Source organism: Bradyrhizobium sp. I1.14.4, assembly GCF_050435825.1.
GTDB lineage: Bacteria > Pseudomonadota > Alphaproteobacteria > Rhizobiales > Xanthobacteraceae > Bradyrhizobium.
The window spans coordinates 1-55,683 of record NZ_JBNDLA010000019.1 but is presented as its reverse complement, the minus strand read 5'-3'; the positions used below and the strand labels follow the sequence as shown (position 1 = coordinate 55,683).

Below are 55,683 nucleotides of genomic sequence, written 5' to 3'. Positions count from 1 at the left end.
GTGCATCGCGGCCGAATGCGCGATCACCTCCTCGGCGCTCATCTTCTTGCCTGCGGCATGGTCGAAGAAGTCCGGCGCCAGCTGGGCGCGGATCGCATCGGGATCGAGGCGGTTGGTCACGGCGTCGTAATGCGCAAGCACGAGCGCCTTGTTGGCGTCGAGGGTGGCGTTGGACATCGGCGATCGGCCTTCAAAACAAAAAGTTGTAAAAACGAACGATGCGCCTCATACGCGAATCGGACGCGACGGCGCAAGTGACGATGGTCAGAAAAGTCTCCGCTTTCGGGCCTCGCGCGTTTCGGCTTCGAAGCGAAAGGCGGTTGCCGGGAGATCGCGGACGGCTGTCGGTCGCCATTGCGCGGTCCCCGCGCTTGCTTGCGCGAATGACAGGCTGGCAGGCCACATCAGCGGTAACATCATCCGATGGGGCGATCACGCCGGTGGCATGCACGCGGCACGGCACGGGCGTCCAGCGACGCACGGCACCGCAGCATTTCAGGGCGCGATGCATGAACGGCGAAGGCGCCGGATGCGACCAAGGAGCACAGGCTCGGCGAGCCTGGTCTGCCTCCGCCGGGCCGTTCGCCGTGTCTTGTTCATGCAAAGACGCGCCGCTAAAGCCAAGCAAGCCGGCTGCCACGAGGCCGTCATCCGGGGGACGTCATCCGGTGACGAGTTTTAGGATGAGGATGTGCTGCTGATGACGATCGCCGGGGGTTTCGCACGCGCGCGCAGGGCCGCCGCATCGCTCGGCATCATCCTCGCGCTCGGCGCTGTTCTGACCGGACCGATCGACACCGCCGTCGCGCAGGACTCCCGCGCCAAGCGCGCGCCCGCGCAAGGCGCCGGCAGCGCACAGGCGATCACCGCACAGATGAAGAGCGCCATCGCACTGACGCGCAGCGGCAAGATCGACGCCGGCTATGCGCAGCTCAACGCCGCGCTCGACGCCGCCGACAGGCTCGACGACGCGCAGTTCGTCATGGGGCAATATTTCGACGCGACCGCCACGCTGCGCGCGGTGAAGCGCGACGATCTGGCCGAGAAGCTGTTCGTCCGCGCGTTCCAGGGCAAGGCGGCCGCGCAATCGCCGCCCGGCAATGCCGACGTGCTCCTGATGTACGCGATCCTCATATCCGACCACGCCAGGATCGCGGAGGCGGTCCCGCTCTACATGAAGGCGATCGCGGCCTTCAACGCCTATTGGGGCGAAGGCTCCGAGGAATCGCTGATCGCCAATGACAAGCTCGCGGTCGCGCTGTCGGCCAACGGCTCGGCGGCATCGGCGACCAATCTCGGCCGGCATAATTTCGAGCGCTCGGAGAAGGCGCTGGGGCCCGACCATCGCACCACCTGGAAGCTCGCCAACAATTATGCCGACATGCTGCGGGAGATCGGCGCGCCGGCGAAGGCGCTCGAGCTCGATCTGTTCGCGATCGAGAAGCGCGCCAGGCACTATGGCGAGAACCATCTCAACACGCTGGTGACCGTCAACAACGCCGGGCAGGATTTCCTCAATCTCGGACGCTTCGACGAGGCCCGCCGCTACTTCCGCCGGCACCGCGCGATCGCGACCGTGCTCGCACCAAGGGATCCGAGCTTCGCCGGACAGGCCGATGCCTGGCTGTTCTACACCGACATGCGCGACGCGGGCGATGCCGCGATGCCGCAAGCCGATCTGGAGCGGCTGGAGGCAATTGTCGCCAATGAGGAGAATTTTGCGGACTTCCTGCGCATCAAGGCCGCGGTGCTGGCCGCCGGCCAGCGCGAGCGGCGCGGCGAGCTAGATGAGGGTATGCGGCTGCGCGAGACGGCGCTCGCGATTTCGACCCGCGCCTTCACCGCGCAGCATCCGGTCAGCTTCGAGATCAAGCTCGGCATCGCGGTTGCCCTGATCGCGACCGACCCGAACCGCGCCGTGCAAGAGTTCACCGCGCTCGACCGCGGGATGTTCGACTGGATGAAGCGCGAGGTCGGGACATCAGGCGATCGCGCCGTCGCGGAAGCGATCCGCGCCCATGCCGACCATCTGCTGTTCGCGTTCGGCCGCTTCGCCGCCGGGGCCGGGGCCGCGATGGCACAGCCAGCCTTTGCCGCCGCCGTGCTGCGCTGGAAGTCGCTCGGCGGCGGCGGCGACGCGGCGGCGCTGCGCCAGCTCGAGACCCAGGTGGCCGGCAGGGACGAGGAGACCGCAACGCTGCTGCGCGCGGCGCTCCGCCTCAATGGCGAGAAGCGGGAGCTGTTCTCGTCGGGCAATATCGACGACTGGGCCCGATCCGCGTGGCAGCGGCAGGACGCGGCCGAGAAGGCGCTGGGCAAGCGGCTCGATGCGATCGGCGTCAAGCTGCCGCAAGACCCGATCCGTCCCTCGCAGCTGCTCGCGCCTGACGAAGCTGTCATCAACTACTTCATCACGCGGCAATGGAAGGCGGATCGCCAGTCGAAGGAGCCGCTGGCGGCAACCGTGCTCTACGCCATCGTCGAGACCGTGCAGAACGAGCCGCAAGTCGTCGATCTCGGCGATCCCGGCCGGATGGTCGACACCGGCGTACGGACCGAGATCGCGCGGCTGCGCGCGACGCGGACCAGCGTGCCAGTGCTTGACGCCAAGGAGCCCGACAACAAGGGGCTCGACAACAAGGGCCGTTTCAAGAATCTCCGCGACCGGCTGCTCGCACCGCTGGAGCCCGTCCTGAAGGACAAGACCACGCTCTATGTGGTGCCGGACGGATTCCTGTTTGCCGTGCCGTTCTCGCTGCTGCCGGACGCCGACGGCGGGCTGCTGGAGGACCGCACCACGATCCGGATGCTGACCAGTCCCGACGCGCTGATCGCGATCCATGCGCGCGAGAAGCTCGACAGGACGGGCGCGATGCTGCTCGCCGGCGACATCGAATACGGCCGGCCGGGCCCGACGCCCCTGCCCGGCACCAGGACCGAGATCGAAGCGATCGCAAAGCTCGCCCGCGCGCGCGGCGCGCCGGTCGAGATGCTGACCGGGCGCGGCGTCAGCGAAGCCGTGCTGCGCGAGGCGATCGGCAAGGCGCGGATCGCGCATCTGGCGACGCATGGCTTCTATCACGATAGCACGGCGTCAGGCCTCGACACGCTCTGGCAAAGCGGCATCGTGCTGTCGGGCGCCGGCGACAGCCGGTGGCCGCTGCGCGATGACGGCGACGGCTATCTCTATGCTTTCGAATTGATGGACTGGGACCTGTCCGGGCTTGATCTGCTGGTACTCTCGGCCTGCGAGACCGGCCGCGGCGACGAAAGCTTTGTCAGCGGCCTGCGCGGCCTGCCGACTGCGCTCGGCATCGCCGGGGCGCGGCGCGCGCTCTTGACGTTGTGGCCGGTCGCCGACGAGGGCACCGCGAACTTCACCGTGCGCTTCTACGAGCATTTGGCTGATGGATTGACCTATTCCGATGCGCTGCGCCAGACTAGGCGCGATGCGCGCGACGGCAAGGTCGCCGCCGCCAAGGATCCGGCCGTGTGGGCGGCGTTCGTGCTGTTCGAGGGCTAAGCGCGCCCCACCTTACGCAAGGGTCCTGCGCCGCCCAATCGCGCAAGGCAGATCGGCACGAGGGGCAGGCGATTTGCTTTGACAGCGGCGGCCTGATCGGGGACAAGCCGCCCATGCCGAAAAAACCCGGAACCAATCCCAAAGGCGAATTCGCCTTCTTCAACGTCTTCTATGAAGACGGCTCGCAACGCTCCAACCGCCGCGTACCGTCGGAGCTGCTGGGCGGGCTCGACGGCGACGAGCCGGTGCGCGCGTTCCTGCGCGACCAGGACCGCGAGATCGCCGAAAAGGGCGGCCGCCCGCCGCTCGAGATCAAGACCATCGAGCGCGTCGGGGTGAAGAAGAAGTAGCGGCGTCGCCTAGGCATTGAGGATCTCGATCAACAGCGAGCGCTCAGCACACGCCCGCAACTAACAGCGGAGCAAGCGGCCCCCCGGGCACTGGCGCTTGAATTTTGCGAGATCTCTGCAAATGAAAACGGCGGGCCCTTGCCCGCCGTTCTTGTCTCGATGGATGCCCGGGTCAAGCCCGGGCATGACGACCCGAATTAGTTGTCGAGGAACGACCGCAGCTTCCGCGACCGTGACGGGTGCTTCAGCTTGCGCAGCGCCTTGGCTTCGATCTGGCGGATGCGTTCGCGGGTGACCGAGAATTGCTGGCCGACTTCCTCCAGCGTATGGTCGGTGTTCATGCCGATGCCGAAGCGCATGCGCAGCACGCGCTCCTCGCGCGGGGTGAGCGAGGCCAGCACGCGCGTCGTGGTTTCGCGCAGATTGGACTGGATCGCGGCGTCGATCGGCAGGATCGCGTTCTTGTCCTCGATGAAATCGCCGAGATGCGAATCCTCCTCGTCACCGACCGGGGTTTCGAGCGACAGCGGCTCCTTGGCGATCTTGAGGACCTTGCGGACCTTCTCCAGGGGCATGCCGAGCTTCTCGGCAAGCTCTTCCGGGGTCGGCTCGCGGCCGATCTCGTTGAGCATCTGGCGCGAGGTGCGGACGATCTTGTTGATCGTCTCGATCATGTGCACGGGGATGCGGATGGTGCGGGCCTGGTCGGCGATCGAACGGGTGATCGCCTGCCGGATCCACCAGGTGGCGTAGGTCGAGAACTTGTAGCCGCGGCGATACTCGAACTTGTCGACCGCCTTCATCAGGCCGATATTGCCTTCCTGGATCAAGTCGAGGAACTGCAGGCCACGGTTGGTGTACTTCTTGGCGATCGAGATCACGAGACGGAGGTTGGCTTCCACCATCTCCTTCTTGGCCTGACGGGCCTCGCGCTCGCCCTTCTGCACGCCGTGCACGATCTTGCGGAATTCGCCGATCTCGAGCCCGGTGAGCGCGGCCAGCGACTGGATCTCGTGGCGCAAATCCTTGATGCGGTCCTTCTCGTGATGGACGAAGTTCTTCCAGCCCTTGGCCGACAGCTTCGAGACGCGGTTGAGCCAACGCGGATCGAGCTCCGAGCCCTGGTAGTTGCGCAGGAAGTCCTCGCGCGCGACGCCGTGGCTGTCGCCGAGGCGCAGCAGGCGGCCCTCGAACGAGACCAGCTTCTTGTTGATGTCGTAGAGCTGCTCGACCAGCGAATCGATGCGGGCCTGGTTGAGGCGCAGCGACTTCACCTCGACGATGATCTCGTCCTTCAGCTTCTTGTACTTGCGCTCCTGCGAGGGCGACAGCGACTCGCTCTGCAGCTGGTTGGCGATGTCCTGCTCCTGCAGGCGGCGCAGCTTCTTGTACTCGGACGCGATCTTGTCGAAGGTTTCGACCACCTTCGGCTTCAGCTCGGCCTCGATGGCGGCGAGCGACATCTGGTTCTCGAACTCGTCGTCGTCCATGTCGGATTCGGCGGCGGCCTCGCCGGGATCCTTCTCCTCGACGGCGGCTTCGCCACCGGCGGGCGCGGCGCGGAACGGGGTCGGCGACGGCGGCGCGGCGGGCGGCGCGACATGGGCCGGCGCGCCGGCGTCAGCGCCGTTGCCATTGGCTTCAGCCGCAGCGCCTTCGGGATTGTTGGCGATCAGGTTCGGATTGATGCCGCCCTTCGACTCGGGGCCGGCATAGGTCGCTTCGAGATCAATGATGTCGCGGAGGAATATCTTTCCTTCGTTAAGCTCGTCGCGCCAGATGATGATGGCCTGGAAGGTCAGCGGGCTTTCGCAGAGCCCCGCGATCATCGCCTCGCGGCCGGCCTCGATGCGCTTGGCGATCGCGATTTCGCCCTCACGCGACAGCAGCTCGACGGTGCCCATCTCGCGCAGATACATGCGCACGGGATCGTCGGTGCGCTCGCCGGGTTCGGACTTCTTGACCTCGGTGACGGCCTTCTGCGTGACCTCGACGAGCTCGTTGTCGGTCTCGTCGTCGCCGTCGTCCTTCTCGTCCTCGCCTTCGGAGTCGTCGGCCTCGGTGACGTTGATGCCCATGTCGGACAGCATCGACATGATGTCTTCGATCTGTTCGGGCGAGGTCGTGTCGGAGGGCAGCACTTCGTTGAGCTGATCGAAGGTCACGAAGCCGCGCTTCTTGGCCTGCTTGATCATCTTCTTCACCGCGGCATCCGACAGGTCGAGCAACGGCGACGGCGCGTCAGCGGCATCCTTCTCAGGAGCATCCGCTGCCTTGTCGTCTTTTTCCTTGTCCTTAACCTGCAGCGTCTTTGCCTTGGTGGCCATTCACTAAGCTCCCGAAACGCGGTCATGCAAGATGGCGCCACGCACGCGCATCCGCACGAAATCTAGATTTACTCTCTCGACGCGCAAAGGGCGGCGCACACTATCGCCACCCCTGTCATCCGTCTCGACGGTTTCCAATCTTGAATAGCCGCGAGGCTATTAAGTTTCGCTTAACCCTGTTTTTGCAGCCAAACCATGGATTTGGCGAGTCTTTTTGCAGGTGCGGCAAGCGCCGTCCGCAGCATTTTTGTTATCAGACATTACGCTGGAACCGGCCCGATAATTCGCCAAACCCTTCGATCAGGGCTTCGGTCCCGTCGGCTTCTGCCATCCGGGCCTGGATATCCTGCAGCCATGCCAGATTGGCCTCCCTGGAGTCTTCAGCCAAAGCCACTTCCGCATCTTTTCTTTCCCTAAGTAAGGCGTGGGTTTTCTGATGCAAGGCAACGAGTTGACGCCAGGTCGATAAAACATCCTCGCGCGCGGCGCCGATCTGCGCGCCCCACACCGCCTGGGTTGTGATCACCCGCTCAACCCTTTGAAGAATCTGCGATAATCCGCCAGCCTCGAGGTCGGCTCGCATCTTCTCGGCCTGCTCCTCGGCGTCCGGGGAATGGTGATGGTCGTGGGCGAAGGCCGCAATGATGGCGGCTCGCAGCTTGTGGGCCTCGGGGTGGGCGAGCTCGAGGGCGGCCACCTCCTCGAGATGGTCGTGCAGCAGCCAGGGGTGATTGATCAGGGATTGCAGGATCAGGGCCTCGCGGCGGGAGATCGCGCTGCGCTGACCGCGCATGATCGGGCTGTTGGCGAGCTGGGGGCTGGCGGCCTGATAGGGCCCCCGTGAAATCCCGGGGGTGGCGCCGCCCTTGGCGCCAAACCGGCCACCCTGGGCCGGTCCGCGGGGGGCAAACTGGCGGGGTGATTCGCCGCCGCGTCCGCCGCCGAAATTGCCCCTGCCGTAGCCGCCGCGGCCATAACCGCCGCGTCCGCCCTCGGGGGCAAAGTTGCGCTGCAGCCGTTCCTGCAGGTCCTGCCGGTAGTAGCGGCGCACGACCTCGTCGCGGATGCCGTTGGTGAGCTCGCCGATCCGCGCCTCCAGCGCCGCGCGGCGCTCGGGGGTATCGAAATTGCCGCCCTCGATCTCGCGCGACCAAATCATGGCGGCGAGCGGGCGCGCCGCCGAGATCACGTCCTCGATCGCGCCGCGGCCGCCGGAGCGGGCGAGATCATCAGGATCCTGCCCTTCCGGCAGCAATGCGAAGCGCAAGCTCTTTCCCGGCTTGAGCTGCGGCAGGGCGATGTCGGCCGCACGATACGCCGCCTTCTGGCCGGCACGGTCGCCGTCGAAGCAGAGGATCGGCTCGTCGACCATCTTCCAGAGCAGGCCGAGCTGGTTCTCGGTCAGCGCGGTGCCGAGCGGGGCGACGGCGCCGGGAAAGCCCGAGGTCACCATGGCGATGACGTCGACATAGCCCTCGACGACGATCAGCTGCGCGCCGTCATGCGCGGCCTGGCGCGCGGTGAACAGATTGTAGAGATTGTCGCCCTTGTGAAACAGCGTGGTTTCCGGCGAGTTCAGGTACTTTGCCGGGACGTCCTTCTCCAGCGCGCGGCCGCCGAACGCGATGACGCGGCCACGGGCATCCGTAATCGGGAACATGACGCGGTCGCGGAAGCGATCGAACGGCACCGGCTTATCCTCGCCGGACACCAAAAGCCCGGCCTCCACCATGTCCTCGGTCGAGATGCCTTGGGCGCCGAGATGCTCCTTCAGCGCAAAACGATCCGGCGGCGCATAGCCCATCCGGAACTGGAGTTGGGTCGCCGGCGAGATGCTGCGGTCGGCGAGATAGCCGCGCGCCTTGGCGCCGTTGCGCGAGGCGAGCGTGTCGGCGAAGAACTTCGTCGCCAGTTCCATCACGTCGTGCAAGGTGCGGCGATGCTGCTCGTGGCGCGCCGCATCGGGCGTTACGGCCGGGAGCGCGACACCCGCCATCGCGGCGAGACGTTCCACCGCCTCGGGGAAAGTCACGCCCTCGGTCTTCATCAGGAAGTCGAAGATGTTGCCATTCAGCCCGGACGAGAAGTCGAACCAGGCCTGCTTCTGGTCGTTGACGAAAAACGACGGCGTCTTCTCCTGCTGGAACGGCGACAGCCCCTTCCACTCCCGCCCGGCCTTCTTGAGCTTGACACGCCTGCCTACGACTTCCGAAACCGGAAGCCTGGCGCGCAGCTCATCGAGGAATTCGGGCGTGAAACGCATCAATGTGATTCTGGGCTCGGGCGACGAATCGCGGACAACCGGTTAGCCATATAGCGGCACGACCGGACATGCCGAACAATGTGGGGCTTTTCCGGGCTATTCACAGGCCAGTCCAGCCTTGACAAGGCAAATACAACTGTATATACATTCTCAAAATCAGAAAACATCGGAGGAAGCGCACCCGTTGGTTGGGCAGTGATGGCCCGCTCTACTGGATTCTGACCGATGAAAGACCGACTTGATGAAGGCGCTATCGCGGGCTTCGAATGGGATGCAAACAAGAACCGATCGAATCTAGAGAAGCATGGAATCGACTTTGATGATGCAACCGAGATCTTCTACGGCCCGGTCATGGTTCATCGATCCGATCGCAAAAATGAGGAGCGCTGGGTCGCAATAGGTGTTCTGGTCAGCAGGCCTATCGCCGTAATCTTTACGCGAAGAGGCAGCACGATCCGGATCATCTCCGCACGCCGCGCGAGGAAGAATGAAGAAAGAGACTATCGTAACGCGAAAGTGGGGCGATCGCCGAAAAGGCAAGACTGATTGGGCGCGCGTCGATAGGTTGACCGATGCGGATATCGAGAAAGCAATCGCAAAAGATCCCGATTGGGATGAGTTCAAGGATATCGACTGGTCAGACGCCGTGCTCGTGGTCCCGCCGCGCAAAAAGGCGATCTCGATCCGGATGGATGAGGACGTGCTCGACTTTTTCAAGAAGGAGGGCGACGGTTATCAGCGCCGCATAAATGCTGTGCTGCGGTCCTATATGGAACAGAAGGCCAAGCCGAAGAAGCGGGCGTAGCTCTCAGGCACAGCCCGGCGCCTGTTGTCGGGTGCCCGTTCGTGCGCCCCGGTGGAGCTACCCCCAAATCCACAGTGGAGAGACGTTTCTGCCAACTTGAACCTTTCCCGCTTCCGGGATTGGATAGCGCCATGTTCACGACATTCAGGGGCGGACCGAGCGGTGGCTGGAAGGTCACGTCCATCACGCGGGTGAAGGGCGAGACGCTGCCGAAGGTCGCGGCGCTGTCGGTGGTTGCGAGTGAGTCGATCGCGCTGCCGCTGTTGCCGGCGCAGACCTCCTGGCGGCTCGCCGGCGTTGCCAGCCATCTGCGCTACACCGAGAAGGACGAGCGCGAAAAGCTTGCCGCCGTGCAGGCCAGGCTCGGCCGCAGCGAGGCAACGCATGCGGCGCTGATCCCGATCAGGAAGTCCGCGGCGTGGTGGGAGCTCGCGCAGGAGGAGCGCCGCGAGATATTCGAGGACAAGTCGCACCACATCGAAGCTACCCTGAAATTCCTCCCGGCGATCGCCCGCCAGCTGTTTCACGCCCGCGACCTCGGCATGCCCTTCGATTTCCTGACCTGGTTCGAGTTCGCACCCGACCATACGAGCCTGTTCGACGAACTGGTCGGCATGCTGCGCGCGACCGAGGAATGGACCTTCGTCGAGCGCGAGGTCGACATTCGCGTCGAGCGGGAAGCGTGACGTCCCCCTCGGTCATTGCCGGGCATAGCCGTCCGAAGGACGGCGTCGCTTCCACTCGCCTATGACCCGGCAATCCATCAAACCAAAGGACTCTTGCGAACTAAGATGGATGCCCGGGTCAAGCCCGGGCATGACGAAATATGCGGTTACGATCAGGGATTAATGCTCGAGGAATTTTCCTGACACGACCCGCGGCAGCTCGGTGACGGGCCAATTGTAGAGATAGGTCCACGCTTCGCTCACGCCGCCGTCGGCGAGCGTGACCAGCAGCAGCTCACGGACATATTCGGTCGGCGGCGGAAAGCCTTCACCGCAGGCTTCGTACATGTCGAATTCGCGCAGCATGGCCTCGCGCTCGCGCAGGCGGAACAGTTCGCCATGCACGATGTCGGCGGGATCGTCCGATGCCACCAGGCCCGGATAGTGCTTCACCAGATAGAGCCGCCCGCGGCACTGCGCTGGCCCAAGGAATTCGGCATTGCCCGCGAGCAGCTTCGCCATCGGATGATCGAAGCCGCGCATCAGCGTGCCATAGACGAAGAGAAGATCTGATGTCATGGCCCTCTATGTCATTGCGAGCCAAGCGAAGCAATCCATGCCGCCGCAAAGATGGATTGCTCCGTCGTTTCAGCGCAACATTGCCTTGCGATTTTGTCGCGGGCTCCTCGCAATGACGAGAGACCACCTCAAGCCGCCGCCACCTCGTCGGTCACGACGACGAACTTCGTCAGCGTCATGCGGCCGAAGCTTGTGGTGAACGCGACGTCGGCAGCGTCGCGGCCGGTCGCCATCAGGATGCGGCCGATCCGCGGCGCGTTGTGGCGAGCGTCGAATGTGTACCACTGACCCGACAGGTAGACCTCGAACCAGCCGGAAAAATCCATCGGCGCAGGATCCGGCGGCACGCCGATGTCGCCGAGATAGCCGGTGCAGTAGCGCGCCGGAATGCCCATGCAGCGGCAGAATGTGAGCGCCAGATGCGCGAAGTCGCGGCAGACGCCGGCGCGGCTTTCATAGACGTCGTGCGCCGACTTCATGTGATGGGCGTGCTGGTAGCCGAACGTCACATGGTGGTGCACGAAATCGGTGATTGCCAGCACCCGCGCCCAGCCCGGCTGTGTGCTGCCGAACAGCGACCAGGCGATATCGGTCAGCTTGTCGGTCTCGCAATAGCGGCTCGGCATCAGATAGAGCAGCATGTCGTCGGGCAGCTGCTCGATCGGAATCTGTTGAGCCGCCGGATTGACGACATCGGGCAATCCGGAATCCCGCACCAGCGCACTGCCACGGAAGGTGACGCCACCGCCAGGGGCGACCAGACGCCCGCAGACATTGCCAAAGCCGTCGCGATAGAGGCCGATCGGAACGCCCGGCTCGGCTGAAATGCTCTCGGTGCCGACAATGTCGGCGTAACGCGATGGATGGATCGACAGCATGATCACCATCGGGGTCGGCTGCGCCGCCGTGTAGGTGATCTCGAAGCCGACCTTGATCTGCATCGTCAGGCCGTCTCCCGCTCCGCCAAGCTCTCGCCGACCGAGACGACCTTGATCTCGACGTCCATGGCGAGATAAGCATCCGCTGCGCCGAGATAGACGCCATGCAGCGGGATCGCCTGACGCGGATCGCGCGCCACCGCGACGCGGATCAGATCGCGCGTGCCGACGATGCCGTTGGTCGGATCGAACTCGATCCAGCCGGCGCTCGGCAGATAGACCTGTACCCAGGCATGGGTCGAGCCGCCGCCGACATAGCCATGCGCGCTGCCGGCGGGCATGGCGAGATAGCCGGAGACGAAGCGCGCCGCGATGCCAAGCCGACGCAGCGCCTCGATCATGAACAGCGCATAGTCGCGGCAGGTGCCGGACTTCGTCCGCAGCGTATCGAGCGGATGCTGGGTGCCTTGCTCGTAACGCTTGCGATAGCTGAACGCCTCGCGAATGCCATGCGTCATGTCGCTCAGAATCTTGAAAGTCAGTGTCGGCGACTCGACATCAAGGAAGTGCCGCGCCCAGGCCGAGAGCTCGCCGTTCGGGTCGCCATATTGCGGCGTGATGAACTGCTGCAGATCGGGGAATTCCTCATCGTCGTAGAGGAACGGATAGAAGTAGGCGGGATCGTCCGGCGTCAGCGCGAACGTGTCGGCCGGATTGTGCTCCACCGTCGAGGTCGAGACAAAGGACAGGCTGTCGGCGCGCTCGTCGAAGGCGGCGATCGCCACGCTGTTGCCGAACACGTCGTGGATCCAGCGCAACGACATCGGCTGCGGGTCGATCACAAGTGCGCTGTCGAGCACGCGCAGATCATGGCCGTCACGGGGGCGCAGCATGATGCGGTGTTCGCCGAACGCCACCGGGCGCGCGTAGCGATAAACGGTCTTGTGATGAATAGTCAGTAGCGGCATCTTCAAACAATCATCGTGATTTCGGGTCGCTTAATCTATAGAGAAAGCTGCTCGATTCCAGACCAGCATGCCGCCTGAATAGGCAAAGTTGAGGAAAAGGCCCTTGAATTACGGCGGCAGTCCATCCCTCCTCGCAAGCACCGACGCTTCACCGGTTCTTGAACATAATCCGGCCGGCCGCTCACCGTTCCTGTTCACCTGCGACCACTTCGGCAGGCTGATTCCCTCCCCACTCGGCGATCTCGGCCTGCCCGAAACTGAGCTCGTGCGGCACATCGCCTGGGATATCGGCATCGCCGGCGTCACAACCCAGCTCTCCGACCTGCTCGACGCGCGCCTGATCGCACAGCGTTATTCGCGACTCGTGATCGACTGCAATCGCCCGCCGCTTGTCGCAAGCTCGGTCCCGCTGATCAGCGAAGCCACTACCGTTCCCGGCAATGAGGGCCTGTCGCGCGAAGCCGTCGAGATGCGCCGCGCGCAGATCTTCGATCCCTATCACAGGCGCATCGGCGAGATCATCGACGCGCGTGCACGTCAGGGCATGGCGACGGTGCTGGTGTCGCTGCACAGCTTCACGCCGGTCTACGCCGGCATCGCACGTCCCTGGCACATCGGCACGCTCTATCACCGCGACAAGGCGCTGCCGCCGCTGCTGCTGAAGCATCTGCGCAGCGAGGGCGATCTCGTGGTCGGCGACAACGAGCCCTATGCGGTCAGCGACGAGACCGACTACACGATCCCCGTGCATGGCGAGAAGCGCGGCCTGATGAACTCCGGCATCGAGATCCGCCAGGACCTGATCTCCGACCAGGCCGGCGAGACGGCGTGGGCCGAGCGGTTGGCGCGGATCCTCAGCGAGATCGAGACGACGTTGCGTGCGGAAGCGCTGATCTAGGGTCTGCACTCAACCGACCTGGGGTTCCGCTTCCGACCCGAAGAAACCGGTCTCAACCTCATGCCACAGAGAGTGATCTGAACAGGAGACACAGACAACATGGTGGGCGATACGAACGTTCGGGCTGGCCAGTGCCATTGCGGTGCGGTGCGTTTCGAGGTGACGCTCAGCGACGGCTTCAATTCGATCCGCCGCTGCACTTGCTCTTACTGCCGAATGCGAGGCGCCGTCGTTGTCATGGCGGAAATGGGTGGGATCAAGTTCCTGCAGGGCGAGGATGCGTTAACAAGCTACCGCTTCCATACCGGATCAGCGCAGCACTTCTTCTGTTGCCGTTGCGGAATCTACACCCATCATCAAAGACGATCTGACCAGAATCTATATGCCGTAAACGTGGCTTGCCTGGACGGGGTCAGCCCCTTCGATTTTGCCGAGGTGCCGGTCATGGATGGTGTCAATCACACCAACGACACCGGCAAGCCAACGCGTCGAGCGGGCACACTCCGCTTCATCCTGGCTGACTAACCATCGCTGTCCGGCGCGCACCCTGGCAGATCGAACGACCAGCTAGCCGTTCGGACGGCGGGGATGAAGGCGCCGCTTTTTCGGCAAGCGGTTGACCGACGTCGCCTTGCGCTTCCGGACCGGCATGCGCGCGACCCTGGACTTGCGGACAACCTCGATTGCGGCCGCCGAGCCGACGCAACCGTGGCAGATGATCTGCGGTGCGCGCACCGGCGCGATGCCGCACGCCAGGCGCTTGCGCGGCGGTGATTGCTCGTTCGATTTCTTGTTCGATTTCTTGCTCATCTCCGCGGTTGAGACACCGCAGGGAGAAGCATATTCCGATTGGATCGAGTTGACGTCGCTGATTTGACCTGACCGCTCGCTCCTTGGTCGAGCAGCGATCAGGCGAGCCTGATCAATTGGGCCGGCGCCGCAAGATAAACGCCAGATAGAGCAGCACGGGCAGGCCGAGCGCCACCCACGAGACGGCATCCCACCAGCCGTCGCCGACCAGCGCGCTGATCAATCCCACCGTGCTCACGATCGCGATGACGAGCGGGGCGGCGAAGATCCGGGTCAATGAGCGGTGTGCGACCATGCCGATGTCACGACGTGAGTGCGGGGTTGTCGATGGAGGCGGCGTTGACGATGGCGCGTTCCTGGCTCACACCCGCCCTGCGTCGACGTATCCACAAATACACGCCGGTCACGAGGATGAAGATGGTCAGGATGTCGAGCAGCGCCCAGACGATCTTGAGCGGCATGCCGCCGTAGTCGCCGAAATGCAGCGGCTGCGAAACGTACAGCGCCGACACATACCAGGGCATATCGCGGCTGTCGGTCAGCGTCCCGGTTTCCGCATCGATCAGCGCGGGCTTCAGCAGCCGCGAGGTCAGCGGCGTATCGCCGTGCAGGAACACGGCGTAGTGGCTCTTGCTGCTGAACAGGGTTCCCGGAAAGGCGACGAAGCTCGGCGTCATTCCGGGCACCGCATGCTTGGCCACCTCGACGGCCGCATTCAGCGACGTCAGTTTCGATGGCACTGCCCGGTCGCGATACTGCGCGGTCATTTCGGCAAGCTGGCCGAATTGCCACATCTTGAGGACGAGATCGGCCCAGGTATTGATGACGCCGGTGAAGCCGACCACCAGCGTCCAGGCGACCAGCAGGATGCCGGCGAGATTGTGGACATCGAGCCAGCGCACGACGCGGGTCCGTTGCGCACGGTAGGCGCCGAAACGCAGCTTTCGCATCGACGGCGCGTAGACAACGACGCCGGAAATGATCGCGGCGCAGAACAGGATCCCCATCAATCCCAGGAACAGTTTTCCGGGCAGGCCCGCGAACATGTCGGTGTGCAGCTTCAGCATGATGTAGGTGAAGCGGCCGGTCACATCGGGCGAATCGAGATAGGCGCCGCTATGCGTATCCATCCGGATCAGAAGGTTGTTGGTCGGATCGGCGTCGATCGTCGGGCCAACGCTGACCCACATCGCGCCGGGTTCGTCGCGATCCCAGATCAGGAAGTGAGGCACCTTGCCCGGCGCCTGCGCCAACGCGTTGGCAAGCAGATGGTCCAGATTGGCCGGCGGCGTGCCGGGCGGCACCTCGGCCGCCTTGACCTGGCTGTGCAGGAGGTCGTCGATCTCGTCGTGGAAGATCAGCGGCAGGCCGGTGACGCACAGCAGCAGCATGAACAGGGTGCAGATCAGGCTGGTCCATTTATGGACGGTACCCCATCGCTGCAGGGATTTGGTCGTCGCAGTCAACTTCGCTACCTAATTCCGGAGTCTCCATTCTTGCCGTCACTAACACGATGGAAGATGCGCGCAGCCCCGCGGCGATTAGAACTCGTCCAGTGTTGGACTTATCGTTGCACGTGTTGCGATCTCGCAACGAGAACGTCAGGGAGCTGCGACGATGCGTCCCGCCCTTCGAAGCAACTCTTGGATCGTTCCTTGGATCGTTCTAAGTTAAATCGACGCGATCGACGACACAGCGGCCTCGCGCATGACGGCTCCATCGCCGAGGCACCCCCGCGCCGTACCACGAGACCTTATCAGGCCTGCGCTCAACCGGCTGACGCGGCTTGAACGGCATGCTTCGCATGCCATTTCGGGCCCGGCCCGCGCATGTAGTGGAGCTCGGGCCGGTAGGGATCGCGAATTCGCTCGATCAAGTTCTGCCAACCGGTCGTGATCGCGCTCAAGCGGCGGCGAAGAAGCAGCAATGATGACTGCAGCGACGGCATCGCTCGCGCTCAGTGCGGCTTGCCGAGAACGGATGCGAAGGACAGGATAACGATCTCCTCGCCGGCCTCGTCGCTGACATGCATGGCCCAGTCACGCCAGTCTTCCAGACTGGCTGTTGCGACCAGCGATCGCATCATGCATGTCGCCGCCTCGCAGGCCTCGGAGAGGCTGGCCACCGAGCTGCCGCGGCGATCCATCAACACCCCGTGCGTGTTCGAGCAATGAAAATAGACCTGGGCCATGTACGTGTCCTCGCAAGCTCTGGGCGAGCAGACTCGTCTTCTGCGCGACGAAGCTCTACGTTTCTTGGACGCGACCATCCGCGATGCGGTTCACACGGGCGCGGGCGGCGCGGCGGCCTCGCGGAATGGTGATCAAGCTCCAGCATCGCCTCTCACCAAATCGCGATTTGACAGTTTTTCCATTCTTGTCAAAATCGTCAAATGGGACCGAAAACCCGTATTCTCGATGCCACCATGCTGGTGTTCCGCCGGCACGGCTTTCGCCGCTCGTCGATCGAGCAGGTCGCCGAAGCGGCCGGCCTGACGCGGCAGGCGCTCTATCACCATTTCGAATCCAAGGAAGCGCTGTTCCGCGCCGTGATCGAGCGCATGCATGAATCCGCGATCGCGGCCGAGCAGACGGCCGTTGCCGAAGCGGAGACGGCGGATGGCAATCTAGGCGACATTCTTGCCGCAGGCATGATGGCGCGGATGTCAACCATGATCGCGTCGCTGGACGGCTCGCCACATCTCGAGGAATTGTATTCCGAACACCTCGTGCACGCGCGCGACCTCTACCAGATCTACGCCGCACGCTATGCGGAGCGGATGGTCGCGACGATCTCGCGGATCGTGCGCAAGCAGCAGCTGGCGCTGCCGCAGGGCCTGACGCCGGCCGAATTCGCGCGGCTGGTCGAAATGTCGATGTACGCATCGAAGTCGCAGTACCCGGCGATGCAGCCGGCGGATGCGTTCCTGAAGGACATGGCGATGATGGTGCGAACGCTCTGCGCGGGCGCCGTGCCGAAATCGCAGAAGCCGCCCGTCAAGAAGGCGGCGATCCCAAGAAAGCCGACACGCAGCAAGACAGGAGGACATCCATGAGCACGACGACCATCAATGGCCGCGTTGAAGCCCTGCCCGATGATCCCGACGCGCTCTTGATCGACATCGTGCGCGACCAGTTCAAGTTCACCGGCACCAAGCTGGTGTGCGGCGCCGGCGTCTGCGGCGCCTGCACGGTGCTGGTCGACGGCGCGCCGGTCGCAAGCTGCCTGATGCCGGCGCACGCCGCGGCCGGCAAATCGGTGACGACGGTGGAGGGCATCGGCGCCACAAGCCTGCATCCGGTGCAGAAGGCATTCATGGCGCATGACGCCCTGCAGTGCGGCTTCTGCACGCCGGGCTTCATCGTGGAAGCGACCGCGTTCTGCGACCACTGGCGCGCGACAAAGGGAACGACGGTGCCTTCGCGCGAGGAGATCGGCGCGGCGTTGTCGGGCCATCTCTGCCGCTGCGGCGCCTATGACGGGATTTTCCGTGCGGTGGCGGATGCCTGCGCCGGCCGCTTCGACGGCGACAATGTCACAGCCCCACGCGTCGAGGCGCGCGACAAGGTGACGGGCGCGGCGAGATATACCGTCGACATCAACCATGATGGCCAGCTCGAAGGCCTGATCCTGCGTTCGCGCGAGGCCCATGCGCGCATCACCGCGCTTGACCTGGCTCCGGCGCGCTCGTTCCCCGGCGTCGCCGCGGTGTCGCTGCTCGGCGACGACCGTATCGTGCGCTTTGTCGGCGAGCCGATCGCGGCGGTCGCAGCCCCGGATCGCAAGACCGCGCTGGCTGCACTGGCCGCGATCAAGCTGACCAGCGAACGCCTGCCTTCGGTGATCGGGCTCGACGCCGGACGCAAGGATGATGCGCCTGTCGTGTTCGACAAAGCGAGCCGCAAGCGGGCCGGCAACGTCTCGGAAGCGGCCGGCGGGCCGGCGCCATGGAAGCAGAACATCCGCGGGCCGACCGCGGTGTTCTCGACACGCGCCAAAAAGGCCCGCAACTGGGTGGACGAGGCGCGCCAGGCCAACAACCAGCTGCTCGTCGAAGCAACCTTTCGCACCGCCACGCAACAGCATGCATGTCTCGAGCCGCATGCCGCGGTGGCGCGCTTCGACGGCGATCGGCTGACCGTGCACGCCTCGACACAGCAGGTTTTTCACCTGAAGGAGCAGATCGCAAAGCGCTACAAGCTCGGTCACGACAAGGTCCGCGTGATTGCCGATCACGTCGGCGGCGGCTTCGGATCGAAGGCGAGCCTGGGCATGGAGACGATCGCCGCGATCGAGCTCGCGCGCGAGGCCAAGGCGCCGGTACGGGTCGCCTACGATCGGCAGGAAGAGCTCTCCGTCGCCGGCTATCGGCCGGCCGCGGAACTGAAGGTCGCGCTGCTTCCCTCCGAGCAGGGCGGCTTGAAGGCACTCTCCGTCACCGCACATGCCGATACCGGGGCCGCGACCAACTCGACGATCGCGGGCCTGGCGCGGCTGATCTATCCGGCCGAGGCGAAGGATCTTTCGGATTTCGACGTCATCAGCAATTTGCCTCCGGGCGCCGCCTTCCGCGGCCCAGGCGGTCCGCCGATGGCATTCGCCGTGGAGCAGGCGATCGACGAGGCCGCGCTGCGGCTCAACGTCGACCCGATCGCCCTGCGCAAGCGCTGGGATCCCGATCCCAACCGTCAGCGGCTCTACGACTGGGCATCCGGGCTCGAGCTCTGGCGCAATCGCAAGCCGGCGCAGAATGGGCGCTATCGCCGCGGCATCGGGGTCGCCACCGGCTACTGGCTCTATCTCTGGCAACCCAACGTCAAGGTCGAGGTCGCGGTCAAGGCTGGCCGCATCGTCGCCAGCACCGCGACGCAGGACATCGGCACCGGCACCCGCAGCGTGATCGCCGACACGATCGCGCGCGAGTTCGATCTCGAACCCGGTGATATCGAGGTGCGGATCGGCGATTCATCGCTGCCCGAAGGGCCCGGCTCCGGCGGCAGCCGCGTCACCGCCTCCGTGCTGCCGCCGACGCTGCTGGCGGTACGAAAGCTGAAGGCCGCGATCCTCGAACAGGCCACGCGAAAGCCTGCGCCCGGCTCGAACGCGCCCTGGCGCGAGCTGATCGCGCGCGCGCCCGACATCGCGGTGGCGGAGACGCGCGGCGAGGACAGCAAGAACACCGCGCCCGGCATCCGCTCGCCGCTGCGCGAAGTCGGCCTGATGGGCATGGTGTTCGGCTGGATGATGCGCCGCTTCTCGAACATCGCGATCGGCGCCGGCGTGCCGAGCTCGGTGCAGGTGATCGAGGTGGAGGTCGACACCTGGCTCGGCCATGTGCGCGTGCTCAACGTGCATACCGGCATCGCGGTCGGAAAGATCGCAGCGCCCGCGCTGGCGCGCAGCCAGGCCTGCGGCGCGGTGATCCAGGGCCTTGGCTACGCCCTCTACGAGGCCCGCGAGCTTGATCCGAACAGCGGCGACGTCCTGACCGCGGGAATGGAGGATTATCGCATCCCGGGCATCGCCGACACGCCCGAGATCGATGTCCATTTCGACGAAGCCGGCTTCGACCATGTGCTCGGCAATAGCGTCGGCATCGGCGAGGCGTCGACGGTGCCGACCTCGCCCGCGGTCGCGAACGCGATCTGCAACGCGATCGGCGTCCGCCTCACCGAAATTCCGATCCGGCCCGACCGCATCATCGCCGCGCTGAAAGGGAGGACCGCCGCATGAGTGCCGCAACTCGAGAGGCAATGTTCGCGCCCGAATTCCGTGCCGCCGGCACCGATCTGTCGGAGCGCCGGCGCAGCGGCCTGTCATGCGGGTCGATCATCGATCTCGCCGCCAGTCCCGATACGATCGGTGTAGCGTGGAGTACCGACGGCTCGGCGCGCATCGGCGCCCTGACCGCGATCGCTGCGATCGCATCCAACGGGCGGCTCGCCCAGGCCTATCCCGGCATCGCTGCCGCCGCGCAAGGCCTTGCCACGCCGCAGATCCGGCACATGGCGACGCTCGGCGGCAACCTCGCGCAGCGTTCGCGCTGCTGGTACTTCCGCAATCCGCAGATCGCCTGTCTAAAGAAGGGCGGCTCCGACTGTCCGGCGCGGTCGGGCAACCATCTCTATCACGTCGCGTTCGATCTCGGCCCCTGCGTGGCACCGCATCCGTCGACGATGGCAATGGCGTTATTGGCCTATGATGCGAAAGTCACCACGGACCGGCGCAGCGGATTGTCGATTCCCGACCTGCTCGGCGACGGCGGCAACGGCGCGGCGGACAACCTGCTTGCATCGGGCGAACGGATCGAGAGCATCGAGCTGCCTGTCCCACTGGCCGGCGAGCGCGCGCTTTACAAGCGCGCCATCAGCCGCTCGCACGCGGAATGGCCGCTGGTCGAGATCTGCGTGCGAGCCGTGTTGGCCGGCGGCACGTTCCAGCAAGTCCACATCACGGCCGGCGGCATCGCCCCGGTACCGCTGCGGCTTGCGGCATGCGCGGCGGCGCTGGAGGGGAAACCCGCCAACGCGGCAGCCGCCGCCCAAGCTGCCGCGCTTGCGGCATCAGGGGCGAAGCCACTACCGATGACGGGGTACAAGCTCGATCTGCTGACGGGCCTTGTGCGCGACGTGGTCGAGCGGATTGCCGCGTAGCGCGCCTGTTCACCGCGCCCGGGTCAGCGCCAGCCAGATCCCGCCGCCGATCATGAAGCCGCCTGATATGCGCGACATCAGCCGGGTCCGCTCCTTGGAGAAGAACTTTCGGGCGCGGCCTGCCGCCAGTGCGTAGGCGGCGTCGGTCAGCACGGCGGTCGCCATGAAAGTGAGGCCGAGCAGCACCACCTGCGGGATGTGCGGCTTGTCCATGTCCATGAACTGCGGGATGAAAGCGCCGAAGAACACCAGTACCTTCGGATTCGAGAGCAGCACCAGAAAACCTTGCAGGAAGAAGCCGCCGCGCGGCGGCGGCGGCCGATCGTCGGTGCCGACGCCCTCGACCGGCGAGCGGATCAGCTTGATCCCGAGCCAGACCAGATAGGCCGCACCGGCGAAGCGCACCCAGTCGAACCAGTACCCCATCGTCGCCATCAGCGAGGTCAGGCCGACCGCGACGATGCCGATCACGATCGCCAGCCCGACCTGCGCACCCACCACATTGGTGAGCGCCGCGCGCGTGCCGTAGCGCAGGCCATTGGCGATCACCATCGTGACGATCGGACCCGGCAACAGCGCCAGCGCAATGCAGGCGGCGACGAAGGCGAAATAGGCTTGCAGGGACATGATGCTTCTCTTTCGTTCCTGTCATTATGCATGTGAAGGACGCAGATGGAAGCGCGCTCGTCCCCCTCGCCCCGCTCTTGCGGGGAGAGGGTTGGGGTGAGGGGCCCTCTCCGCCAGGCGGTGCAAATTGCTAGACCTGTACCCCCTCACCCGGATCGCATCTGGCGATGCGATCCGACCTCTCCCCGCAAGCGCAGGGCTGTCCGGGGAAAGTTTTTCGGTTGCAAACGGGGCCGCGGAAGACTCGCATCGATTGCATTTTTCGAGCTTTGGACCCCAATCGGTGCTCTTTCTTCCGCATCTGCGGCGGCCGTCCGGCAAAAAGAATGCACGTCGCGCCCATCGAAGGTTGTGAAAGTGCGGGCGAAGACTCGTCTGCGTTGCACGGAGATTTTCCCCGGACAGCCCTGCCGCAAGCGGGGCGAGGTGAAGGGGACCACATCCACTCAACGGCTTTCCATCGCGGCCATCATCCACGCTCTGATCTCTCGCCCCTCCAAAAACTTCAGCGTCGCCCCCTGCACGCGCGCCGCATCTCCACTGCCCTGCGCCGCTACTGCCATGAGATCGCAGCGATGCGACACCGCAATGCCGATCGCGGTGCGCGTCCCGTTAGGTAACTCGATATCGTAAGCTCTGATCCGTCCCAGCATGTCGGCGACCCGCACGACCTCGCCCGCCTTGCGCGCCACAAAGCGCGGGCTGATCATGTCGATATCGGCGACGCGATCCACCTCGTCGTCATCGGCGATGCCGCTGTCGCAATTGCAGAAACCGAGCTTCGGCCTGAGGTAGACCTCGACGTCAGCGCCGCACTCGGCCGTGCCGCAGCTAAATGCGCGGCCGGCGGGCCAGCCGTCGCGCGGGAACGGCCAGGCGATTTCGCGCCACCGAGCGGCCCGCGGCGGCGCCATCTCGTAGCCCGCAACGGCGGACAGGCCGCCGAGCGCCAGGAACATCGCCGCGATGATCGGCCACGGGCGCATCATCGCGCGCTCACGGCAAACCGGCGACGGCGCGCGCCTCGCCGGTCAGTTCGAGAATGTGCAGGCCGGTATTGGCGCGGTCGACAGCGTAGATGTAGCCGCGCTCGTCGGTCTCGACATTGTTGGTCTGGATCGCGACCTTGCAACTGTCCTTGCCGTCGATCTTAATACAGCGCTTGTCAGTCGCCGCCATGATGGAGGGAATGAAGTACCCGACTTCCCTGGGGTGGTAAGGATCGCGGATGTCGAGCGCGCGGACGCCGGCGTTGAAAAAGGCGATGAAGGCCAGCTTCTTGTAGTAGACCGGCGCCATGCTCTCGTTCGACGAATGCGAACCGAACCGGCCGCCGCGTTCGCAGAACGCTCCGGAGGCCTCCGGCACCGTATAGCTCGAAATCAACATCGGTCGTGCCTCGGTGGTGACATCGGCGAACCACACCATCTGCCGTGCCTCGCCGCATTCGTTCTGGATCGCCTCGTCGACGATCATGACGATGTCGCGGCTCTTGCCGTCCTTGTCATGGGCGAATTCCGCGATCGGCATGCCGGGCATCGGAAACACCGTGTGCGCGCCGTTCATCGCCGACAGCGGCATTCGCGCGATCTCCGGGAATTTCAGATTGTCCGGCGTCGGCTCCTTGGGTCCATTCAGCAGCTTGTCGCGATCGACGATCTGCAGGAAGCCGCCCTTGTTGGTGCCGTAGCCGAAATAGACGCGGTTGCCCTTCGGCCCGGTCGAGATCGGCCCGTGCAATTCGGTCGGCACCGCGCCGGTCGCGCCCGGCTCCTGCCCGGGCAGGCCGAAGTCCCTGATCTTCTTTGGCTGCGCGGGATCGGAGAGATCGTAGACTTGCGTCATGCGCCGCGTCCGCCAGTCCGGCGCGCCCGACACCAGGAAGGCGATTCCAGTGTCGCATTCCCACCAGCTCTTGTGGGTGTCCTTCAAGCCCTCGCCAATGTGGGTCACGAGAACAGGATTGGCGGGATCGGCGACGTTCCATATCTCATGCCCTTCGCTACCAACCGCGCGCAGCATGTAGATCGCGTTGCGGTCGCCCTTCGGCAGATCCTTGCCGTCGCAGATCCGCACCATCTGCGCGCCGCCGGATTCATATTTGCCTTCCTGTCCGGGAATGTGCCGCAGATACTTCGGATGCACGGGATCGGTGACGTCGACGATCGAGGTGCCGTTCGGCTCGGCCTTGCCGCTCATCGGGTTGACGGGATCGGGAAGGTCGTCGGTGCCGCCGTGATGGCCGATATAGGCGATCCATTTGTCGCCCTGGTGATGGATGGTCGGCTGATAGGCGCTGCGTGCCTGCAAATCATTGGTTCCGACCAGCCGCATGTTGGAGGCTTCGGGCGGGTCGCCGATCTTCCGCTGCTGGGCGCTCACAGCATTTGCGAGCAGGACAATAAGAAACGTGCAGCAAACTGCCGTAACGCGGCCACCCATGCGCTTCATCCCGTGTTCCACACCAATCTGCGTTGGCTGCACGGAACGCTAGCACGGCGATATTGGCGCCCAAACACACGCTCTTGACATGCAACTATTTGGTTGCCTATTATCCAAGCCATGGATGAAGTCTTCAAAGCCCTCGCGGATGCCTCACGGCGGACGCTGCTTGACCGGCTTCACGATCAGAACGGGCAGACGCTCGGCGAGCTCTGCGACGGCCTCGACATGACGCGTCAGGCCGTCACCAAGCACCTTGTGATTCTCGAGGAGGCCGACCTCGTCACCACGATCAAGCATGGCCGCGAGAAGCTGCACTACCTCAACCCGGTTCCGATCCATCAGATCGGCGAGCGGTGGATCAGGAAGTTCGAACGCGGGAAGCTCGCCGCGCTCAGCGAATTGAAACGGCAATTGGAGAAGCGTGATGAGTAAGCCAGACTACGTCTACGTCACCTATATCGAGACCACGGCCGAGAAACTGTGGCATGCGCTGACCGATCGCGACTTCACCGAACGCTTCTGGTTCGGCTATCGCGTCAGCTCCGACTGGAAGGTCGGCTCGCCCTTTCATTTCACCAAGGACGGCAGCCGTAGCGTGCAGGGCGAGGTGCTGATCGCCGATCCGCCGAACAGGCTCGCCTATAGCTGGGACGTCGTGAAGCAAGGCGTCGAGCGCGAGCAGGTCTCGCGCGTGACCTTCGACGTCGAACCGTTCGGCAGCGTCGTCAAGCTGACCGTGACGCACGACAACCTCGGCCCGAAGACGCTGCGCGACATCTCCGGCGGCTGGCCCATGGTCATCGCAAGCCTGAAGAGCTTCCTGGAGACCGGACGCGAACTGCCGGCCGATCTTCTCGCGAGCCGTGCGAAGGAGACCGGCAATGCCTAAGCCCGAATTCGTCTACGTCACCTACATCGAGACCACGCCGGACAGACTGTGGGACGCCCTGACCAACAGTACGTTCACCCGGCAATACTGGTTCGACACCGAGCTGAAATCGGACTGGAAGGTGGGCTCGCCGCTCGCGCTGGTGATGAGCGGCAAGACCACCGACACCGGCGAGATCCTCGAGGCCGACCGGCCGCGGCGCCTCGCCTACACCTTCAAGCACGTGCTGGACGAGGACATGCGCAAGGAGCCGGCAACCAAGGTTGTCTTCACGCTCGAGCCCCATGGTCAAATCGTGAAGCTGACCGTGACCCATGAAGGCTTCGGCGTGGGCAGCAAGTTGCTCGACGGCATTTCCAAGGGCTGGCCTGCGATCCTGTCTGGCCTCAAGAGCCTGCTCGAGACCGGCAAGACGTTCGCGATCCCGCCCGCGGCCCTCGGGATCGAAGGCTTCGAGTAACAATGAAAATCTATCGACGGGTGCGGACAGACATGAACATCGAGACATTCAAGCCGGCAATCGTCTATGCAATCTACATCGCCGCCACGCCGGAGAGGGTGTGGCGGGCACTGACGAATGCCGAATTCAGCCGGCAGTATTTCTCCGGCAATGCGGTCGAGGTCGATCTTCGGATCGGCGGCGCCTATATCGTGCGCACGCCCGACGGCGCGCTGCACATCTCAGGCGAAGTGATCGAGTGCGATCCGCTGAAGCGGCTGACCGTCACCTTCAACGTCAACTGGCCGCAGCTCGTCGAAAAGCTCGGGCCGACGCTGGTCACCTACGAGATCGAGCCAGCCGGCGACGGCGTGAAGCTGACCTTGCTGCAGTCGCATGACCGCGAGATCAGCGACGACATCCTCTCGGGCGGCCGCACCGGCTGGCCGGCGATCCTCTCCAGCCTGAAGAGTCTCGTCGAGACCGGCAAGGCCATGGTGATCCCGATGCAGCCGCCGCAGCGCATGCTGGCCGCGCTGAAGGAACTGGGAATTCCGATGCCGACGTGAGTCGCCATACTTCGCTGTCGTCCCTGCGAAAGCAGGGACCCATCAACCACCGCTTTGCGTGTGGGGTTCGTTGGGGCGACAACGTCGCGCAACAATTCCGCCCTGCGGTTATGGGTCCCGGGTCGCGCTGCGCTTGCCCGGGACGACGTGCGGAGACGTTTACCCCAGCGCCCTTAACTCCCGTCGCAGCACCTTGCCGGTCGCCGTCATCGGCAGGCTGTCGGCGAACTGCACGAAGCGCGGATATTCGTGGGCGGCGAGCTGGATCTTGACGAACTCCTGGATCTCGCGCGCCAGCGCGTCGCTTGGCGCATGGCCCGGGCGCAGCACGATCCAGGCCTTGATCGATTCGGTGCGGATCGGATCGGGAATGCCGACCACCGCCGACATCGCGACCGCCGGATGCTTCATCAGTGTGTGCTCGATCTCCGACGGGCCGACACGATAACCGGCGGTGGTGATGACGTCGTCCTCGCGGCTGACGTACCAGAAATAGCCGTCCTCGTCCTGCACGCCGAGATCGCCGGTCAGCAGGAATTCGCCGGCATATTTCTTGCGCGTCGCTTCCGGATTGCGCCAGTACTCGATCATGGTGCAGGGGCACGGCTGGCGCACGCCGATGATGCCGCGCTGGCCACGCGGCAACTCCTCGCCCTTGTCATTGACGATACGAACGTCGAAGCCCGGCGTGGCGCGACCCATCGAGCCCGGGCGGATCGGAAACAGATTGGAGTTGCTGCCGATCACGAGATTGCATTCGGTCTGCCCGAACACCTCATGGGCATCGATGCCGAAAGTATCGCGCACCCAGCCCAGAAGCTCGCCCCCGAGCGACTCGCCGCCGGTGAAGATGCTGCGCAGCTTGACGCCCGAATTTTTTACATTGGCCTGCCGCATCAGCTTCAGCGCGGTCGGCGGCAGGAAGACGTTGCGGATGCCAAGCTCGGCCATCATCTGCATCGCCGCCTGCGGCTCGAACTTGCGCGCGCGGTGACCGACCATCGGGATGCCGTGGTACCAGAACGCGAACAGGCCGTTGATCAGGCCACCGATCCAGGCCCAGTCGGCCGGCGTCCACATCAGGTCGCCGGGCCGGGGCAGGAAGTTGTGGCACATCTCGACATTGGGCAGATGGCCGAGCACGACCCGATGCGCATGCAGCGCGCCCTTCGGAGTGCCGGTGGTGCCGGAGGTGTAGATGATCAGCGCGGGATCGTCGGTCGACGTGTCGACGGTCGCGAAATCGAGAGACGCCGATTTGATCGCGCCCCAGAACGGCTTGGTGCCGGCCGGCGTCTTTTCGCCGACGATATAGACGTTTTTCAACTCCGGCAGCCGATCGCGGATTTTTGCGATCTTCTCCCAGCCGGCCTCATCGGTCACGATGGCCTTGGCGGCCGAGTTCGACAGGCGGAATTCGAGCGCGTCCTCGCCGAACAGCGCAAACAGCGGGATCGAGATGTGAGCCGCGCGGAACGCCGCGAGATGCGCGACCGGCAGTTCGAGCGACTGCGACAGAAACACCGCGACGCGGTCGGCGCGCACCAGGCCGTCGGCCGTGAGCACATTGGCGAAGCGGCGCGAGGCTTCGGCCACCTCGTCGAACGAGGTGCGCGTGGTGCCGCCATCCTCGTCGACATAGACCAGCGCGAGCCGGCCCGTGCCGTCGGCGTGACGGTCGCAGCACGCGGTCGCCATGTTGAAGCGCACGGGGACGTCCCAGCGGAAGTCGCGATAGAGCTCGTCGTAGGTGTTGGTTTCCTGAAGCATGGCCGCAGACTAGACCATTGCCGTCAGGCCACAAACCCCTCCCTTAAGGGAAAGCGGTCAGGCTGCGGCCCGCTCCATTGCGGCCTCGACCTTGAGGCTTTCGAGATCGCGATAGATCGACGCGACCGCGAGCACGCGCCCGCCGCGCTTGTACTTGAGCACACAATCCTTGCCGGCAATGCTGCCATCCACCGCGATCTCGTCCCACCGTTCGGCGTGGCCGACATAGTTGATCGGCACGTCGTAATGCTGGCTCCAGAAGAACGGCACCGCATCAAAGATCTCGCGCTGACCAAGCATATTCCGCGCGGCGGTCTGGCCCTGGCGCTCGGCCACCACCCAGTGCTCGACCCGGATATTCTCGCCGCTGTGCGGATCGGGCCAGCGCGCGATATCGCCGGCCGCGTAGATGCCGGAAACGCTGGTCTCGAGATAGGCATCTACTCTCACGCCGCGATCGATTGCGAGCCCGGCTGCTTCCGCCAACGCCAGCCGCGGCTTCACGCCGACACCAACCACGACGAGATCGGCGTCGAGCACGGGCCCGCTCTTCAGGCGCGCGCGCTTGCCGTCGATCGCGCTCACCGTGTCGCCAAGGTGGAATACGACGCCATGCTCTTCGTGCAGCGCGCGGACGAAATCGCCCATGTCAGGCCCGAGCACGCGCTCCAGCGGCCGCTGTTCCAGCCCAACCACATGAACCTCGATCTCCCTCGCGCGCAACGAGGCCGCAACCTCGAGCCCGATGAAGCTTGCACCGATCACAACCGCGCGGCGCGCCCCGCTGGCCGAGGCGATGATCGCGCGGCAATCGTCGAGAGTACGCAACACATGAACGTGGGGCTGGTCGGCGCCCGGGATCGGCAGCCGTAGCGGCTCCGCGCCGGTTGCCAGCAGCAGCCGGTCATAGGTGAGCGCTTCGCCGCCGGCGAGCACGACGTTGCGGCGGCCGGTGTCGATCGACTTGACCTCGGTCCCGAGCTTGAGATCGATCGCCGCTTCGCTGTAGAAACCGTCCGGCTTCAGCGGCAGCCAGTCTTCCGGCGCGCTGCCGGCGAGGAAGTCCTTTGACAGGTTCGGCCGATCCACCGGCGGCGCGGCCTCGCCGCTCAGCATGACGATGCTGCCGCGGTAGTCCTGCCGTCGCAGCATCTCGGCGGCGGCAAAGCCCGCCGCGCCTCCGCCGACGATCACGATCCTGCCGGGCGCATCGACCGGGCCCTTGACGCGGGGTTTCGGCTGCTCGCGCTTCTCGCGCACGATGACGCGATCGCCCGCTCGCTCGACCTTCCAGACGGCGAGCGCGTTGAAGGCGGGCGCGGCGGTCGCTTCGCCGGTGCGAACATCAAAGCAGGCGTGATGCCAGGGGCAATGGACGGTCTCGCCCTCCACCAGGCCTTCGGCGAGCGGGCCGTGGTAATGGCTGCAGTGCGCGTCGACGGCGAAGATATCCGCCCCCGAACGCACCAGCAGCACGTCCTCGTCGCCGACATGGCCGAGCAACATCGTGCCCGAGAATTCGGAGAGCGCCACGCCTTGTGTCAGATCCGGACCGGAAGGGGCTTGCTGATCGGCCATGGCCTGTCTCCGTTTTCCAGAACTTCCAACCCGAGGGCGCCGCCTCACGGGGCCTTGGCGGCCCTCTTCGGCAAGCCGATATCAGCTTCCCTGCATATAGCGGACCGGGTTCTCCTGATCCGCCATGAAGATATCGGCGGCCTCGGCGAACAGCGCCGCAACGGCAGGCGCGCTCAGATCAACAAACGCCTCGAAGCTGAAATTGTTGCCACCCGCCCGCAATTCGCCGAGCTTGCCGGCGTAGCAGGACACCAATGGCTTGCCGCTACGGGTCACTGCGACATAGACGCTGATGTAATTCTTCTGCAGCGCCACCCCGATCACCGGCCAGGATGCCGTCTTGCCGGACTTGATCGCGTAGCGAAACTGGCCGTAGCCGATCATGTTCATGCGCATGCCGGCCTCACCGGCCGGCGTGCCTGCATGAAAATGCCGCTTGAGCGAAGGCGCGGTCTTCCGCACCAACGCATGCAGCTGTTCGAGATCCGCTGTCCGGCCGGGATCGAAGGCGAGGTAGGCTTCCAGACTGTCCGCGGCGACACGAAACATTGGATGCCTCCGCTGCTATCCGGCGAGCGCCGCCTTCACCAGGCCGCTGGCCTTGCCGAAATCCATCTGGCCGGCGTATTTCGCCTTGAGCGTGCCGATCACCTTGCCCATGTCCTTGATGCCGGCAGCACCCGTCTCGGCGATGATGGCCGAGATCGCGGCCTTCACGTCGTCATCGGACATCTGCTTCGGCAGGTATGCCGAGATCACGGCGATCTCCTCGCGCTCCCGGGCGGCGAGCTCGGCGCGACCGCCCTTGTCGTAGAGCTCGACCGACTCCTGGCGCTGCTTGATCATCTTCTGCAGCAGGCCGAGCAGGTCGGGATCGGAGAGTGGCGGCTTGCCCTGCCCGCGCGCGTCGATGTCGGCGTTCTTGATGGTCGAATTGACCATGCGCAGCGTGGAGAGCTTGCGCTCATCCTTCGCCTTCATCGCTTCCTTGACCGCAGTGTTGATATCGTCGCGCAGCATCCTGATGTCCTTACGTCGGTATTCTCTTCATGTAGGCAGTTTGCGGCAGCAGAACAACCTAAGTCCGCAACCATTCAACCAGCGCGTCGGCGCAGGCCTGCGGCTGTTCCAGCTGCGGCAGGTGACCGCAATTGGCGAGCACGATGAGCTTGGCGCCGGGTATGCCATTGGCCATCTCGTCCGACAGCGCGTTCGGAACGGTATTATCGGTGTCTGACGTCAGCACCAGCGTCGGGCACTTGATCCAGGCCATGCCCGGCCGCGAATCCGGCCGGCTGAGCACCGCGTTTTGCTGGCGGATGAAGGCCTCGGCGCCGACGTCCTCGCTCATGTCGTTGACAATCTGGCGCAGGCTCGCGTCGCCCTGCCGCGACGGATGCACGAAGCCCGAAAACAACTCGTCGACCACGCTCGGATATTGTCCGCTCCTGGCACGCTCGATCATGCCGCGGCGGCGTGCGGTTGCTTCCGGCGTGTCGACCCGCGCCTGGGTGCTCATCAGCGCCAGTTTCGCAACCCGCTCGGGCGCCTGCCGCATGATCTCGAAAGCGATGTAGCCACCCATCGAGTGCCCGGCGAGGGCAAAGCGCGGCGGCGCCTCCGCCAGGATCCGGCGGGCGATCGCCCCCATATTGTCGTCCCTGACGTGGTTGGCGACGGTGACGGGCCCGAGCCTCCACAGCGCCGGGATGACCGGGGCAAACATCCGCGGCGAGCAGATGAGGCCCGGGACAAGCAGGATCGGCATCGTATTGTCCATGCGGGAGCTCCGGACCGGGTCATTTTCAGCAAGCAAACGGCCGCTTCAGGGAACTTTAGATTAAAAGGCCCCTGCGGCCTGTCAAATCGGCCGGGATTGCCGTGTGAATCCGTGCCCTTTCGCTTTGACGCCGCAGGGTGCGGCGTCTATTTAAAGGGCTCATGACAACATCCGAAAATGCTCCTGCCTGGCCGGACCATAAACCGACCGCGCTCCTTGTGCTCGCCGATGGTACCGTGCTGGAAGGCTTCGGTCTCGGCGCGGAAGGCCACGCCGTCGGCGAGGTCTGCTTCAACACTGCGATGACCGGCTATGAGGAGATCCTCACCGATCCGTCCTATGCCGGCCAGATCATCACCTTCACCTTCCCGCATATCGGCAATGTCGGTACCAACGAGGAAGATATCGAGACGGTGAACATGGCTGCGACGCCAGGCGCGCGCGGCGTAATCCTGCGCTCGGCGATCACGGATCCCTCGAATTACCGCGCCACCCGCCACCTCGACCTGTGGTTGAAGGCGCGCGGCATCATCGGCCTCTCCGGCATCGACACCCGGGCGCTGACCGCGCTGATCCGTTCCAAGGGCATGCCCAATGCGGTGATCGCGCACGCCAGGAGCGGCGAGTTCGACCTGCACGCCCTGAAGGAAGAGGCTCGCGAATGGCCCGGGCTGGAGGGCATGGACCTGGTGCCGATGGTCACCTCCGGGCAGCGCTTCACCTGGGATGAGACCCCCTGGGTGTGGGGCAAGGGTTTCGGCCAGCAGAGCGCGCCGGAATTCAACGTGGTTGCGATCGACTACGGCATCAAGCGCAACATCCTGCGCCTGCTCGCCGGCGTCGGCGCCAAAGTGACTGTGGTGCCGGCGACGACTGCGGCCGAGGATATCCTGGCCATGAAGCCGGACGGCGTGTTCCTGTCGAACGGCCCCGGAGATCCCGCCGCGACCGGCAAATATGCGGTGCCCGTCATCCAGAAGGTGATCGCTTCGGGGACGCCGACCTTCGGCATCTGCCTCGGCCACCAGATGCTCGGCCTCGCCGTCGGCGCCAAGACCATGAAGATGCATCAGGGCCATCACGGCGCCAACCATCCGGTCAAGGACGAGACCACCGGCAAGGTCGAGATCACCTCGATGAACCACGGCTTCGCGGTGGACCAGGCGACGCTCCCGAAGGGTGCAACCCAAACCCATATCTCGCTGTTCGACGGCTCCAATTGCGGCATCTCGCTTGAGGGCAAGCCGGTGTTCTCGGTGCAGTATCACCCCGAGGCCTCGCCCGGCCCGCGCGACTCGCACTACCTGTTCCAGCGGTTTGCCGATTTGATGCGGCAAAGGAAGGCACGCGCCGCGTAAGCCGGTGCCGGACCTCGACGCCATCGGGGATGAACCCGATGATCCATCTAAAAGCGGATCACGCGCGGACCTGGTCCGGGCATGACGATTTGTCGCGGCCTTTCGTGCGGCGGCAGTGCCGCACCGGTCAAAGCGCGACGCGATGGCACAGCCTTGCATCGCAAGCATTCACATCGTTCTCACAGCGGCGCACGACACTACGCCGCTCAACGCGGCACACCGCCGCTTTGTCCCGCCGAGGAACCGAGACTCTGGCAGCGCGTTCTATCTCCGCAGCATTGGCTGCATGGGGACGCGCGGCTCAACCCGTCATCAATTGCTGCAACCCGAGACCACCACGGTGCCACAGCCTGGGCCAGAGGTGGATCAGCAGGCTGCAGCGTTGGCGCAGTCAAGAGCCGTCGCGAACGGGAGCCGAACAAGGCAGACAATGACAATGGAGGTGCTCGGCATGCCAACGCCGATCGAGTGCACACCAACCGAAAGCTTCGTCCGCGACCGCGCCGACACGGCGCGATGAACAACTCAAGCTCGCGAATGGTTCATGCCCGACAGAAAGCATTACATCAGGTTGCCGCATCGCGCGGTCGTCTTTGTCGGAGACGGTTGCAAGGCACTTTTTCTCCTCAACGAAGGGACCGGCCTGGAGCCGCGCCTGAAAGTCCAGCGGGTTCTTGAAGACGACAACCCGTCGACCCATGAGCAAGGGGCGGACAGGCCGGGGCGAGCGCGGTCCCCCGTCGAGCGGAACCGTAGCGCGATGGAACAGACAGACTGGCACGACATCGAGAAACGTCGGTTCGCCCGGATTATCGCCAGCGCCCTGGACCGCCTCCTGCAAGAATCGCGTGCGGAACGTGTTGTCATCGTGGCTCCGCCACGGACACTCGCGGATTTGCGCCGATCATTCTCCCCCGCAGTCGAGAAGCGGATCGTCGCGGAAATCGCCAAGGACCTGACCGGCATGACGGTCGGCGACATCTCGCAATATCTGACCGCCTGATCGTGCTCCGTTGCGGCAGACCGGTAATACGGACTTCCCCCGAGCGCGGGAAGACGGCGTGAGGGCTGGGCGCGCCAGCGGCGGCCAGCGTTTGCGCACCGCCGCGGCGACCACGGTTGGGTCCAGCCGGTTTCTGTTTTTTCCGGATCCCGCTTTCGTCATCCTGCGCAGGATCACGTCGCCTTCACTTCGATCTTCTTCTGCTGCTGGGCTTGCGAGGTCTTTGGCAGAGTAATGGAGAGCACTCCCTTGGAGAAGGTCGCTGCGATCCTGTCGCGATCGACACCATCAGGCAGAGCGAACCTGCGCTGGAACGCGCCGTAGCTGCGCTCGGACAAATAGTGATTCTTCCTCTTCTCTTCGTGCTCCTGACGGCGCTCCCCCCTGAGCACCAGCGTATCGCCGCTGAGCGAGACGTCCACGTCCTTCTCGCTAAGACCAGGAAGCTCGGCGTCGATCCTATAGGCGTTGTCCTCTTCGACAATGTCCACGGCGGGCGCCGCAAAGCTGAAGGAGCGCTCCCAACCCGGCTCCGTGTCCAGCGCACGCCATAGCGAAGGGAACCCGAAGCCTTCAGCGAAGCGGTCGAACGTGCGATCCATCTCGGCACGCAGCGCGTGAAACGGATCGCGGCCGAGCGGTGCGGGCGTTGTCTTGCGAACTACAGCAGGGGTCTGTGCCATGTCTTTTCCTCCTTGCGTTCGAGTTGGTTCGACGGAATCAACTCCCGGGAAATCCGTTGGCTCCGCCCGATGATTGGCGGGACCATTGGAGAATGGTCGAGTGCGGCCCGATCCGGTGGGTCGAGACAGTTCGCAGCCCTGGCGCAATTGCGGAATCGCATCTGGCTCATTTCCTTGCTTGAGCATGACTTCCGCGCAAACACCCGGTGCCCAAGACGGCCTGAGGTGACGGAACGCAGCCCCTGACAACCGGTTGATTCGCGCGTAGTCTCTTGCTCGCGCGCGGGAGGAGCCATGTCCGCAGTTAAAGTCGGGATCGAGCCGCAGGCCATCGTCTTCAGGGACGATAGGCTGGTGCCGAACAATCCGATGCCGTTCCTGGTCTACAAGGGCGCCGTCGACGTCAGCAAAAATCCCGAGATCACGATCGAGCGGCTGTTCGCCAGCAATGGCTGGGGCGCGATGTGGCGGAACGGCGTCTACGACTTCGCGCATTACCACGCCACCGTGCACGAGGTGCTGGGCGTCGCCCGCGGCGGCGCGCGCGTCCAGTTCGGCGGCGAGCATGGGCGCGCGCTCGAGATCGCAGCCGGCGACGTCGCGATCCTGCCGGCCGGTACCGGGCACCAATGCCTGTCGGCGAGCGACGATTTCTGCGTGGTCGGAGCCTATCCGCCGGGCCCGCCGATGGACCTGCAAAGGCCGACGCCGGAGAACCATGCTCGGGCATTGAAGACGATCCCGCTGGTCGCCGTCCCCGCGACCGATCCGGTGATGGGCAAGGATGGGCCGCTGGTCCGACTGTGGAAGCGGTGACGCCTACGCCGCGTTGCTGCCTTCCTGGCGGCTTGCCTCAAACAGGAACCAGGTGCGCCGCTCGGTTTCATCGATGAAGGTTTCGAGCAGGCCGGCGGTGCCGGAATCCTCGTGATCATCGGCGACCTTGTGCGCCTTGCGCATCGCAGCCGCGATGTGCTTGTTATCCTCCATCAGCTCGCGCAGCATTTCGCGCGGCGGGACATAGGGCTCGTCATTGTCCTTGATGGTTTGATGCTTGGCGATATCGCCGATCGACCTTAGCGTCGCGCCGCCGAGCTTGCGTACCCGCTCGGCGAGCTGGTCGGTGGTCGCGAAGATCGCGTCCGACTGCTCGTCCAACAACAAATGGTAATCATGGAAATGCCGGCCGCTGACGTGCCAGTGAAAATTCTTGGTCTTCAGGTAGAGCGCAAAGGCGTCGGCCAGAAGCGTGTTGAGCGAGGCCGAGATCGTATCCACCGCAGCCTGCGGCAGGTCGCTCGGCGTGTCGAGATCGGGCGAGATTTTATCAGTCTTGGCTTTGCTCACGGTAAACCTTCCTGTTAGGAACCCCCGTATTTCGGCGCATTGAACATTGGCCGCCGGACCGCTAACGCATCATCAGCCCACCCGTTCCTGAGGCCAGGAACCGTTCTGCCGGATAGCAAACACGATGGATGAATGGATCGATTATTACGATTCCACGCATACGATTTATGCGAGCCGACTGCACCGCGACCTGCATTTCCAGGTCATCGCGAACGACATCATCGGATACATCACTTCGCCCGATGCGGTGGTGCTGGATTACGCCTGCGGCGAGGCGCTGTCGGCGGTGAAGATCGCCAATGCCTGCGCCCAGCTCTATCTGGCGGAGCCTGCGCCTGGCGTACGTGGCCGCCTGGTCGCGCGCTTTGCGCCCGACACCAGGATCCGCGTCCGCTCGCTCGATGATCTGAAGAACATGGACGCGGACTCGATCGACCTCGTGGTGATGAACTCGGTGGCACAATACATGACGCCGCACGAGCTCGATTCCGCGTTCGACGTGATCCACCGCCTGCTGAAACCGTCGGGCCGCTTCGTGCTCGGCGATATCCTGCGGCCCGAAGTCGGCATGGCCAGGGACGTCGTGGCGCTGCTGCGCTTTGCGGCGGTCCACGGCTTCCTGCGCGATGCATTGATCGGGCTCGCCTCAACGGCACTGTCCGATTACCGGCAGCTGCGCACCAGGATCGGGCTGCAGCGCTACCGCGAGGACGAGATGATCGCGAAGCTCGCCGCCGCCGGGTTCAGTGCCACGCGCGCGCCGCGCAACATCGGGCACAATCCGTGGCGAATGACATTCGTGGCGCACCACTGATCAGGGGTCGCAAAAAATATTAGGGTTAACCAAAGGTAAACGTGGCACGCGCTGAAATAATCAGCAATGATCCACTCGGCCCGGTGGCGGAAGCGTCGACGCGGCAGTGGTGCAACACTGTTTATCCTGGTTCAACTCCAGGCCGGGCCTCCAACCTCCGCTGCTCACGCAGCTTCGGCTCGGCAAGCCCTTTTGTAGCGAAGGCTGCCGCAGCTTAGCCCGCAGGGCGAAGCCGGGACTCGGCAAGTTCGGCTCGACAATCCAACCGACCTTACCGCGGCGCGTCAGGCCGCGCTCACGACCTGGCATTCCGGAAACTGCAGGCGCTCGGCGTCGCGCGCGGCCGATGTCAGGATCGCATCGAGCAGGCCGGGAAAACGTGCGTCGAGGTCCTTGCGGCGCAGTTTCATGTAGCGCGTGGTGCCGGCGATGCGGGTCTGGATGACGCCTGCCTCGCGCAGCTTCGCGAAATGATAGGCGAGATTGGACTTGCCGCTGAAGGCGTTGAAGTCCCCGCACCGCAATTCGGTCGCCGTCGGATCGTGCCGGGACAAATTGTAGACGATCGCAAGCCTGGTCGGATCGCTCAGGCAATCCAGCAGGAGGGGCAGCTCGATCTGGTCGCGGGTCGGATGTGGGGGCGTGCGGCTCATGGGACCAACATAGCAGCTCTGCCCATTTGTTCAATATTCATTGAACCAATTGACATTCGACCGCAGCCGATCGATGGTTCAACAAGAATTGAACAATGGGATTGACGTCATGAGCGTGTTCTGGCTGGCCCTCGGCGCCTTTGCGATCGGTACCGAAGCGTTTGTGATCGCGGGCCTTTTGCCTGCGATCGCGGCGGATGAGCAGATCTCCGCCGCTGCAGCCGGCCAGCTGGTGACGGCCTACGCCCTCACCTACGCGATCGCCTCGCCGATCCTTGCCGTGATGCTGAACAATATCGATCGCCGCACTGTGCTAACGCTGGCTCTGTCGGTCTTCATCGCTGGCAATCTGCTGGCGATGGCGGCCTGGAATTTCCCGCTGCTGCTGGCCTCGCGCATCGTGATGGCGCTCGGCGCCGGGCTCTGCATGCCGACGGCGATCGGCGTCTCGGTGGCCGTGGCCTCCGCGGAACGACGCGGTCGCGCCGTTGCGCTTGTCACCTCGGGACTCACCGTCGCAACCGTCATTGGCGTGCCGCTCGGCAATGTCATCGGCAGCCTTCTGGGCTGGCGTGCGACCTTCGCGATGGTGGCATTGCTCGGACTCATCGCACTCGCCGGTCTTGTGTTCGGCCTGCCGCGCGGCTTGCCGAGGAGCACGGCGAGCCTTACCGAGCGCATCGCCGTCGCAAGGCGCCGTGCCGTGCTGACAGCGCTCGTTATCACCATCCTGTGGGCGGTCGGCGGCTTCACGGTATTCACCTATCTTGCGATCCCGCTGCATCAGCAGCTCGGCTTTGACGCCTCCGGCGTCAGCCTCGCGCTGTTCGCGTTCGGCTCGGCGGCTGCGATCGGAAATATAGCCGGCGGTCTGATGGCAGACCGGATCGGCACCATATCGACCGCGGCACTGGGCCTTGCCGGCATGGCGAGCGCGCTCGTCCTGCAGTCGGTGGTGCTGAAATACGCTGCGCCCGACCAGGCCGGCCACCTGGTGCTCCTCCTGATCTTCCTCTGGGGCATTTCGGGCTGGGCGTTCTATCCACCCCAGATCGCCAGCATTATCCACATCAACCCGCAAGCCTCGGCGATCGCGCTGTCGCTCAATGCCTCCGCCATGTATCTCGGCTTCGCCATCGGCGGGGCGACCGGCGGGCTTGTTCTCTCAACCGCGAGCTCTACGGACCTCGGCTGGGTTGGCGGCACGAGCGTCGCGACCGCGTTGGCCGTGCACCTGTTCCGGAGCCGGCAGGAACGGCTGAAACCATACAAAATTGCCGGTTGATTGGGCCGTTTTGGGGGTTTCGCGGGTGCGGAAACTGGTCTAAAGACCACCCGCGCGCGAGGGATCGCGCTTCCGGCGCTACAAGATGTAGCGCATCGAGGGACGCGCGGGACGCGCGCCCTTTTTTTGTGCCCAAATTCCAGTCCGCGAGAGCTGATGCCCAAAAGAACCGACATCTCCACCATCCTGATCATCGGCGCCGGTCCCATCGTGATCGGCCAGGCCTGCGAATTCGACTATTCCGGCACGCAGGCGGTGAAGGCTCTGAAGGAAGAGGGTTACCGCGTCGTCCTCGTCAATTCCAATCCGGCCACCATCATGACCGATCCGGAACTGGCGGACGCCACCTATATCGAACCGATCACACCCGAAATCGTCGGCAAGATCGTCGAGAAGGAGCGCTACGTCATACCGGGCGGCTTCGCGCTCTTACCGACCATGGGCGGCCAGACCGCGCTGAACTGCGCACTCTCGTTGCGCCGTCAGGGCACGCTCGACAAGTTCGACGTCGAGATGATCGGCGCCACCGCTGATGCCATCGACAAGGCCGAGGACCGCCAGCTGTTCCGCGAGGCCATGACCAAGATTGGGCTGGAGACGCCGAAATCGCGGCTCGCCAATGCCTCGGCGCTGAAGAAGTCCTACCGCGACAAATACCACGCCGAGCGGGAGAAACTGTCCGGCGAGGCGCTGGAAGAACTCGAGCGACAGTGGACGCTTGGCGAGAACGAACGCCGCAAGCGCTATCAGGAGCACGCATTCGGCGAGGCGTTGATGGCGCTGTCGGAGATCGGCTTGCCCGCGATCATCCGGCCCTCTTTCACCATGGGCGGCACCGGCGGCGGCATTGCCTACAACAAGGAAGAGTTCCTCGACATCATCGAGCGCGGGCTCGACGCCTCTCCCACCAACGAGGTACTGATCGAGGAAAGCGTGCTCGGCTGGAAAGAGTACGAGATGGAGGTGGTGCGCGACAAGAAGGACAATTGCATCATCATCTGCTCGATCGAGAATCTCGATCCGATGGGCGTGCATACCGGCGATTCCATCACCATCGCGCCGGCCCTGACCTTGACCGACAAGGAATACCAGGTCATGCGCGACGCCTCGCTGGCGGTGCTGCGCGAGATCGGGGTCGAGACCGGCGGCTCCAACGTCCAGTTCGGCATCAACCCCGTCGACGGCCGCATGGTCGTGATCGAGATGAATCCGCGCGTGTCGCGCTCGTCGGCGCTGGCGTCGAAAGCCACCGGCTTCCCGATTGCCAAGGTCGCGGCCAAGCTCGCGGTCGGCTACACGCTCGACGAGATCGCCAACGACATCACCGGCGGCGCCACCCCGGCCTCGTTCGAGCCGACCATCGATTACGTCGTCACGAAAATTCCACGCTTTGCGTTCGAGAAATTCCCCGGCGCCTCCTCCACGCTGACCACTTCGATGAAGTCGGTCGGCGAAGTGATGGCGATCGGCCGCACCTTCCAGGAGAGCCTGCAGAAGGCCCTGCGCGGGCTCGAGACCGGCCTGACCGGTCTCGACGAAATCGAGGTCGAGGGGCTCGGCCGCGGCGACGACAAGAACGCGATCCGCGCGGCGCTCGGCACGCCGACGCCGAACCGCATCCTGCAGGTCGCGCAAGCGATGCGGCTCGGCTGGACCGACGAGGAGATCTTCAACTCCTGCAAGATCGACCCCTGGTTCCTGGCGGAGATGCGCGCCATCGTCGAGATGGAGGGCAAGGTCCGCAGCAACGGCCTGCCGACGAACGCGTTCTCGATGCGGATGCTGAAGGCGATGGGCTTCTCGGATGCGCGGCTCGCCGTGCTCACGGAAACCACCGAGGCCGACGTCACCGCCAAGCGTCACGCGCTCGGGGTGCGCCCGGTGTTCAAGCGCATCGACACCTGCGCGGCGGAGTTCGCTTCGCCCACCGCCTACATGTATTCGACCTATGAGCGGCCGTTTGCGGGCGAGTTGGCCGACGAGAGCGCGCCGTCGGACCGCAAGAAGGTGATCATCCTCGGCGGCGGCCCGAACCGCATTGGCCAGGGCATCGAGTTCGACTATTGCTGCTGCCATGCCTGCTTCGCGCTGGAGGACGCCGGCTACGAGACCATCATGGTCAACTGCAACCCGGAGACGGTGTCGACCGACTACGACACCGCCAATCGGCTCTATTTCGAGCCGCTCACCGGCGAAGACGTGCTCGAGATCATCGCGACCGAACGCAAGAACGGCACGCTGCATGGCGTGATCGTCCAGTTCGGCGGCCAGACCCCGCTGAAGCTTGCCCGCGCGCTCGAAGCCGCCGAAGTGCCGATCCTCGGCACCTCGCCTGATGCGATCGATCTCGCCGAGGACCGCGATCGCTTCAAGCGCGTGCTCGACAAGCTCCGTCTCAAGCAGCCGAAGAACGGCATCGCCTATTCGGTCGAACAGGCACGCCTGGTCGCCGCCGATCTCGACCTGCCGCTCGTGGTGCGTCCGTCCTACGTGCTCGGCGGCCGCGCCATGCAGATCATCCGCGAGGAGACCCAGCTCAACGATTACCTGCTGGGAACGCTGCCGGAGCTGGTGCCCGCCGACGTCAAGGCGCGCTACCCGAACGATAAGACCGGGCAGATCAACACCGTGCTCGGCAAGAACCCGCTGCTGTTCGACCGCTATCTGTCCGATGCGACCGAAGTCGATGTCGATTGCCTCTCCGACGGCAAGGACACCTTCATCGTCGGCATCATGGAGCACATCGAGGAAGCCGGCATCCACTCCGGCGACTCCGCCTGCTCGCTGCCGCCGCATTCGCTCGACACGAAGACCATTGAGGAGCTGGAGCGGCAGACCCGCGAGCTCGCGCTCGGCCTCGACGTCGTCGGGCTGATGAATGTGCAATACGCCATCAAGGACGGCGAGATCTATGTGCTCGAGGTCAACCCGCGCGCGTCCCGCACCGTGCCGTTCGTCGCCAAGGTGATCGGCACGCCGGTCGCCAAGATCGCGGCGCGGATCATGGCCGGCGAAAAGCTCGCCGACTTCAAGCTGAAGAAGAAGAAGCTCGGCCATGTCGGCGTGAAGGAATCGGTATTCCCGTTCGCGCGCTTCCCCGGCGTCGACACCGTGCTCGGACCGGAGATGCGTTCGACCGGCGAGGTGATGGGCATCGACCGCTCCTTCGAGGTCGCGTTCGCGAAGAGCCAACTCGGCGGCGGCACGCGCGTGCCGCGGCAGGGGACGGTGTTCGTCTCGGTGCGTGGCGACGACAAAATGCGCATCGCGGATGCGGTGCGGCTGCTGCACTCGCTTGGCTTCAAGGTGATGGCAACCTCGGGCACGCAACGCTATCTCAGCGACAACGGCGTGCCGACGGAAAAGGTGAACAAGGTGCTCGAAGGCCGTCCACACATCGTCGACGCCATCACCAATGGCGACGTCCAGCTGGTCTTCAATACCACCGAAGGTCCGCAGGCGCTGGCCGACAGCCGCTCGCTGCGGCGGGCTGCCCTCTTGCATAAAGTGCCATATTACACCACTCTTTCAGGCGCGGTGGCGGCCGCACGGGGGATCCGGGCCTATCGGGACGGGGACCTTGAGGTCCGCACGCTTCAGAGTTACTTTTCCGAAAGCTGACCGCTGCCCGGGCTGACGGCCCGAAGCGGTCAATTGGCCGAATGGCTGGAACTCACCGCGCGATTGGATGTTGTCACGGCCCTTAGCGGGGCCGAAAATCACTGGGCTTCCGGGCGCGCTGGCGCCCTGATTCCTGCGTTAGCTGAACTGGATTTTCGTGCACGCCGCCGGGCGTGCGCGATGAAGGACGAAGATGATGGATAAGGTTCCGATGACCGCGGGTGGATACGCCGCTCTGACGGACGAGTTGAAGCATCGCCAATCGGTGGATCGTCCGCGCATCATCGAACACATCGCGGAAGCGCGCTCGCACGGCGATCTCTCGGAGAATGCCGAGTATCACGCCGCCAAGGAAGAGCAGTCGCACAACGAGGGCCGCATTGCCGAGCTCGAGGACAAGCTCGCGCGCGCCGACATCATCGACATTTCGAAACTGTCAGGCGACACCATCAAGTTCGGCGCAACCGTAACGCTGATCGATGAGGACACCGAGAAGAAGGCGGTGTGGCAGATCGTGGGCGAGGTCGAGGCTGACGCCAAGAAGGGCCGCATCTCCATCACCTCGCCGCTTGCGCGCGCGCTGATCGGCAAGAAGAAGGGGACTACCGTCGAAGTGATGGCGCCGGGCGGCGCCAAGGCCTACGAGATCACCAAGGTCGAGTGGCGGTAGTTACCTTGATGTGACTGGTGCAAAAAGGCCGCGTCTTGCACGCGGCTTTTTTAATGCCCGCGATTTACCCCCCGTCTGACAGCAATGTGAGTGGAGAGCCGCTGCGCGCCATTCTAGTGAGGCCGCGCTAGTGAGGCCGTGACATGGTTATGCAGTATAATCATGTGGAGGACGGAGCTCGGGCCGATGATTGCGTCGCAACACGCATCGCTGCGCGTCACCGTGTCACTGCCGCGCTCTCTCGCAATTGCCGTCGCGCGAGGAATGATTCCAGACGCAAGGTGTTGACATCACACTCTGGTGGCGGACACCGTGTGTTTCTGCTTCGTGCAACGTTCGAGCGTGTCGAACAGGGGGTAAATGACAATGGACCAGATGTTCTCCAAGTTTCAGCCGGTGGCGCTGAGCCTGTTCCGGTTCATCACCGGGCTGCTGCTGTTTCAGTTTGGCGTCGCCAAGCTTTTCAAATTTCCACCCGGGACAATGTTTGAGAAAGTCGAGTTGTTCTCATTGATCGGAGCAGCCGGCACTCTCGAATTGGTCCTGGGCGCGCTGCTGATGATCGGCCTGTTCTCACGGATCGTAGCCTTCATCTTGGCAGGTGAAATGGCTTTCGCCTACTTCATCGGCCATTTCCCCAAAGGCTTTTATCCGCTGCTCAACAACGGCAGTCTGGCGATCGCGTTCTGCTTTGCCTGCCTGTATCTTTCGACCGCGGGCCCCGGCCCGATCAGCGTCGACGGCGCGATCGGCAGGAGGTAACAACATTGCTGGGACCCGTCCCGCTCAGTTGGGACGGGTTCTTCGCGGCTACGCCGCAACGACAGCGGCAATCCGTCGAACAATGCGAAAGTAGTCAGGAGAGCCTGAGGTCGCTGTCTCAAGCGTGATGGGACCAACCGAGAAGAAGCCCACACGGTTCGCATGGGACGCCTGCTCCAATGCGTCCAGCCTGTACGCGATAGCGGCTTTGCCCAGTTGCGGGAGGACTAGAGCGCGATGAGATTAGGTTGAATCGTCATCACGCTCTAGCTTGTTGTCAAAGCATGATCTTTTCGGAAAACCGCTTCGCACTTTTCCGGATCATGCTCTAAGGTTCAGACGCGAGCTGCACCGTTTGGCGCCCGCCGTTCATGTCTCTCAACTGGTTTATGTAGTCCTCAGGCTTCTGCAAATGAAATGGGGTCTTCAAACCCATGAAGCTCGCTATGCGACCGATAAAAGCCGTGCAATTGGTCGTTTCGGCGTTCCAGAGAGGCGAGGTCGCCTGAAGATGCTTGATGTACGCAAAGACTTTCTTCGCGTCGGCCTCGTTCAAATACACGCGGTAGCTGGCCGTCAAATACTGTACGTCTAGGTCGCCGTAGCTTGCTCCCGTCTCGGAGGGCACCCACGTCAGATGCCCCAGCACATAAGGCAGGACGTCGCCCGCCGGGTGCAGCCCCGCAACGTCGACCATCTTCTCGCTTGTCTTGCCGAACCAAACAAACGCGTGCCCGTAAGAAGCCGCCGTGCGGGCACGAAAGTCCACGTAATACGGCCCCTTGGCTACAGACCTTCGCGCCGGTTTGACGTCTGCTCCAGAAACGGAAGCACTCGGTCCGGCAACGGCCGTCGCCACAACCGACCTTGACAACGGTTTACGCGGCTTATCCTGCTGCAGCGGGGCTTGATCAGTCTGCGCAGCCAATTGCTGCGCATGACTGATGCCGGCTTCCAAAGTCGCGGAAGCCATAACGATACCAATTCCCGCAAGCAGCCGCAGGCCGCCCCGTTTCCGATTCGATTTTGGCACCTTCAGACCCTCACTAGGGGCAAGACATCACCCCCGAACAGCGCCTTCAGCAAGAAAGCTGAAGGAGCGCGTTGTCCGGACGATCCTCGAGCTAGCCCTTCGTTACGATCGGAGCTTTTCCAACCGGGGTCTTGCCGACCGGATATTTGCCAACCGGATACTTGCCAATTGGCATCTTGCCAATCGGAGCCTGCTCGGCGACCGGCTGCGGACGAGGAAGGTCGGCTGCACTGGCGACAGCCATGAAACCGAAGGTAGCAACTCCAGCAACCAGAAATTTCAACATCGTGATCTCCGAGATGGATAGCTTCAGTATGAGCACCATACCCTCTGACGGCTACGGCGCAATTAACGCTGTGTCGAAGGTTGTGCCCGCGCGGTCGTTTCTTTGCCGGATGTGGCAAAAGCGACACGGATGGTTCCTTTGCCGGGTATTCCAATGCAGGGGGCGGGCGAGACCCACCCCGTATCCGTGCAGCCAGCTCAGAACAGCCTCGGCATGATGCGTCCGGTCCGTGCCATATACGCGCGATACTCGTCGCCGAACGTTTCCAGCATCATCTGTTCTTCCCTGGCGACCCGGCCGAAAAACAGTGTCCCAAATCCGATCAGGCCAGCGAAACCGGCGACCCAATTCGGCAAGAGCAATGCCTGGGCGACAGCCCAGAGCCAGAATGCGGAATACATGGGGTGGCGAATTTTTCGATAGATCCCGTCGGTGATCAGGTGATGATTTTCCCGCACGTCGAGACTTAACGACCAGTTCCGACCAAGAGCGCGATGGGTCAGCCGGAACATAACCAGCGCTGCAATCGCCAGGACAACGCCCAGCCAGGCTTGAGCCGGCCGGAAGACGTACGACGCGAAATCAGGCGCGCCCGTTGCGATGTAGACGAACGGCACAATGCCGAGACCGGTGAGCGATATCAGCAGCAGGGTGTTTTCGCGAGCACCCCGGGCGCTCCGCAAGACATTTTCACGGCGAGCACGACGCGCGTATCTGTAGCGGATGAGATACCAACCGACCGCGATCATCACGAACACGAATTTGGCAATGCCAGGCGTCATCGCGGGCCAAGGGCTCGTTTCACTGGCGCGTCATCTCTGCCGACCATCGAAAGGGCGCCGTTCCTAGCGAGCGTCTGAGATTTGACCGAAACGGATCCACCGACCAACATGAAACAATCATACAAGGCTTGCAGGTCGTTTCCACTGATAAGTTGGCGGTGCCACCGCTCGAATCCAAGGCGGAGGCGTCGCTGGGCTCTATCTCGCCTGCGGCGAAGCCGCGATGGCTCCCCGGCCTATCATCGCCAACACTCGCGGGAGTAATCGCGACGCTATGAAAGCATGACCGCCTGCCGTGAGGTGGATGAGGTCAAAAGCGTAATACTGCGGAGGAATCACTTCGTCATACACGATCACTTTGATGGCGCGATCACGCAACCGCCGCTCCATCGCGGCGATGTTGGTCGCCCGCTGCTCCTTCGTTACCAGGAAACGCCTGTCATTGCCTCCAGGCTGCAAGATTACGATGTCGGTTCCCCTTGGCACGTCGCTATCAATGCGCTTGAGCATGCCGGCCGTGGTATCGAAGGGAACGCCCGCATTGACGACGTTCGCATTGACGCCCTTCTCTCTCAGCAGGGCTTCCAACTTGGCTGGGTAAGCGCCCTGCTTCCCAACGTACCAGCCTTGCGTGTTGCTAGCGCCGACCGCCACGACACGAATCGGCTTTGTGAAGCCGGCGCACACGGTCGCCACCACACACAGAGCTATGGCGATTGAGAATTTCCTGAACGTCGTCACCAGCTGCCTCACCGGCCGAAGCGCCAAGGAAAGATATACACCGACACCGGACTCCAGCAGAGACGCAACTTCCGGCCTCACTTGGTGCGTCAAACCCCGCCTTCGAACTGTCTGTTGGGTATCTTGCTAGGAATTGGAGGAAGCTCCGGCACCCGGCAACACCGGGTTCGAAGGGCTCCGGTGTTGTCGTGGGCGCATGCCAGCGGATCCGATCGCCCTGATCCTTCGTATGACCATGCTGTGCAACGCCGCGCTCTTGTCGATGTTGAAGTGGCTGACGTCGGTATCACGGACATAAAAGTTGGTAAGCTCGCCGTGGAAGCCGGGCCCGCGACTTATTCGAGCCCCTTCACTTTTGTACAGATTTAGAACCCGGGCTACATTCGCCGTCGCCGCGTGAGGCGATGTTCCGTCGAACGGCACGACCAAAGAGACCGGCACTCCCATTTGGCCCAGGTACTCTGCCATCGACATCACGGCATCCGCGCCAAGAGAGTGCCCCACCAGGATGATGGGCCCACGCTGGCCCGCTCTATATTTTACGATGATATCGTCGGCAACGCTTCTCCACTGGGTGTGATTGGCGACAACTGCGGCGATGCCAACCGCTCGCAGCTGGGCGGCAAGGCCATCCATGCCCAAAGAAAAGACGTTCAACAATCCGCGGAACAAATAGACGTGCGCCGCGGACGAATACAGTCGCGCGGGCGAACCGGTCGACCTCATTGCAACGGTCATTACGGGGCTCGCCTGAGCCGCGCTATTCGAATGCAAGCTGCTTGCAAAAAGAACCGTCAAGACGGCGCATACCAGCGCCGCACTGTAACGTAATCTTTCCATTTCTGGATTCCTCGTCAACCCCAAGTCCAGCCGGATTGGATCAGACCTGGGAACCGGATTAGATCAGACTTGGGAGTCGGACAATCAAGAACGATTGCTGAAGACGTGTTGAAGCGCGCCAATTGGTCGGCTGTCACGGATTTGCCACACCGAAAGAAGCGATCGAGCTGCGACCGTTCATGACCTTCCGGCTGTCAATTGGCTCTCGTCGCGGACCGTCAGCCGTCTTTTTTTGTTCAAAGCCAATCTTCATGGGTGCACCCGGCAGATCGAGTGGTAAATTCGTAAGCTGAGATCCCGCGTGATCCATGTCAAGTTCAGCCGGGATTCGGGATCAGCGCCGTAGGATTTCACTGTCAAAGGAGCGATCCGTTTCGATTTCCTGTAACGAGTGGCAACCAATATTCCCTGCAGACTAGAGTTGCTGGATGATTCAACGACGGCACGTCTTCCACGTTGGTGGTTACGATCCAATCACTCCAGAAAAGCAGGTTGAACGCTTGCGCCGCTCGCTATCGAGCCTCGATAAGATTTGGGGCGCCTCTTCACGGCTGTCGGAAATCTCGAACCCATCCACGATCAATGCTTCATGCACCCTGGAAGCATGGGGACCAAACTGGAAGACCTACATCACCTTCGAGATGCTGCGCTGGGACGATCTCATCCGGCACGATTCCGGCGTCAGGCTGGTGCCTCGGCTGGTTCAGTCGGCGGTCGCGCTCTTCGACTTCATCTTGACCGGAACAGTCTTCAGATATGCGATCGCAAGCTGGAAATATGCTCTCTTTTTCCTCTTTCCATATTGCTGTTTGCTGTTGATCGCATTTTGCAGCGTCGAGCTATCATATCTGGTCGTCAGGCTGCTGCCCGTTACATCCTGGGTCGGGCAATTGCCGCTTGGCATTGTTCTGGCACTTGCCATCTTCATCGGCTCGGTGCTCTGGATTGGACCCAAGCGTCGGATAAATCACATTCTCGATGACGCTATTTTTTCCCACCAGTTTCTTTACGGGCGAAGGAGTGAAATCGATAAACGACTCGACGATTTTGCGGCGCTGATAGCAAAAACTGTTCGGGCCGGAGAAGTCGATGAAATTCTGATTGTCGGCCATTCCCTCGGCGCTGCGCTCTCAGTAGCAGCGGTCGCGCGCGCGCTGAAGCTGGATCCTCTGCTTGCAACGCACGGACCGAAGCTATGCATCCTGACGGTAGGCGCCACCATCCCTAAATTCTCATTGCATCCGATGGGCAACCAAATGCGGGAAGCGGCACAACTGGTAGCCGGAACGACGGCCATCGACTGGGTCGAATACCAGGCACGAGACGACGCAATCAGTTTCTATCGCTTCGACCCCGTCACGCTGAAACGTATCGGTCGAGACCATTCAGACGGGCGCCCAAAGATTCGGCGCGTCCAGATCCATTCAATGATAGATTCGGCCCGCTTCAGACGTCACCGATTCGACTTTATGCAGATGCACTATCAATTCTTGATGGGAAACGACCGGCGCTCGGTCTACGACTATTGCATGATTACTTGCGGCCCGCTCGCGTTCAACGTCGCGACTTCACCGTCCGGGGCTGTTGGATTATTCGAGGCAAACGGTTCGGTGATGACAGCCCGAGGTTGCTGAGAAGACCCTTCACTCCAGCTCAAACCATGGTGCGTTGGCACCGGACGTCCGACGCGTAGTTGCGCACCGTAGTTCGATGCCGGCGCATCGCCCTGAAATGACGCGCCGCCGCGCTATCCGGCAGCCTTGAGATCCAGCGGCACCGCGGCCTCATATTTCGAATTGTGCAGCACCAGCGACGTCCTGACGTTGCGCACGTGCGGCGCGGCCGTCAGGTGAGTGACGAAATCCTGGAACGTGGCCATGTCGGGGGCGACGCATTTGAGGATGAAATCGACTTCGCCCGACAGCATCCAGCATTCGCGCACCAGCGGCTCGGCGCGCACGAAATTCTCGAACGCGCGGAGATCGGCGTCGGCCTGGCTCGACAGATGCACCGAGGCGAACACCGTGACGTCGTAGCCGAGGCGGCGCGGATCGAGCAGGCCGCGGTATCCCTGGATGTAGCCTTCCTCTTCCAGCGCCCGGACCCTGCGCAGGCAGGGCGGCGGCGAGATACCGACGCGTTTGGCGAGTTCCACATTGGTGATTCGGCCATCGGCCTGGATCTCGGCGAGGATTTTGAGGTCGATCTCGTCAAGGTTCTTCGACACGCGACTACAGTTCCCTACGGGTTTGGAAGGCTTGGCAGGTGCGCCGGCAACTCTCATAGCGCAGCCAGCCGGCATTGCGCAATTTTATTGCGCGTGCGGCGCACGATTTCGCGAATGTGACTTCAGTTCCGGGGAAAAATCGCTGCCATGGATTGCAAATCTTGCATAGCTTCCCAGATATCCTAGACTTGGATTTGACACTTTTGGCACCGCTGTGACCCGCTTCCGGGGTGCTTCCCACACAAGTCCCCGTCAAAGTCCCCAGAAGAGAGGGATCAGCTAATGCCAGCGCCTGTCCACGCCAAGGTCGTCATCATCGGGTCCGGCCCCGCCGGCTACGCCGCAGCGATCTACGCGGCCCGCGCGATGCTCGAACCGGTGCTGATCCAGGGCATCCAGCCGGGCGGCCAGCTCACCATCACCACCGACGTCGAAAACTATCCGGGCTTCGCCGACGTGATCCAGGGCCCTTGGCTGATGGAGCAGATGGAGAAGCAGGCGGCCCATGTCGGCACCAAGATCGTCACCGATCTCGTCAACAAGCTGGAACTCGGCCAGCGCCCGTTTCGCCTGACCTGCGATTCCGGCGACGTCTATCTCGCAGAGACCGTGATCCTCGCCACCGGCGCCCAGGCGCGCTGGCTCGGGCTGCCGTCGGAAGAGAAGTTCCAGGGCGGCGGCGTGTCGGCCTGCGCGACCTGCGACGGCTTCTTCTACCGCGGCAAGGACGTCGTGGTGGTCGGCGGCGGCAACACCGCGGTCGAGGAAGCGCTGTATCTGACCAATCACGCCTCCCAGGTCACCATCGTGCATCGCCGCGATCATTTCCGCGCCGAACGCATCCTGCAGGAACGGTTGTTCAAGCATCCCAAGATCAAGGTGGTGTGGGATTCCGCGATCGACGAAATCTGCGGATCGGAGAACCCGAACAAGGTCACCCATGTGCGGCTGAAGAACGTCAAGACCGGCGCGCTGACGAACCTCAAGACCGACGGCGTCTTCATCGCGATCGGCCATGCGCCGGCGACGGAGCTCGTCAAAGGCCAGATCAAGCTGAAACCTTCGGGCTATGTCGAGGTGGCGCCGAATTCCACAGCGACCTCGGTGCCCGGCCTGTTCGCCGCGGGCGACGTGGCGGATGAAACCTTCCGGCAGGCTGTCACCGCCGCCGGCCTCGGCTGCATGGCGGCGCTCGAGGCGGAACGCTTCATAGCTCTTCGCGCGAGCGATCGCGCAGCGGCGGAATAATCATGGCACGATCTCGCGACGGATTTACGGATATGGATTGGGACAAGCTGAAGGTCTTTCACGCTGCGGCGGAAGCGGGCAGCTTCACGCATGCCGGCGAGCAGCTCGGCCTGTCGCAATCGGCGGTCTCCCGCCAGGTCAGCGCACTGGAGCAGGAGCTCTCGGTGTCGCTGTTTCACCGCCATGCGCGCGGCCTGATCCTCACCGAGCAGGGCGACCTCCTGTTCCGCACCGCGCATGACGTGTTCATGCAGTTGCAGGCGGCCCGCGCAAAGCTCACCGACAGCCGCGAGCGGCCGAGCGGCGATCTCAAGATCACGACGCCGCCGGCGCTCGGCATCAACTGGCTGATCCCGCGGCTCGACGAGTTCGTGGCGCTCTATCCGGACATCCGGATTTCGCTGATCGTCACCGACGAGGATCTCGACCTGTCGATGCGCGAGGCCGACGTGGCGATCCGCACCCGCAAGCCGACCCAGCCGGACCTGATCCAGCGCAAGCTGTTCTCGATCGGCTTCCATGCCTATTGCTCGCCGGAATACATCAAGCGCTTCGGCACGCCGCGGACGCTGGATGATCTCGACTCGCACCGCATCATCATGCTCGGCGACTCGCAGGTGCCGCCGCATCTGCAGAACCGCAGCTGGCTGATCGATGCCGGCCGCAATGGCTCCGGTCCGCGCGAACCCTACTTCAAGGTCAACAACATCCTGGGGTTGGTGCGCGCCTGCCAGCAGGGCCTCGGCATCGCCGCGTTGCCGGACTATCTGGTCGAACAGAACAACCTCGTGCAGCTGTTCGGCGAGTCGGACTCGATCGCGCTCGACACCTACTTCGTTTATCCGGAAGAGCTGAAGACGGTGGCCCGGGTGCAGGTGTTCCGCGACTTCGTGGTCAGCAAGGCACAGCGTTGGCCGTCCTGATTAAGCGGCCCTTATAGACCTGGGTTATAGGCTTTCCGCGCTGCCCCAAGAGGCCCCTGAATCTCCGCATGACTGACATGCGACCTGGATAGTTGCTGCAGAGCGTCGATGGGGATCATAGTGCCTACACGCTGAGCGTTCGCGTCGCGCATATGTCCCCCTCCTCCAGTGGCGCGGAAGTTCAGTAATCCCTCTTGGAAGGTGATTGTGTCGGCCTCACGTGGCCAATACCTTAAGCCGGGCTCACTCGAGCCCGGCTTTTTTTCATTCCGCATGTCTTTTCACCTCTATGTCATGCTCAAACGGGCCGCACGCGCCGGTCAGCATGTGCATTGACAACAACCTCGCAGCGCAGCATCACTATCCCATGATCACGACTTCGTGCGCCATTCTGTCGTCGAAAAAAGCTCCCCTCCCGGGGACACGAGATCGCGCGCGATAAGATCACCTTCGCATTCAAACCGATCCCGAAACCCCGCCGCCTGGACGGGGTTTTTTGTTGGTCCCGTCTTCGGCTTTGCCTTCCCAAGGAGATGGAACATGACTGACCTACACCAGCAATTGCAGGGCCTTTGGCTCCCCCTGATCACGCCATTCCGCGACGGCGAACTCGACGTCACGTCGCTGCGCCGGCTCGTGCGGCACTACGCCAACGGCCCCGTCGACGGGTTCATTCTCGGTGCAACCTCCGGCGAGGGCATGGCGCTGAGCACGGATGAGCTGGAGGGGCTGGTGAGTGTCGTGCTGGCCGAGCTCAGTGCCAACTCCCGCCATCTACCGGTCGTTCTCGGGCTCTCCGGCGCCTCCACCGCCAGGATGAAGGAAGCGCTGGATGACACGGCCGATTGGCCGATCAACGGCTATCTGATCGCAAGCCCGTACTATACCCGGCCCTCGCAACGCGGGCTCGTGCAGCACTTCGATTCGCTCGCCGATCACGCGTCTTGGCCGATCGTGCTCTACAACATTCCCTATCGCACGGCGGTGAATCTGACCAACGAGACGCTGCTCGCGCTCGCGGACCATTCGAACATCGCAGGGATGAAGGATTGCTGCGCCGACCGCGCGCAGTCGATCGACTTCCTCAACCGGCGGCCGGCCGGCTTCCGCGTGCTGACCGGCGAGGATGCGCAGACCTTCGATGCGCTCTCCGACGGCGCCGACGGCGCGATCCTGCTGTCCGCACATCTGGAAACAGACACGTTCGCCTCCATCCGCACGTTGTTGAGGCAGGGCAAGCGCGACGCGGCGCTGGCCGCCTGGCAGAGCGTCGTCGGCCTGACCCGGCTGCTGTTTGCCGAACCCAGCCCCGCGCCGGCCAAGCACTGGTTGTGGCGGCAAGGGTTGATCGACAGCACCGAGGTGCGGCTGCCGATGGTGAAGGTGAGCGAGGATCTTGCGACCTGGCTCGATGCCGAGATGGAGCGACGCGCGCAGCTTGTATTGCAGAGCGCGTAGGTACCCGTTCTCCCTCGCCCCGCTCTTGCGGGGAGAGGTTGGGGTGAGGGGCTGCTTCCGCGCAAACCGTGAGAAACAGACTCGTGGAGAGCCCCCTCACCCGGCGCTACGCGCCGACCTCTCCCCGCAAGCGGGGCGAGGTAATAAGAAGAGCTCAGTCCAGCTTCACCCTGGCGAGCCGCAGCGCGTTGCCGATCACGCTGACCGATGACAGCGCCATCGCCGCGGCGCCGACCATCGGCGACAACAGGATGCCGAACAGCGGGTACAGCACGCCGGCCGCGATCGGCACGCCGGCGGCGTTGTAGACGAAGGCGAACGCCAGGTTCTGGCGGATGTTGCGCATGGTCGCGACCGACAGCCGCCGCGCGCGGACGAGGCCCGTCAGGTCGCCGGTGAGCAGCGTGATGCCGGCGCTCTCGATCGCGACGTCGGTGCCGCCGCCCATTGCAATGCCGACATCGGCAGCGGCAAGCGCCGGCGCGTCATTGACGCCGTCGCCTGCCATCGCGACGGTGCGGCCCTCGGCGCGCAGCCGCTGCACGACCTCGCTCTTGCGCTCCGGCAGGACGCCGGCCTCGACCTCGTCGATGCCGAGTGTCTGCGCCACCGCGCGCGCGGTGGTCTCGTTGTCGCCGGTCAGCATCACGATGCGCAGGCCCGCGGCCCGCAGCGCCTGTAGCGCGTTGGCCGCCGACGCCTTGACCGGATCGGCAATCGCGATAACGCCGGCCACGCGGCCATCGACCGCGACATAGATCGCCGTCGCGCCGTCCCGGCGTGCGGCCTCGGCCGCCTGGTCCAGTGCTGCCGTGGCGATCTTCAACTCACCCATCAGCACCGCGTTGCCGAGCGCAACCTGCCTGCCCTCGACAGTGCCGGTCGCGCCCTTGCCGGAGGGAGAGGCAAAGTTGCTGACGGCGGCAGACGCGAGCTTGCGCTCCCTCGCAGAAGCGATGATCGCCTGCGCCAGCGGATGCTCGCTGCCCTGCTCGACGCTGGCGGCAAGGCGGAGCAAGTCATTCTCGTCGGCCCCTTCGGCAGCAATGATGCGCACGACCTTCGGCTTGCCCTCGGTGAGCGTACCGGTCTTGTCGAGCACCAGCGTGTCGATCGCTTCCATCCGCTCCAGCGCCTGCGCGTCGCGGATCAGGATGCCCGAATGCGCGCCACGGCCGACACCGACCATGATCGACATCGGCGTTGCCAGTCCGAGCGCGCAGGGACAGGCGATGATCAGCACCGTGACGGCGGCGACCAGCGCAAAGGTCAGGCGTGGCTCCGGACCGAACACCGTCCAGGCGATGAAGGCGAGCACGGAAGCGGCGATCACCGCCGGCACGAACCAGCCGGCGACGCGATCGGCAAGCCGCTGGATCGGTGCACGCGAGCGCTGTGCCTTCGCCACCATGTCGACGATCCGCGACAGCATGGTGTCGCGGCCGACCTTCTCGGCACGCATCACGAGACCGCCGCTCCGGTTGACGGTGCCGCCGATCACGCTCTCGCCCTCAGCCTTCGCGACCGGCATCGATTCACCCGTCACCATGGATTCGTCGATGACCGCGCTGCCCTCGATGACGACGCCGTCGGCCGGCACCTTCTCGCCGGGGCGCACGCGCAGGCGGTCGCCGACCTTGATCGCGTCGATGTCGATGTCCTCGTCACCGTGATCGGTGATGCGGCGCGCGGTCTTGGGGGCGAGGCCGAGCAGCGCGCGGATCGCGCCCGAGGTCTGCGCGCGGGCGCGCAGTTCCAGCACCTGGCCGAGCAGCACCAGCACCGTGATCACGGCCGCCGCCTCGAAATACACCGCGACCGCGCCATGCATGTCGCGGAACGCCGGCGGAAACAGTTGCGGCGCCAGCGTGGCGACCATGCTGTAGGCATAGGCAACGCCGGTGCCGATTGCGATCAGCGTGAACATGTTGAGATTGCGCGTGACCAGCGACTGCCAGCCACGCGCGAAGAACGGCGCGCCGGCCCATAGCACCACCGGCGTCGCCAGCACGAAGGAGATCCAGTTCGACCAGGGCTGCGGCACCAGATGCATCAGCCCGAGATGGCTGCCCATCTCGAGCACGAACACCGGCAAAGTGAGCGCAAGCGCGATCCAGAACCGCCGCGTCATATCGATCAATTCGGGATCCGGCCCGTCGTCGAGCGAGACCTGCTCGGGCTCCAGCGCCATGCCGCAGATCGGGCAGCTGCCGGGACCGACCTGGCGCACCTCGGGGTGCATCGGGCAGGTGTAGATCGTACCCGCAGGCGCCGGCGGCTCGGGCTCGCGCGGCTTGAGGTACTTCTCCGGCTCGGCCTCAAAACGCTCGCGGCAGCGGCTACTGCAGAACAGGTACTCCTCGCCCCCGTAACTGAAGCGGTGCTTGGCGGTCGCCGGGTTGACCTTCATGCCGCAGACCGGATCGATCGCGAACGCCGTCTCGACCGGCGTGCCATCGTGTTCATGCTTGCCGCTGCAGCAGGAATGCGCGGCCGCGCCATGATGGTGATGATCCGCGTGTGAATGGTCGTGCTTTGGGTGTGCCACGAAAACTCTTCCCGGCCGGTATCCCGGCCTCTTGCCTTATATACCCTATGGGGGTATATGACGCTTATGCGCGAAGAGATCAAGACATCCTGTTTAAAACGGCTCAAACGAATCGAGGGCCAGGTCCGCGGCCTCGCCGGCATGGTCGAGGAGGATCGTTACTGCATCGACCTGGTGACGCAGATCGCAGCCGCACGCGCGGCGCTACGCCGCGTCGAGGAAGAGGTCCTGCGCGATCATGTGGCTCATTGCGTGGAGCACGCGATCTCGTCCGGCGACAAGGCCGACCAGCGGCGCAAGATCGCCGAGCTGATGGACGTAATCGGCCGCGCGGACCGGTAAGCGAGGACGGTCTTGTTTCTGCCGCTCGTCGTGGAGTCGAAAGCGCTACCGCATATTCAGTGTCGTCCCTGCGAAAGCAGCGACCCATAACCACAACCTGCTATTGTGGCGCGATGCTGGGGCCACAGCTCGCTTGAACGACACAACCCTGTGGCTGATGGGGTGGACGGCCCCCTACGGCATCAGTTGTGCCAGAATGAGGTTGTTGCAAATCTCAGACAAGGGAGCCGTCCGTGAGAGAGA

Annotated in this window: 56 protein-coding genes and 1 tRNA gene (1 of these 57 only partly in view); 29 read left to right on the top strand and 28 right to left on the bottom strand. The window is 63.7% G+C overall.

All coding sequences use genetic code 11. From position 1 onward, the window contains the following. A protein-coding gene (locus tag ABIB78_RS28640) for an ester cyclase (RefSeq protein ID WP_429030487.1) crosses the window boundary here: on the bottom strand, window positions 1–177 show its beginning. 234 nt of this gene lie to the left of the window's left edge; only the first 177 of its 411 coding nucleotides appear in the window; its start codon is at window positions 175–177; its stop codon lies beyond the left edge, outside the window. 523 nt (window positions 178–700) lie between these two features. Here ABIB78_RS28640 and ABIB78_RS28635 point away from each other — a divergent pair. Beyond that, entirely contained in the window at window positions 701–3,523 is a 2,823-nt protein-coding gene (locus ABIB78_RS28635; protein WP_429030484.1) for a CHAT domain-containing protein, read from the top strand. A 113-nt stretch (window positions 3,524–3,636) separates the two neighbouring features. Next, window positions 3,637–3,873, top strand: coding sequence for a hypothetical protein (locus tag ABIB78_RS28630; protein WP_029082033.1), 237 nt, complete (start codon window positions 3,637–3,639; stop codon window positions 3,871–3,873). 197 nt (window positions 3,874–4,070) lie between these two features. Here ABIB78_RS28630 and rpoD read toward each other — a convergent pair whose 3' ends face one another. Both rpoD and dnaG read right to left on the bottom strand, forming a co-directional pair. After that, on the bottom strand, window positions 4,071–6,200 hold the full coding sequence (rpoD, locus tag ABIB78_RS28625) for an RNA polymerase sigma factor RpoD (protein ID WP_429030481.1): 2,130 nt from the start codon (window positions 6,198–6,200) through the stop codon (window positions 4,071–4,073). Between the two features lie 253 nt (window positions 6,201–6,453). Then, the gene (gene dnaG, locus ABIB78_RS28620) at window positions 6,454–8,463 is read right to left on the bottom strand and encodes a DNA primase (protein ID WP_429030478.1); all 2,010 of its coding nucleotides are present in this window, start codon (window positions 8,461–8,463) and stop codon (window positions 6,454–6,456) included. Between the two features lie 225 nt (window positions 8,464–8,688). Here dnaG and ABIB78_RS28615 point away from each other — a divergent pair, with 225 nt between their 5' ends. From ABIB78_RS28615 to ABIB78_RS28605, 3 genes are all read left to right on the top strand, one after another. Further along, entirely contained in the window at window positions 8,689–9,009 is a 321-nt protein-coding gene (locus ABIB78_RS28615) for a BrnT family toxin (RefSeq protein ID WP_429030477.1), read from the top strand. Window positions 9,010–9,028: 19 nt separating this feature from the next. After that, a complete protein-coding gene (locus ABIB78_RS28610; protein ID WP_429030474.1) occupies window positions 9,029–9,268 on the top strand; it encodes a BrnA antitoxin family protein in 240 nt (79 codons plus the stop codon). A gap of 131 nt (window positions 9,269–9,399) precedes the next feature. Then, window positions 9,400–9,954, top strand: coding sequence for a chlorite dismutase family protein (locus ABIB78_RS28605; RefSeq protein WP_429030472.1), 555 nt, complete (start codon window positions 9,400–9,402; stop codon window positions 9,952–9,954). A gap of 159 nt (window positions 9,955–10,113) precedes the next feature. Here ABIB78_RS28605 and ABIB78_RS28600 read toward each other — a convergent pair whose 3' ends face one another. The 3 genes from ABIB78_RS28600 to ABIB78_RS28590 all read right to left on the bottom strand — a co-directional run bounded on the left by ABIB78_RS28600 (window position 10,114) and on the right by ABIB78_RS28590 (window position 12,358). Further along, the gene (locus ABIB78_RS28600) at window positions 10,114–10,512 is read right to left on the bottom strand and encodes a gamma-glutamylcyclotransferase family protein (RefSeq protein ID WP_429030469.1); all 399 of its coding nucleotides are present in this window, start codon (window positions 10,510–10,512) and stop codon (window positions 10,114–10,116) included. Between the two features lie 128 nt (window positions 10,513–10,640). Next, a complete protein-coding gene (locus tag ABIB78_RS28595; RefSeq protein ID WP_429030466.1) occupies window positions 10,641–11,453 on the bottom strand; it encodes a transglutaminase-like domain-containing protein in 813 nt (270 codons plus the stop codon). Between the two features lie 2 nt (window positions 11,454–11,455). Next, the gene (locus ABIB78_RS28590) at window positions 11,456–12,358 is read right to left on the bottom strand and encodes a transglutaminase family protein (RefSeq protein WP_429030464.1); all 903 of its coding nucleotides are present in this window, start codon (window positions 12,356–12,358) and stop codon (window positions 11,456–11,458) included. A gap of 103 nt (window positions 12,359–12,461) precedes the next feature. Here ABIB78_RS28590 and ABIB78_RS28585 point away from each other — a divergent pair, with 103 nt between their 5' ends. From ABIB78_RS28585 to ABIB78_RS28575, 3 genes are all read left to right on the top strand, one after another. Next, window positions 12,462–13,256 carry an N-formylglutamate amidohydrolase gene (locus tag ABIB78_RS28585; RefSeq protein ID WP_429030461.1) on the top strand — a complete coding sequence of 265 codons (795 nt, stop codon included), beginning with the start codon at window positions 12,462–12,464 and terminating at the stop codon, window positions 13,254–13,256. A gap of 99 nt (window positions 13,257–13,355) precedes the next feature. Next, window positions 13,356–13,781 (top strand): GFA family protein, encoded by a 426-nt coding sequence (locus ABIB78_RS28580; protein WP_429030459.1) that lies wholly within the window; start codon window positions 13,356–13,358, stop codon window positions 13,779–13,781. Window positions 13,782–13,872: 91 nt separating this feature from the next. Next, window positions 13,873–14,133: a hypothetical protein gene (locus tag ABIB78_RS28575; RefSeq protein ID WP_429030457.1), complete on the top strand. Its 261-nt coding sequence runs from the start codon at window positions 13,873–13,875 to the stop codon at window positions 14,131–14,133. Between the two features lie 45 nt (window positions 14,134–14,178). Here ABIB78_RS28575 and ABIB78_RS28570 read toward each other — a convergent pair whose 3' ends face one another. The 4 genes from ABIB78_RS28570 to ABIB78_RS28555 all read right to left on the bottom strand — a co-directional run bounded on the left by ABIB78_RS28570 (window position 14,179) and on the right by ABIB78_RS28555 (window position 16,257). Continuing rightward, complete coding sequence (locus ABIB78_RS28570) at window positions 14,179–14,361, bottom strand: hypothetical protein (RefSeq protein ID WP_429030455.1); 183 nt, start codon at window positions 14,359–14,361, stop codon at window positions 14,179–14,181. A gap of 7 nt (window positions 14,362–14,368) precedes the next feature. Next, window positions 14,369–15,532, bottom strand: a complete 1,164-nt coding sequence (locus tag ABIB78_RS28565; protein ID WP_429030453.1) for a PepSY-associated TM helix domain-containing protein — start codon at window positions 15,530–15,532, stop codon at window positions 14,369–14,371. 302 nt (window positions 15,533–15,834) lie between these two features. After that, window positions 15,835–16,014: a hypothetical protein gene (locus tag ABIB78_RS28560; protein WP_429030451.1), complete on the bottom strand. Its 180-nt coding sequence runs from the start codon at window positions 16,012–16,014 to the stop codon at window positions 15,835–15,837. Between the two features lie 9 nt (window positions 16,015–16,023). Next, window positions 16,024–16,257 carry a DUF6894 family protein gene (locus ABIB78_RS28555; protein ID WP_429030448.1) on the bottom strand — a complete coding sequence of 78 codons (234 nt, stop codon included), beginning with the start codon at window positions 16,255–16,257 and terminating at the stop codon, window positions 16,024–16,026. Between the two features lie 201 nt (window positions 16,258–16,458). Here ABIB78_RS28555 and ABIB78_RS28550 point away from each other — a divergent pair, with 201 nt between their 5' ends. From ABIB78_RS28550 to ABIB78_RS28540, 3 genes are read left to right on the top strand one after another with little or no spacing between them, the layout of a single operon-like run. After that, on the top strand, window positions 16,459–17,121 hold the full coding sequence (locus ABIB78_RS28550; protein WP_429030446.1) for a TetR/AcrR family transcriptional regulator: 663 nt from the start codon (window positions 16,459–16,461) through the stop codon (window positions 17,119–17,121). After that, entirely contained in the window at window positions 17,118–19,799 is a 2,682-nt protein-coding gene (locus ABIB78_RS28545) for a molybdopterin-dependent oxidoreductase (protein WP_429030444.1), read from the top strand. The genes ABIB78_RS28550 and ABIB78_RS28545 overlap by 4 nt, the downstream gene beginning before the upstream one ends. Next, window positions 19,796–20,719, top strand: coding sequence for an FAD binding domain-containing protein (locus ABIB78_RS28540; RefSeq protein ID WP_429030441.1), 924 nt, complete (start codon window positions 19,796–19,798; stop codon window positions 20,717–20,719). The genes ABIB78_RS28545 and ABIB78_RS28540 overlap by 4 nt, the downstream gene beginning before the upstream one ends. A gap of 9 nt (window positions 20,720–20,728) precedes the next feature. Here ABIB78_RS28540 and ABIB78_RS28535 read toward each other — a convergent pair whose 3' ends face one another. From ABIB78_RS28535 to ABIB78_RS28525, 3 genes are all read right to left on the bottom strand, one after another. Continuing rightward, a complete protein-coding gene (locus ABIB78_RS28535; RefSeq protein WP_429030439.1) occupies window positions 20,729–21,346 on the bottom strand; it encodes a LysE family translocator in 618 nt (205 codons plus the stop codon). A gap of 446 nt (window positions 21,347–21,792) precedes the next feature. Further along, window positions 21,793–22,305 carry a hypothetical protein gene (locus ABIB78_RS28530; protein WP_429030436.1) on the bottom strand — a complete coding sequence of 171 codons (513 nt, stop codon included), beginning with the start codon at window positions 22,303–22,305 and terminating at the stop codon, window positions 21,793–21,795. A 37-nt stretch (window positions 22,306–22,342) separates the two neighbouring features. Then, a complete protein-coding gene (locus ABIB78_RS28525) occupies window positions 22,343–23,788 on the bottom strand; it encodes an LVIVD repeat-containing protein (protein WP_429030641.1) in 1,446 nt (481 codons plus the stop codon). Between the two features lie 120 nt (window positions 23,789–23,908). On the opposite strand from ABIB78_RS28525, the gene ABIB78_RS28520 reads away from it, so the two are divergent. Genes ABIB78_RS28520 through ABIB78_RS28505 form a run of 4 tightly spaced genes read left to right on the top strand, consistent with a single transcriptional unit; the run spans window position 23,909 to window position 25,688 of the window. Continuing rightward, window positions 23,909–24,223 carry an ArsR/SmtB family transcription factor gene (locus ABIB78_RS28520; RefSeq protein WP_429030433.1) on the top strand — a complete coding sequence of 105 codons (315 nt, stop codon included), beginning with the start codon at window positions 23,909–23,911 and terminating at the stop codon, window positions 24,221–24,223. Then, entirely contained in the window at window positions 24,216–24,680 is a 465-nt protein-coding gene (locus ABIB78_RS28515) for an SRPBCC family protein (protein ID WP_429030431.1), read from the top strand. Before ABIB78_RS28520 ends, ABIB78_RS28515 begins: the two co-directional genes overlap by 8 nt. Beyond that, window positions 24,673–25,140 (top strand): SRPBCC family protein, encoded by a 468-nt coding sequence (locus ABIB78_RS28510; protein ID WP_429030428.1) that lies wholly within the window; start codon window positions 24,673–24,675, stop codon window positions 25,138–25,140. Before ABIB78_RS28515 ends, ABIB78_RS28510 begins: the two co-directional genes overlap by 8 nt. Window positions 25,141–25,172: 32 nt before the next feature. Beyond that, window positions 25,173–25,688: an SRPBCC family protein gene (locus ABIB78_RS28505; protein WP_429030427.1), complete on the top strand. Its 516-nt coding sequence runs from the start codon at window positions 25,173–25,175 to the stop codon at window positions 25,686–25,688. A gap of 159 nt (window positions 25,689–25,847) precedes the next feature. Here the strand turns inward: ABIB78_RS28505 and ABIB78_RS28500 are convergent, their stop codons facing one another. The 5 genes from ABIB78_RS28500 to ABIB78_RS28480 all read right to left on the bottom strand — a co-directional run bounded on the left by ABIB78_RS28500 (window position 25,848) and on the right by ABIB78_RS28480 (window position 30,816). Further along, a complete protein-coding gene (locus tag ABIB78_RS28500; protein ID WP_429030424.1) occupies window positions 25,848–27,458 on the bottom strand; it encodes an acyl-CoA synthetase in 1,611 nt (536 codons plus the stop codon). 57 nt (window positions 27,459–27,515) lie between these two features. Beyond that, entirely contained in the window at window positions 27,516–29,036 is a 1,521-nt protein-coding gene (locus tag ABIB78_RS28495; RefSeq protein WP_429030422.1) for an FAD-dependent oxidoreductase, read from the bottom strand. A gap of 81 nt (window positions 29,037–29,117) precedes the next feature. Next, the gene (locus ABIB78_RS28490; RefSeq protein ID WP_429030419.1) at window positions 29,118–29,585 is read right to left on the bottom strand and encodes a hypothetical protein; all 468 of its coding nucleotides are present in this window, start codon (window positions 29,583–29,585) and stop codon (window positions 29,118–29,120) included. A 15-nt stretch (window positions 29,586–29,600) separates the two neighbouring features. After that, window positions 29,601–30,056: a GatB/YqeY domain-containing protein gene (locus ABIB78_RS28485; protein ID WP_429030417.1), complete on the bottom strand. Its 456-nt coding sequence runs from the start codon at window positions 30,054–30,056 to the stop codon at window positions 29,601–29,603. Between the two features lie 58 nt (window positions 30,057–30,114). After that, window positions 30,115–30,816 carry an alpha/beta fold hydrolase gene (locus ABIB78_RS28480; RefSeq protein WP_429030414.1) on the bottom strand — a complete coding sequence of 234 codons (702 nt, stop codon included), beginning with the start codon at window positions 30,814–30,816 and terminating at the stop codon, window positions 30,115–30,117. A gap of 161 nt (window positions 30,817–30,977) precedes the next feature. Between ABIB78_RS28480 and carA the strand changes: the two genes are divergently transcribed. Together carA and ABIB78_RS28470 are read left to right on the top strand one after the other, a co-directional pair. Further along, entirely contained in the window at window positions 30,978–32,174 is a 1,197-nt protein-coding gene (carA, locus tag ABIB78_RS28475) for a glutamine-hydrolyzing carbamoyl-phosphate synthase small subunit (protein ID WP_429030411.1), read from the top strand. Between the two features lie 544 nt (window positions 32,175–32,718). Then, complete coding sequence (locus tag ABIB78_RS28470; RefSeq protein WP_429030408.1) at window positions 32,719–33,177, top strand: host attachment protein; 459 nt, start codon at window positions 32,719–32,721, stop codon at window positions 33,175–33,177. 173 nt (window positions 33,178–33,350) lie between these two features. On the opposite strand, the gene ABIB78_RS28465 is transcribed toward ABIB78_RS28470, so the two are convergent. Next, complete coding sequence (locus ABIB78_RS28465) at window positions 33,351–33,860, bottom strand: Hsp20/alpha crystallin family protein (protein ID WP_429030405.1); 510 nt, start codon at window positions 33,858–33,860, stop codon at window positions 33,351–33,353. A 294-nt stretch (window positions 33,861–34,154) separates the two neighbouring features. Between ABIB78_RS28465 and ABIB78_RS28460 the strand changes: the two genes are divergently transcribed. Then, the gene (locus tag ABIB78_RS28460) at window positions 34,155–34,676 is read left to right on the top strand and encodes a hypothetical protein (RefSeq protein ID WP_429030404.1); all 522 of its coding nucleotides are present in this window, start codon (window positions 34,155–34,157) and stop codon (window positions 34,674–34,676) included. 3 nt (window positions 34,677–34,679) lie between these two features. On the opposite strand, the gene ABIB78_RS28455 is transcribed toward ABIB78_RS28460, so the two are convergent. Further along, window positions 34,680–35,207, bottom strand: coding sequence for a Dps family protein (locus ABIB78_RS28455; RefSeq protein ID WP_429030402.1), 528 nt, complete (start codon window positions 35,205–35,207; stop codon window positions 34,680–34,682). Between the two features lie 124 nt (window positions 35,208–35,331). Between ABIB78_RS28455 and ABIB78_RS28450 the strand changes: the two genes are divergently transcribed. Next, window positions 35,332–36,021 (top strand): class I SAM-dependent methyltransferase, encoded by a 690-nt coding sequence (locus tag ABIB78_RS28450; protein ID WP_429030399.1) that lies wholly within the window; start codon window positions 35,332–35,334, stop codon window positions 36,019–36,021. A 77-nt stretch (window positions 36,022–36,098) separates the two neighbouring features. Next, a tRNA-OTHER gene (locus ABIB78_RS28445) sits at window positions 36,099–36,174 on the top strand. Window positions 36,175–36,305: 131 nt separating this feature from the next. On the opposite strand, the gene ABIB78_RS28440 is transcribed toward ABIB78_RS28445, so the two are convergent. After that, window positions 36,306–36,674: an ArsR/SmtB family transcription factor gene (locus ABIB78_RS28440; protein WP_429030397.1), complete on the bottom strand. Its 369-nt coding sequence runs from the start codon at window positions 36,672–36,674 to the stop codon at window positions 36,306–36,308. Window positions 36,675–36,783: 109 nt separating this feature from the next. On the opposite strand from ABIB78_RS28440, the gene ABIB78_RS28435 reads away from it, so the two are divergent. The 4 genes from ABIB78_RS28435 to ABIB78_RS28420 all read left to right on the top strand — a co-directional run bounded on the left by ABIB78_RS28435 (window position 36,784) and on the right by ABIB78_RS28420 (window position 43,012). Continuing rightward, entirely contained in the window at window positions 36,784–37,959 is a 1,176-nt protein-coding gene (locus ABIB78_RS28435; protein ID WP_429030395.1) for an MFS transporter, read from the top strand. A 156-nt stretch (window positions 37,960–38,115) separates the two neighbouring features. Then, complete coding sequence (carB, locus tag ABIB78_RS28430) at window positions 38,116–41,580, top strand: carbamoyl-phosphate synthase large subunit (RefSeq protein WP_429030392.1); 3,465 nt, start codon at window positions 38,116–38,118, stop codon at window positions 41,578–41,580. Window positions 41,581–41,776: 196 nt separating this feature from the next. Further along, on the top strand, window positions 41,777–42,250 hold the full coding sequence (greA, locus tag ABIB78_RS28425; RefSeq protein WP_018269816.1) for a transcription elongation factor GreA: 474 nt from the start codon (window positions 41,777–41,779) through the stop codon (window positions 42,248–42,250). A 366-nt stretch (window positions 42,251–42,616) separates the two neighbouring features. Beyond that, a complete protein-coding gene (locus ABIB78_RS28420; RefSeq protein WP_429030388.1) occupies window positions 42,617–43,012 on the top strand; it encodes a DoxX family protein in 396 nt (131 codons plus the stop codon). A gap of 328 nt (window positions 43,013–43,340) precedes the next feature. Here the strand turns inward: ABIB78_RS28420 and ABIB78_RS28415 are convergent, their stop codons facing one another. From ABIB78_RS28415 to ABIB78_RS28395, 5 genes are all read right to left on the bottom strand, one after another. Continuing rightward, a complete protein-coding gene (locus ABIB78_RS28415; RefSeq protein WP_429030385.1) occupies window positions 43,341–44,045 on the bottom strand; it encodes a hypothetical protein in 705 nt (234 codons plus the stop codon). 91 nt (window positions 44,046–44,136) lie between these two features. Beyond that, window positions 44,137–44,331: a hypothetical protein gene (locus ABIB78_RS28410; RefSeq protein WP_092126756.1), complete on the bottom strand. Its 195-nt coding sequence runs from the start codon at window positions 44,329–44,331 to the stop codon at window positions 44,137–44,139. Window positions 44,332–44,528: 197 nt separating this feature from the next. Next, window positions 44,529–45,113: a protein-S-isoprenylcysteine O-methyltransferase gene (locus ABIB78_RS28405; protein ID WP_429030382.1), complete on the bottom strand. Its 585-nt coding sequence runs from the start codon at window positions 45,111–45,113 to the stop codon at window positions 44,529–44,531. A 198-nt stretch (window positions 45,114–45,311) separates the two neighbouring features. Further along, window positions 45,312–45,854: an SGNH/GDSL hydrolase family protein gene (locus ABIB78_RS28400; RefSeq protein ID WP_429030380.1), complete on the bottom strand. Its 543-nt coding sequence runs from the start codon at window positions 45,852–45,854 to the stop codon at window positions 45,312–45,314. 126 nt (window positions 45,855–45,980) lie between these two features. Then, window positions 45,981–46,592 (bottom strand): hypothetical protein, encoded by a 612-nt coding sequence (locus tag ABIB78_RS28395; RefSeq protein ID WP_429030377.1) that lies wholly within the window; start codon window positions 46,590–46,592, stop codon window positions 45,981–45,983. Between the two features lie 530 nt (window positions 46,593–47,122). Here ABIB78_RS28395 and ABIB78_RS28390 point away from each other — a divergent pair. Further along, window positions 47,123–48,328 carry a hypothetical protein gene (locus tag ABIB78_RS28390; protein WP_429030374.1) on the top strand — a complete coding sequence of 402 codons (1,206 nt, stop codon included), beginning with the start codon at window positions 47,123–47,125 and terminating at the stop codon, window positions 48,326–48,328. A gap of 113 nt (window positions 48,329–48,441) precedes the next feature. On the opposite strand, the gene ABIB78_RS28385 is transcribed toward ABIB78_RS28390, so the two are convergent. Then, window positions 48,442–48,921, bottom strand: a complete 480-nt coding sequence (locus ABIB78_RS28385; protein ID WP_092124130.1) for an Lrp/AsnC family transcriptional regulator — start codon at window positions 48,919–48,921, stop codon at window positions 48,442–48,444. Between the two features lie 282 nt (window positions 48,922–49,203). Between ABIB78_RS28385 and trxB the strand changes: the two genes are divergently transcribed. From trxB to ABIB78_RS28370, 3 genes are all read left to right on the top strand, one after another. Beyond that, the gene (gene trxB / locus ABIB78_RS28380; RefSeq protein WP_429030372.1) at window positions 49,204–50,169 is read left to right on the top strand and encodes a thioredoxin-disulfide reductase; all 966 of its coding nucleotides are present in this window, start codon (window positions 49,204–49,206) and stop codon (window positions 50,167–50,169) included. A 2-nt stretch (window positions 50,170–50,171) separates the two neighbouring features. Continuing rightward, the gene (locus ABIB78_RS28375) at window positions 50,172–51,092 is read left to right on the top strand and encodes a LysR family transcriptional regulator (RefSeq protein ID WP_029081982.1); all 921 of its coding nucleotides are present in this window, start codon (window positions 50,172–50,174) and stop codon (window positions 51,090–51,092) included. A 540-nt stretch (window positions 51,093–51,632) separates the two neighbouring features. Beyond that, window positions 51,633–52,550 carry a 4-hydroxy-tetrahydrodipicolinate synthase family protein gene (locus ABIB78_RS28370; protein WP_429030369.1) on the top strand — a complete coding sequence of 306 codons (918 nt, stop codon included), beginning with the start codon at window positions 51,633–51,635 and terminating at the stop codon, window positions 52,548–52,550. Between the two features lie 154 nt (window positions 52,551–52,704). Here ABIB78_RS28370 and ABIB78_RS28365 read toward each other — a convergent pair whose 3' ends face one another. Beyond that, complete coding sequence (locus ABIB78_RS28365) at window positions 52,705–55,098, bottom strand: heavy metal translocating P-type ATPase (protein WP_429030366.1); 2,394 nt, start codon at window positions 55,096–55,098, stop codon at window positions 52,705–52,707. A gap of 66 nt (window positions 55,099–55,164) precedes the next feature. On the opposite strand from ABIB78_RS28365, the gene ABIB78_RS28360 reads away from it, so the two are divergent. Continuing rightward, window positions 55,165–55,440 (top strand): metal-sensitive transcriptional regulator, encoded by a 276-nt coding sequence (locus tag ABIB78_RS28360; RefSeq protein WP_429030638.1) that lies wholly within the window; start codon window positions 55,165–55,167, stop codon window positions 55,438–55,440. The last annotated feature ends 243 nt before the right edge of the window (window positions 55,441–55,683 follow it).

Bases quoted from the DNA above. Each gene is read 5' to 3' on its own strand.
- ABIB78_RS28410 (WP_092126756.1), bottom strand. From the start codon at position 44,331: ATGTTGAAATTTCTGGTTGCTGGAGTTGCTACCTTCGGTTTCATGGCT.
- ABIB78_RS28580 (WP_429030459.1), top strand. From the start codon at position 13,356: ATGGTGGGCGATACGAACGTTCGGGCTGGCCAGTGCCATTGCGGTGCG.
- ABIB78_RS28490 (WP_429030419.1), bottom strand. From the start codon at position 29,585: ATGTTTCGTGTCGCCGCGGACAGTCTGGAAGCCTACCTCGCCTTCGAT.
- ABIB78_RS28395 (WP_429030377.1), bottom strand. From the start codon at position 46,592: ATGACCGTTGCAATGAGGTCGACCGGTTCGCCCGCGCGACTGTATTCG.
- ABIB78_RS28615 (WP_429030477.1), top strand. From the start codon at position 8,689: ATGAAAGACCGACTTGATGAAGGCGCTATCGCGGGCTTCGAATGGGAT.
- ABIB78_RS28605 (WP_429030472.1), top strand. From the start codon at position 9,400: ATGTTCACGACATTCAGGGGCGGACCGAGCGGTGGCTGGAAGGTCACG.
- ABIB78_RS28590 (WP_429030464.1), bottom strand. From the start codon at position 12,358: ATGCCGCTACTGACTATTCATCACAAGACCGTTTATCGCTACGCGCGC.
- ABIB78_RS28390 (WP_429030374.1), top strand. From the start codon at position 47,123: ATGATTCAACGACGGCACGTCTTCCACGTTGGTGGTTACGATCCAATC.
- ABIB78_RS28570 (WP_429030455.1), bottom strand. From the start codon at position 14,361: ATGGTCGCACACCGCTCATTGACCCGGATCTTCGCCGCCCCGCTCGTC.
- ABIB78_RS28360 (WP_429030638.1), top strand. From the start codon at position 55,165: ATGCGCGAAGAGATCAAGACATCCTGTTTAAAACGGCTCAAACGAATC.
- ABIB78_RS28530 (WP_429030436.1), bottom strand. From the start codon at position 22,305: ATGTTCCTGGCGCTCGGCGGCCTGTCCGCCGTTGCGGGCTACGAGATG.
- rpoD (WP_429030481.1), bottom strand. From the start codon at position 6,200: ATGGCCACCAAGGCAAAGACGCTGCAGGTTAAGGACAAGGAAAAAGAC.
- ABIB78_RS28600 (WP_429030469.1), bottom strand. From the start codon at position 10,512: ATGACATCAGATCTTCTCTTCGTCTATGGCACGCTGATGCGCGGCTTC.
- ABIB78_RS28470 (WP_429030408.1), top strand. From the start codon at position 32,719: ATGCCCGACAGAAAGCATTACATCAGGTTGCCGCATCGCGCGGTCGTC.
- ABIB78_RS28465 (WP_429030405.1), bottom strand. From the start codon at position 33,860: ATGGCACAGACCCCTGCTGTAGTTCGCAAGACAACGCCCGCACCGCTC.
- ABIB78_RS28435 (WP_429030395.1), top strand. From the start codon at position 36,784: ATGAGCGTGTTCTGGCTGGCCCTCGGCGCCTTTGCGATCGGTACCGAA.
- ABIB78_RS28495 (WP_429030422.1), bottom strand. From the start codon at position 29,036: ATGGCCGATCAGCAAGCCCCTTCCGGTCCGGATCTGACACAAGGCGTG.
- ABIB78_RS28525 (WP_429030641.1), bottom strand. From the start codon at position 23,788: ATGGGTGGCCGCGTTACGGCAGTTTGCTGCACGTTTCTTATTGTCCTG.
- ABIB78_RS28515 (WP_429030431.1), top strand. From the start codon at position 24,216: ATGAGTAAGCCAGACTACGTCTACGTCACCTATATCGAGACCACGGCC.
- ABIB78_RS28550 (WP_429030446.1), top strand. From the start codon at position 16,459: ATGGGACCGAAAACCCGTATTCTCGATGCCACCATGCTGGTGTTCCGC.
- ABIB78_RS28480 (WP_429030414.1), bottom strand. From the start codon at position 30,816: ATGGACAATACGATGCCGATCCTGCTTGTCCCGGGCCTCATCTGCTCG.
- ABIB78_RS28510 (WP_429030428.1), top strand. From the start codon at position 24,673: ATGCCTAAGCCCGAATTCGTCTACGTCACCTACATCGAGACCACGCCG.
- ABIB78_RS28460 (WP_429030404.1), top strand. From the start codon at position 34,155: ATGTCCGCAGTTAAAGTCGGGATCGAGCCGCAGGCCATCGTCTTCAGG.
- ABIB78_RS28440 (WP_429030397.1), bottom strand. From the start codon at position 36,674: ATGAGCCGCACGCCCCCACATCCGACCCGCGACCAGATCGAGCTGCCC.
- dnaG (WP_429030478.1), bottom strand. From the start codon at position 8,463: ATGCGTTTCACGCCCGAATTCCTCGATGAGCTGCGCGCCAGGCTTCCG.
- ABIB78_RS28555 (WP_429030448.1), bottom strand. From the start codon at position 16,257: ATGGCCCAGGTCTATTTTCATTGCTCGAACACGCACGGGGTGTTGATG.
- ABIB78_RS28450 (WP_429030399.1), top strand. From the start codon at position 35,332: ATGGATGAATGGATCGATTATTACGATTCCACGCATACGATTTATGCG.
- ABIB78_RS28405 (WP_429030382.1), bottom strand. From the start codon at position 45,113: ATGACGCCTGGCATTGCCAAATTCGTGTTCGTGATGATCGCGGTCGGT.
- ABIB78_RS28535 (WP_429030439.1), bottom strand. From the start codon at position 21,346: ATGTCCCTGCAAGCCTATTTCGCCTTCGTCGCCGCCTGCATTGCGCTG.
- greA (WP_018269816.1), top strand. From the start codon at position 41,777: ATGGATAAGGTTCCGATGACCGCGGGTGGATACGCCGCTCTGACGGAC.
- ABIB78_RS28375 (WP_029081982.1), top strand. From the start codon at position 50,172: ATGGCACGATCTCGCGACGGATTTACGGATATGGATTGGGACAAGCTG.
- ABIB78_RS28420 (WP_429030388.1), top strand. From the start codon at position 42,617: ATGGACCAGATGTTCTCCAAGTTTCAGCCGGTGGCGCTGAGCCTGTTC.
- ABIB78_RS28630 (WP_029082033.1), top strand. From the start codon at position 3,637: ATGCCGAAAAAACCCGGAACCAATCCCAAAGGCGAATTCGCCTTCTTC.
- ABIB78_RS28505 (WP_429030427.1), top strand. From the start codon at position 25,173: ATGAACATCGAGACATTCAAGCCGGCAATCGTCTATGCAATCTACATC.
- carA (WP_429030411.1), top strand. From the start codon at position 30,978: ATGACAACATCCGAAAATGCTCCTGCCTGGCCGGACCATAAACCGACC.
- ABIB78_RS28595 (WP_429030466.1), bottom strand. From the start codon at position 11,453: ATGCAGATCAAGGTCGGCTTCGAGATCACCTACACGGCGGCGCAGCCG.
- ABIB78_RS28520 (WP_429030433.1), top strand. From the start codon at position 23,909: ATGGATGAAGTCTTCAAAGCCCTCGCGGATGCCTCACGGCGGACGCTG.
- carB (WP_429030392.1), top strand. From the start codon at position 38,116: ATGCCCAAAAGAACCGACATCTCCACCATCCTGATCATCGGCGCCGGT.
- trxB (WP_429030372.1), top strand. From the start codon at position 49,204: ATGCCAGCGCCTGTCCACGCCAAGGTCGTCATCATCGGGTCCGGCCCC.
- ABIB78_RS28500 (WP_429030424.1), bottom strand. From the start codon at position 27,458: ATGCTTCAGGAAACCAACACCTACGACGAGCTCTATCGCGACTTCCGC.
- ABIB78_RS28545 (WP_429030444.1), top strand. From the start codon at position 17,118: ATGAGCACGACGACCATCAATGGCCGCGTTGAAGCCCTGCCCGATGAT.
- ABIB78_RS28485 (WP_429030417.1), bottom strand. From the start codon at position 30,056: ATGCTGCGCGACGATATCAACACTGCGGTCAAGGAAGCGATGAAGGCG.
- ABIB78_RS28560 (WP_429030451.1), bottom strand. From the start codon at position 16,014: ATGCCGTCGCTGCAGTCATCATTGCTGCTTCTTCGCCGCCGCTTGAGC.
- ABIB78_RS28370 (WP_429030369.1), top strand. From the start codon at position 51,633: ATGACTGACCTACACCAGCAATTGCAGGGCCTTTGGCTCCCCCTGATC.
- ABIB78_RS28540 (WP_429030441.1), top strand. From the start codon at position 19,796: ATGAGTGCCGCAACTCGAGAGGCAATGTTCGCGCCCGAATTCCGTGCC.
- ABIB78_RS28635 (WP_429030484.1), top strand. From the start codon at position 701: ATGACGATCGCCGGGGGTTTCGCACGCGCGCGCAGGGCCGCCGCATCG.